61 protein-coding genes (2 of these 61 running past the window's edge) are annotated in these 54,737 nt (G+C 63.5%); 33 read left to right on the plus strand and 28 right to left on the minus strand.

Features of this window, described 5'->3' with window-relative positions:
- Positions 1-351 carry the 3' portion of a hypothetical protein gene (locus tag IEY38_RS11730; RefSeq protein ID WP_188977978.1) on the plus strand. It extends 153 nt beyond the left edge of the window, so 351 of the gene's 504 nt are visible here — the last part of the coding sequence; its start codon lies beyond the left edge, outside the window; the stop codon is at positions 349-351.
- A gap of 7 nt (positions 352-358) precedes the next feature.
- On the opposite strand, the gene IEY38_RS11735 is transcribed toward IEY38_RS11730, so the two are convergent.
- Positions 359-580 carry a hypothetical protein gene (locus IEY38_RS11735; protein WP_005535862.1) on the minus strand — a complete coding sequence of 74 codons (222 nt, stop codon included), beginning with the start codon at positions 578-580 and terminating at the stop codon, positions 359-361.
- An 86-nt stretch (positions 581-666) separates the two neighbouring features.
- Here IEY38_RS11735 and IEY38_RS11740 point away from each other — a divergent pair, with 86 nt between their 5' ends.
- Both IEY38_RS11740 and IEY38_RS11745 read left to right on the plus strand, forming a co-directional pair.
- Entirely contained in the window at positions 667-1,392 is a 726-nt protein-coding gene (locus IEY38_RS11740) for a nucleoside phosphorylase (protein WP_188977980.1), read from the plus strand.
- Positions 1,393-1,507: 115 nt separating this feature from the next.
- Positions 1,508-3,022 (plus strand): HPP family protein, encoded by a 1,515-nt coding sequence (locus IEY38_RS11745; protein WP_188977982.1) that lies wholly within the window; start codon positions 1,508-1,510, stop codon positions 3,020-3,022.
- Here the strand turns inward: IEY38_RS11745 and IEY38_RS11750 are convergent.
- A complete protein-coding gene (locus tag IEY38_RS11750) occupies positions 3,019-4,227 on the minus strand; it encodes an NAD-binding protein (protein WP_188977985.1) in 1,209 nt (402 codons plus the stop codon). The two genes, IEY38_RS11745 and IEY38_RS11750, sit on opposite strands and share 4 nt — an antisense overlap.
- A gap of 29 nt (positions 4,228-4,256) precedes the next feature.
- On the opposite strand from IEY38_RS11750, the gene IEY38_RS11755 reads away from it, so the two are divergent.
- The 3 genes from IEY38_RS11755 to IEY38_RS11765 all read left to right on the plus strand — a co-directional run bounded on the left by IEY38_RS11755 (position 4,257) and on the right by IEY38_RS11765 (position 7,718).
- Positions 4,257-5,537 carry a potassium channel family protein gene (locus IEY38_RS11755; protein ID WP_188977987.1) on the plus strand — a complete coding sequence of 427 codons (1,281 nt, stop codon included), beginning with the start codon at positions 4,257-4,259 and terminating at the stop codon, positions 5,535-5,537.
- A complete protein-coding gene (locus tag IEY38_RS11760; RefSeq protein WP_188977989.1) occupies positions 5,534-7,318 on the plus strand; it encodes a potassium transporter TrkA in 1,785 nt (594 codons plus the stop codon). The genes IEY38_RS11755 and IEY38_RS11760 overlap by 4 nt, the downstream gene beginning before the upstream one ends.
- Before the next feature lie 121 nt (positions 7,319-7,439).
- A complete protein-coding gene (locus IEY38_RS11765; protein WP_005535852.1) occupies positions 7,440-7,718 on the plus strand; it encodes a ubiquitin-like small modifier protein 1 in 279 nt (92 codons plus the stop codon).
- A gap of 18 nt (positions 7,719-7,736) precedes the next feature.
- On the opposite strand, the gene IEY38_RS11770 is transcribed toward IEY38_RS11765, so the two are convergent.
- The 3 genes from IEY38_RS11770 to gatD form a co-directional block, all read right to left on the minus strand.
- Positions 7,737-9,392, minus strand: a complete 1,656-nt coding sequence (locus tag IEY38_RS11770; protein WP_188977991.1) for a histidine kinase N-terminal 7TM domain-containing protein — start codon at positions 9,390-9,392, stop codon at positions 7,737-7,739.
- A gap of 51 nt (positions 9,393-9,443) precedes the next feature.
- Complete coding sequence (locus tag IEY38_RS11775; RefSeq protein WP_188977993.1) at positions 9,444-10,334, minus strand: GNAT family N-acetyltransferase; 891 nt, start codon at positions 10,332-10,334, stop codon at positions 9,444-9,446.
- 93 nt (positions 10,335-10,427) lie between these two features.
- Positions 10,428-11,675 (minus strand): Glu-tRNA(Gln) amidotransferase subunit GatD, encoded by a 1,248-nt coding sequence (gatD, locus tag IEY38_RS11780; protein ID WP_188977995.1) that lies wholly within the window; start codon positions 11,673-11,675, stop codon positions 10,428-10,430.
- A 219-nt stretch (positions 11,676-11,894) separates the two neighbouring features.
- Here gatD and IEY38_RS11785 point away from each other — a divergent pair, with 219 nt between their 5' ends.
- The 3 genes from IEY38_RS11785 (at position 11,895) to IEY38_RS11795 (ending at position 14,991) form a co-directional block, all read left to right on the plus strand.
- The gene (locus IEY38_RS11785; RefSeq protein ID WP_188977997.1) at positions 11,895-12,494 is read left to right on the plus strand and encodes a DUF5789 family protein; all 600 of its coding nucleotides are present in this window, start codon (positions 11,895-11,897) and stop codon (positions 12,492-12,494) included.
- A 73-nt stretch (positions 12,495-12,567) separates the two neighbouring features.
- Positions 12,568-13,077 (plus strand): hypothetical protein, encoded by a 510-nt coding sequence (locus tag IEY38_RS11790; RefSeq protein WP_188977999.1) that lies wholly within the window; start codon positions 12,568-12,570, stop codon positions 13,075-13,077.
- A gap of 348 nt (positions 13,078-13,425) precedes the next feature.
- The gene (locus tag IEY38_RS11795; RefSeq protein WP_170098364.1) at positions 13,426-14,991 is read left to right on the plus strand and encodes a Na+/H+ antiporter NhaC family protein; all 1,566 of its coding nucleotides are present in this window, start codon (positions 13,426-13,428) and stop codon (positions 14,989-14,991) included.
- 32 nt (positions 14,992-15,023) lie between these two features.
- Here the strand turns inward: IEY38_RS11795 and IEY38_RS11800 are convergent, their stop codons facing one another.
- From IEY38_RS11800 to IEY38_RS11810, 3 genes are all read right to left on the minus strand, one after another.
- A complete protein-coding gene (locus IEY38_RS11800) occupies positions 15,024-15,671 on the minus strand; it encodes an ArsR/SmtB family transcription factor (protein ID WP_188978001.1) in 648 nt (215 codons plus the stop codon).
- A 69-nt stretch (positions 15,672-15,740) separates the two neighbouring features.
- On the minus strand, positions 15,741-16,946 hold the full coding sequence (locus IEY38_RS11805) for a hypothetical protein (protein ID WP_188978003.1): 1,206 nt from the start codon (positions 16,944-16,946) through the stop codon (positions 15,741-15,743).
- A gap of 96 nt (positions 16,947-17,042) precedes the next feature.
- A complete protein-coding gene (locus IEY38_RS11810; RefSeq protein WP_188978005.1) occupies positions 17,043-17,687 on the minus strand; it encodes a DUF1405 domain-containing protein in 645 nt (214 codons plus the stop codon).
- Positions 17,688-17,836: 149 nt separating this feature from the next.
- Between IEY38_RS11810 and IEY38_RS11815 the strand changes: the two genes are divergently transcribed.
- The 4 genes from IEY38_RS11815 (at position 17,837) to IEY38_RS11830 (ending at position 21,264) form a co-directional block, all read left to right on the plus strand.
- Positions 17,837-18,202: a DUF5802 family protein gene (locus IEY38_RS11815; protein WP_170098360.1), complete on the plus strand. Its 366-nt coding sequence runs from the start codon at positions 17,837-17,839 to the stop codon at positions 18,200-18,202.
- A gap of 49 nt (positions 18,203-18,251) precedes the next feature.
- A complete protein-coding gene (locus IEY38_RS11820) occupies positions 18,252-19,145 on the plus strand; it encodes a Vms1/Ankzf1 family peptidyl-tRNA hydrolase (RefSeq protein WP_188978007.1) in 894 nt (297 codons plus the stop codon).
- Positions 19,146-19,219: 74 nt separating this feature from the next.
- A complete protein-coding gene (locus IEY38_RS11825; RefSeq protein ID WP_188978008.1) occupies positions 19,220-20,230 on the plus strand; it encodes a DUF1611 domain-containing protein in 1,011 nt (336 codons plus the stop codon).
- Positions 20,227-21,264 carry a dipeptide epimerase gene (locus IEY38_RS11830; protein WP_188978010.1) on the plus strand — a complete coding sequence of 346 codons (1,038 nt, stop codon included), beginning with the start codon at positions 20,227-20,229 and terminating at the stop codon, positions 21,262-21,264. Before IEY38_RS11825 ends, IEY38_RS11830 begins: the two co-directional genes overlap by 4 nt.
- Positions 21,265-21,308: 44 nt before the next feature.
- Here IEY38_RS11830 and IEY38_RS11835 read toward each other — a convergent pair whose 3' ends face one another.
- The 4 genes from IEY38_RS11835 to IEY38_RS11850 all read right to left on the minus strand — a co-directional run bounded on the left by IEY38_RS11835 (position 21,309) and on the right by IEY38_RS11850 (position 24,922).
- Entirely contained in the window at positions 21,309-21,782 is a 474-nt protein-coding gene (locus tag IEY38_RS11835) for a peroxiredoxin (protein ID WP_188978012.1), read from the minus strand.
- 81 nt (positions 21,783-21,863) lie between these two features.
- On the minus strand, positions 21,864-23,810 hold the full coding sequence (locus IEY38_RS11840) for an ICP22 family protein (protein ID WP_188978014.1): 1,947 nt from the start codon (positions 23,808-23,810) through the stop codon (positions 21,864-21,866).
- 57 nt (positions 23,811-23,867) lie between these two features.
- Entirely contained in the window at positions 23,868-24,380 is a 513-nt protein-coding gene (locus IEY38_RS11845; RefSeq protein WP_005535825.1) for a gamma carbonic anhydrase family protein, read from the minus strand.
- 110 nt (positions 24,381-24,490) lie between these two features.
- On the minus strand, positions 24,491-24,922 hold the full coding sequence (locus tag IEY38_RS11850; protein ID WP_188978016.1) for a universal stress protein: 432 nt from the start codon (positions 24,920-24,922) through the stop codon (positions 24,491-24,493).
- Positions 24,923-25,104: 182 nt separating this feature from the next.
- On the opposite strand from IEY38_RS11850, the gene IEY38_RS11855 reads away from it, so the two are divergent.
- The 4 genes from IEY38_RS11855 to IEY38_RS11870 all read left to right on the plus strand — a co-directional run bounded on the left by IEY38_RS11855 (position 25,105) and on the right by IEY38_RS11870 (position 29,744).
- Entirely contained in the window at positions 25,105-25,671 is a 567-nt protein-coding gene (locus IEY38_RS11855) for an HTH domain-containing protein (protein ID WP_188978018.1), read from the plus strand.
- Positions 25,672-25,729: 58 nt separating this feature from the next.
- Positions 25,730-27,658, plus strand: coding sequence for a threonine--tRNA ligase (gene thrS, locus IEY38_RS11860; RefSeq protein WP_188978020.1), 1,929 nt, complete (start codon positions 25,730-25,732; stop codon positions 27,656-27,658).
- A 94-nt stretch (positions 27,659-27,752) separates the two neighbouring features.
- Positions 27,753-28,793 (plus strand): hypothetical protein, encoded by a 1,041-nt coding sequence (locus IEY38_RS11865; RefSeq protein ID WP_188978022.1) that lies wholly within the window; start codon positions 27,753-27,755, stop codon positions 28,791-28,793.
- A gap of 48 nt (positions 28,794-28,841) precedes the next feature.
- Complete coding sequence (locus tag IEY38_RS11870; RefSeq protein WP_188978024.1) at positions 28,842-29,744, plus strand: diacylglycerol/lipid kinase family protein; 903 nt, start codon at positions 28,842-28,844, stop codon at positions 29,742-29,744.
- 51 nt (positions 29,745-29,795) lie between these two features.
- On the opposite strand, the gene IEY38_RS11875 is transcribed toward IEY38_RS11870, so the two are convergent.
- Positions 29,796-30,635: a PspA/IM30 family protein gene (locus IEY38_RS11875; protein WP_188978025.1), complete on the minus strand. Its 840-nt coding sequence runs from the start codon at positions 30,633-30,635 to the stop codon at positions 29,796-29,798.
- Positions 30,636-30,695: 60 nt separating this feature from the next.
- On the opposite strand from IEY38_RS11875, the gene IEY38_RS11880 reads away from it, so the two are divergent.
- From IEY38_RS11880 to IEY38_RS11905, 6 genes are all read left to right on the plus strand, one after another.
- On the plus strand, positions 30,696-31,289 hold the full coding sequence (locus tag IEY38_RS11880) for an alpha/beta hydrolase (RefSeq protein ID WP_188978026.1): 594 nt from the start codon (positions 30,696-30,698) through the stop codon (positions 31,287-31,289).
- 131 nt (positions 31,290-31,420) lie between these two features.
- Positions 31,421-31,594, plus strand: a complete 174-nt coding sequence (locus tag IEY38_RS11885; RefSeq protein ID WP_170098345.1) for a hypothetical protein — start codon at positions 31,421-31,423, stop codon at positions 31,592-31,594.
- 66 nt (positions 31,595-31,660) lie between these two features.
- The gene (locus IEY38_RS11890) at positions 31,661-31,852 is read left to right on the plus strand and encodes a hypothetical protein (RefSeq protein ID WP_188978027.1); all 192 of its coding nucleotides are present in this window, start codon (positions 31,661-31,663) and stop codon (positions 31,850-31,852) included.
- Between the two features lie 77 nt (positions 31,853-31,929).
- Complete coding sequence (locus IEY38_RS11895) at positions 31,930-33,591, plus strand: CTP synthase (RefSeq protein WP_188978028.1); 1,662 nt, start codon at positions 31,930-31,932, stop codon at positions 33,589-33,591.
- A complete protein-coding gene (guaA, locus tag IEY38_RS11900; protein ID WP_005535811.1) occupies positions 33,591-34,508 on the plus strand; it encodes a glutamine-hydrolyzing GMP synthase in 918 nt (305 codons plus the stop codon). Before IEY38_RS11895 ends, guaA begins: the two co-directional genes overlap by 1 nt.
- Complete coding sequence (locus IEY38_RS11905) at positions 34,505-34,816, plus strand: DUF7126 family protein (RefSeq protein WP_188978029.1); 312 nt, start codon at positions 34,505-34,507, stop codon at positions 34,814-34,816. Before guaA ends, IEY38_RS11905 begins: the two co-directional genes overlap by 4 nt.
- A 27-nt stretch (positions 34,817-34,843) precedes the next feature.
- Here IEY38_RS11905 and IEY38_RS11910 read toward each other — a convergent pair whose 3' ends face one another.
- Positions 34,844-35,518 (minus strand): MBL fold metallo-hydrolase, encoded by a 675-nt coding sequence (locus IEY38_RS11910; RefSeq protein ID WP_188978031.1) that lies wholly within the window; start codon positions 35,516-35,518, stop codon positions 34,844-34,846.
- A gap of 76 nt (positions 35,519-35,594) precedes the next feature.
- Positions 35,595-36,419 carry an aldo/keto reductase gene (locus tag IEY38_RS11915; protein WP_188978033.1) on the minus strand — a complete coding sequence of 275 codons (825 nt, stop codon included), beginning with the start codon at positions 36,417-36,419 and terminating at the stop codon, positions 35,595-35,597.
- A gap of 253 nt (positions 36,420-36,672) precedes the next feature.
- Here IEY38_RS11915 and IEY38_RS11920 point away from each other — a divergent pair, with 253 nt between their 5' ends.
- The gene (locus IEY38_RS11920; RefSeq protein ID WP_188978035.1) at positions 36,673-37,182 is read left to right on the plus strand and encodes a hypothetical protein; all 510 of its coding nucleotides are present in this window, start codon (positions 36,673-36,675) and stop codon (positions 37,180-37,182) included.
- A gap of 104 nt (positions 37,183-37,286) precedes the next feature.
- Here IEY38_RS11920 and IEY38_RS11925 read toward each other — a convergent pair whose 3' ends face one another.
- Together IEY38_RS11925 and IEY38_RS11930 are read right to left on the minus strand one after the other, a co-directional pair.
- Entirely contained in the window at positions 37,287-38,252 is a 966-nt protein-coding gene (locus IEY38_RS11925; protein ID WP_188978037.1) for a WD40/YVTN/BNR-like repeat-containing protein, read from the minus strand.
- A gap of 206 nt (positions 38,253-38,458) precedes the next feature.
- Positions 38,459-39,436, minus strand: coding sequence for a MogA/MoaB family molybdenum cofactor biosynthesis protein (locus tag IEY38_RS11930; protein ID WP_188978039.1), 978 nt, complete (start codon positions 39,434-39,436; stop codon positions 38,459-38,461).
- Between the two features lie 112 nt (positions 39,437-39,548).
- On the opposite strand from IEY38_RS11930, the gene IEY38_RS11935 reads away from it, so the two are divergent.
- From IEY38_RS11935 to IEY38_RS11945, 3 genes are all read left to right on the plus strand, one after another.
- Complete coding sequence (locus IEY38_RS11935; protein ID WP_188978041.1) at positions 39,549-39,713, plus strand: hypothetical protein; 165 nt, start codon at positions 39,549-39,551, stop codon at positions 39,711-39,713.
- 128 nt (positions 39,714-39,841) lie between these two features.
- Positions 39,842-40,162: a hypothetical protein gene (locus IEY38_RS11940; RefSeq protein ID WP_188978044.1), complete on the plus strand. Its 321-nt coding sequence runs from the start codon at positions 39,842-39,844 to the stop codon at positions 40,160-40,162.
- Between the two features lie 42 nt (positions 40,163-40,204).
- A complete protein-coding gene (locus tag IEY38_RS11945) occupies positions 40,205-41,944 on the plus strand; it encodes a histidine kinase N-terminal 7TM domain-containing protein (RefSeq protein ID WP_188978046.1) in 1,740 nt (579 codons plus the stop codon).
- A gap of 9 nt (positions 41,945-41,953) precedes the next feature.
- On the opposite strand, the gene IEY38_RS11950 is transcribed toward IEY38_RS11945, so the two are convergent.
- From IEY38_RS11950 to IEY38_RS11960, 3 genes are all read right to left on the minus strand, one after another.
- Positions 41,954-42,652, minus strand: coding sequence for an SDR family NAD(P)-dependent oxidoreductase (locus IEY38_RS11950; RefSeq protein ID WP_188978048.1), 699 nt, complete (start codon positions 42,650-42,652; stop codon positions 41,954-41,956).
- Positions 42,653-42,745: 93 nt separating this feature from the next.
- Positions 42,746-43,309, minus strand: a complete 564-nt coding sequence (locus IEY38_RS11955; RefSeq protein WP_188978050.1) for an NUDIX hydrolase — start codon at positions 43,307-43,309, stop codon at positions 42,746-42,748.
- A gap of 47 nt (positions 43,310-43,356) precedes the next feature.
- Entirely contained in the window at positions 43,357-43,992 is a 636-nt protein-coding gene (locus tag IEY38_RS11960) for a helix-turn-helix domain-containing protein (protein ID WP_188978052.1), read from the minus strand.
- Positions 43,993-44,185: 193 nt separating this feature from the next.
- On the opposite strand from IEY38_RS11960, the gene IEY38_RS11965 reads away from it, so the two are divergent.
- From IEY38_RS11965 to IEY38_RS11980, 4 genes are all read left to right on the plus strand, one after another.
- A complete protein-coding gene (locus tag IEY38_RS11965) occupies positions 44,186-44,599 on the plus strand; it encodes an SRPBCC family protein (RefSeq protein WP_229775282.1) in 414 nt (137 codons plus the stop codon).
- A gap of 112 nt (positions 44,600-44,711) precedes the next feature.
- Positions 44,712-45,017, plus strand: a complete 306-nt coding sequence (locus IEY38_RS11970) for a CGCGG family putative rSAM-modified RiPP protein (RefSeq protein ID WP_188978056.1) — start codon at positions 44,712-44,714, stop codon at positions 45,015-45,017.
- Positions 45,018-46,091, plus strand: a complete 1,074-nt coding sequence (locus IEY38_RS11975) for a radical SAM/SPASM domain-containing protein (protein WP_188978058.1) — start codon at positions 45,018-45,020, stop codon at positions 46,089-46,091.
- A 65-nt stretch (positions 46,092-46,156) separates the two neighbouring features.
- On the plus strand, positions 46,157-46,804 hold the full coding sequence (locus IEY38_RS11980) for a helix-turn-helix domain-containing protein (RefSeq protein WP_188978061.1): 648 nt from the start codon (positions 46,157-46,159) through the stop codon (positions 46,802-46,804).
- 15 nt (positions 46,805-46,819) lie between these two features.
- Here IEY38_RS11980 and IEY38_RS11985 read toward each other — a convergent pair whose 3' ends face one another.
- The 5 genes from IEY38_RS11985 to IEY38_RS12005 form a co-directional block, all read right to left on the minus strand.
- The gene (locus IEY38_RS11985; protein ID WP_188978063.1) at positions 46,820-47,980 is read right to left on the minus strand and encodes a hypothetical protein; all 1,161 of its coding nucleotides are present in this window, start codon (positions 47,978-47,980) and stop codon (positions 46,820-46,822) included.
- 1 nt (position 47,981) lies between these two features.
- Complete coding sequence (locus IEY38_RS11990) at positions 47,982-48,215, minus strand: DUF2249 domain-containing protein (protein ID WP_188978065.1); 234 nt, start codon at positions 48,213-48,215, stop codon at positions 47,982-47,984.
- 110 nt (positions 48,216-48,325) lie between these two features.
- Positions 48,326-48,622: a hypothetical protein gene (locus IEY38_RS11995; RefSeq protein ID WP_053967003.1), complete on the minus strand. Its 297-nt coding sequence runs from the start codon at positions 48,620-48,622 to the stop codon at positions 48,326-48,328.
- A gap of 64 nt (positions 48,623-48,686) precedes the next feature.
- Positions 48,687-48,965: an ArsR/SmtB family transcription factor gene (locus tag IEY38_RS12000; RefSeq protein ID WP_004593670.1), complete on the minus strand. Its 279-nt coding sequence runs from the start codon at positions 48,963-48,965 to the stop codon at positions 48,687-48,689.
- A gap of 202 nt (positions 48,966-49,167) precedes the next feature.
- Positions 49,168-50,289 carry a pyridoxal phosphate-dependent aminotransferase gene (locus tag IEY38_RS12005; RefSeq protein ID WP_188978067.1) on the minus strand — a complete coding sequence of 374 codons (1,122 nt, stop codon included), beginning with the start codon at positions 50,287-50,289 and terminating at the stop codon, positions 49,168-49,170.
- A gap of 467 nt (positions 50,290-50,756) precedes the next feature.
- Here IEY38_RS12005 and IEY38_RS12010 point away from each other — a divergent pair, with 467 nt between their 5' ends.
- Positions 50,757-52,373: a S8 family serine peptidase gene (locus tag IEY38_RS12010; RefSeq protein ID WP_326838513.1), complete on the plus strand. Its 1,617-nt coding sequence runs from the start codon at positions 50,757-50,759 to the stop codon at positions 52,371-52,373.
- 33 nt (positions 52,374-52,406) lie between these two features.
- A complete protein-coding gene (locus IEY38_RS12015) occupies positions 52,407-52,655 on the plus strand; it encodes a hypothetical protein (protein ID WP_188978071.1) in 249 nt (82 codons plus the stop codon).
- Here the strand turns inward: IEY38_RS12015 and IEY38_RS12020 are convergent.
- The 3 genes in view from IEY38_RS12020 to IEY38_RS12030 are tightly spaced (at most 55 nt apart) and all read right to left on the minus strand, a layout consistent with a single transcriptional unit that may run on beyond the window.
- Positions 52,589-53,752, minus strand: a complete 1,164-nt coding sequence (locus IEY38_RS12020; RefSeq protein WP_188978074.1) for a thiolase family protein — start codon at positions 53,750-53,752, stop codon at positions 52,589-52,591. The two genes, IEY38_RS12015 and IEY38_RS12020, sit on opposite strands and share 67 nt — an antisense overlap.
- A gap of 55 nt (positions 53,753-53,807) precedes the next feature.
- Positions 53,808-53,963 carry a hypothetical protein gene (locus IEY38_RS12025; RefSeq protein WP_170098323.1) on the minus strand — a complete coding sequence of 52 codons (156 nt, stop codon included), beginning with the start codon at positions 53,961-53,963 and terminating at the stop codon, positions 53,808-53,810.
- 46 nt (positions 53,964-54,009) lie between these two features.
- Positions 54,010-54,737 carry the 3' portion of a DUF7839 domain-containing protein gene (locus tag IEY38_RS12030; RefSeq protein WP_188978076.1) on the minus strand. 40 nt of this gene lie beyond the right edge of the window, so only the last 728 of its 768 coding nucleotides appear in the window; the start codon falls outside the window, past its right edge; its stop codon occupies positions 54,010-54,012.

Below are 54,737 nucleotides of genomic sequence, written 5' to 3' on the forward strand. Positions count from 1 at the left end.
GCCGCGGCCGGCCTCACTCGCGCCGACCCGGCCGCAGTGAGCCGCCCCCTCGCTGTCGCTGTCCATCACGGCACCGCCCTCGTCGCGGCGCTGCTGTACGGCGCGGTCGTCGCTGGCCTCTCGTTTGCGCTCCCGACGGCGGTCTCGCTCAACGGTGTCCCGCTGATACCCCATATCGTCGGTATTGCCGGCATCTCCGCGTTCATTTACTACTTCTTCGCTCGGATCGCCATGCCTCGCTTCGGCGGTAGCGTCCGGGCCGACGCTGACGAGATCATCCGACAGTGGGCACTCACGGCGTTCATCTTCGGGACGGCGCTCGCGCTGTTCGTCCCGGTGCTCGTCACCTGACTGTGAGCTACGTATCCTCGACCCGCTTCGAGAGGTTTCTGTAGGCCCCGAGATACAGGAAGACGCTGGCGAGCAGCGCGAACGGGACGACGAGGGTCCACGAGGGGCCGTCCGGCGTTCCCGCGCCGACGGTGTAGCCGGTCAGCAGTCCGAGGACGACTCCGGCGGCGAGAGCGATACCCGCCGGCCCTCGCATCCGCCTGTCGAACAGCGAGATATCGTCTGCCATACGTCCTCTCTTGCGGCCGTCCTACCTCACTGTTGTGACCGACGGGAATCCACTGACTACTAAATAGTTCCGTGCGACTGGCCTGTATGGCGAAACAACCGCATCTACTCGTCGAACCGGGTGACCTGACAGACATCGCGCTCGTGCCGGGCGACCCCGGCCGCGTCGACCGCATCGCCGGTCTCTGTGACGACCACGAGGTCGTCGCACAGAACCGCGAGTACAAACTCGTCAACGCGACCTACGACGGCCGCGAACTGACGATCTGTTCGACCGGTATCGGGTCGCCGTCGACGGCCATCGCCGTCGAGGAACTGGAGGCGGTCGGCGTCGAGACGCTCATCCGCGTCGGAACGACTGGCGCGCTTCAGGAAGGCATCGAAATCGGGGACATGGTCGTCGCCAACGGCGCTGCCAAGGACGAGGGAACGTCCCAGCGCTACGAATCCAAGTCCGTCCCGGCCGTCCCCGACTACGATGTGCTCTCGTCGCTGGTCGACGCCGCTGAGGCGAACGACGAAGACGTTCACGTCGGCCCCATCGCGACGGACGACGCCTTCTACGCCGAGACGGACGAGTACATCAACGACTGGGAGGCCGCCGGCCTGCTCGCCGTCGAGATGGAGGCCGCCGCGCTGTTTTCCCTGTGTCGCCGTAAGGGCCTGCGCTCGGGCGCTATCTGTACCGTCGACGGGAACCTCGTCGAGGGGACACAGAAGGGCGAAACCGAGGACGAGGAACTCCCAGAAAAAGCCAAAAACAACGTCGAGCGCGCCATCGAAATCAGTCTGACGGCGGCTGCGTCGCTGTAACTGTCGGAACTGCTGGATTCTGCGAATGCTGTCGGGGCTATCGGACCCGCATGAGCGGCCGACCGCGCCGCTTTCCGGCGGAGGGCTTAACAGACACTCTCCCGTGGGAAACTGTATGCTCGACCAGTTCCGGAAACGCCTCCGCGCGGCGGTCAGACGGCTCCGGCGGGTTGAGCGCCGTGAACTACAGGACTTCAGACGATGGGCCGAGGTGACCGAAAACCTCGTCCACCTCTCTATGCTGGTGTTCGTCCCGCTCGCCATCGTGCTGGTGACGACGCTCGCGAACGCCATCCCCCAACTGAGCTTCCTGCTGTTCCCGCCACTCGCGGCGGGGTCGTACACGCTGTTTGTCGACCCGACGAGCAAGTACTCCGACCCGAAGCGGTTCGTCGCGGGACTCACCATTGGCGCGGTCTGTGGGCTGGGCGCACTCGCCGTTTCGAACAGTTATCTCACAGCCGCGGGCGGACAGTTCGGCGTCAATGCGCTCGGTGCTGGCCTTGCCGTTTTCGCGACTGGTGTTGTCACCTGGCCGCTGGACATCGAGGAGCCGTCGTCGTACTCTACCGCCCTGCTGGCGCTGCTGGTCGAACCGAACCAGCGGACGACGTTCGTTGCCAGCATCTTCCTCGCCAGTACACTCGTGGCAGTCCTCTTTGTCATCTGGCGCGAGCAGTTCTACGAGCAGCGAGCGACGTACCTGTACGAGTCGATGTCCGGCGACGACCACGTTCTCGTCCCGATGCGCGGTGACTCAGCGGGCCAGACAGCGATGTTGGGCGCACGACTCGCGGCCGCCCACGAGGCCGGCAAAGTCGTCCTGCTGGACGTGGTTTCGGACAGCGATACCGACACGGCCCGGCAAGCCCTCACGCGGGACACAATACAAATGGACATCCGGTCGGAGAGCGGGTCGGACTCACCATCGGCCCGGACCCGCCTCGTCGGGGATGGCGGTGACCCGGCCACTGCGGGGATGTCGCCCGACAAGACCGACCTCGAAGCGGAAGTCGACTGGCTGGAGACCCACGCCGATCGGATCGAGACGCGAACGGGCGTCTCCTGTCAGGTCGTCGTCGCGAGCGACGACGGTTCGCCGGCGAAGACGACGCTCCAAACCGCGGACGAAACTAACTGCGATCTCATCGTCGCACCATACGAGAGCCAGCACGGGGCGCTGACGCCGTATCTACAGCGGCTGTTTCGCAGTAAGAGCGACATCGTCGTCCATCGGTCCCGGAGCGACCGGACCCGCTGGAAACAGGTAATCGTCCCAGTGCGGTCTGTCAGTGACGTGGCCCACAACATGGTCGACTTCGCCACGCGACTGGCCGGCCGGAGCGGGCGGGTCGCCGTCGCAACCTGTATCGGCTCTCGCGGGGACCGCCGCCGGGCTGAGGAGATGCTTGCGGATCTCATTGAACCGTACGAAGGCGCGTTCGAGACGAGGGTTCCACGGACAAGCATCCAGACGTTTCTGTCCGATACTGCATCGCAATACGACCTCGTCATGATCGGAGCAAGCCGTGACCGGAGCAAGGCGTCGCGGTTCATCTCCCCGCCGACGTTCGAACGGCTGGAGGACGTGGAGACGGACATCGCTATCGTCGACCGCGGCCGGCCCTAGATATCTGCGTCGTCCTCGTCGTTCACGTCGAGCAGGTGGTCGGCAATATTCTCCATCCCCTTCCGACCCAGTGCCGACTGAACGATGAGGTGGCCACCGAGCACTGCCGGGCTGATGACTGTGTCCGCGCCCGCTCGGCGGAGCTTCTCGATGTTCTCGCGGTCGGTTGCCCCGGCGACGATGTTCACCTCCGGATTAAGTGTCTGTGCCGTCAGTACCGCCAGCGCGTCCTGTGCGTCGTCGTTCGTCGCTGCGACGACCGCCGCGGCTTCCTCGATACCGGCCCGTTGCATCGGCTCTTCGTCGCTCGGGTCCGCGGTCAGAACGGCGATGTCCTGTTGTTGGAGCCGCGTGGCCGTCTCCGTGTCCGGTGTGATGACCACGAAATCGATTGCGCCGGTCAGTTCTTCGATAATCGGTTCCGTCAGGTCGCCGTGGCCGAGTACCAGTACGTGGTTCTCGAGCAAGTCCAGTTGTGCGTCAGTCATGTTTCCGAGTGCCTCCGAAAGCCGCTTCTCGATTGCCGGGCCCAGCAGCGACCCCAGCGCGATGGCGAAACTGGCTGTTCCGAGGACGACCACCGACATCCCGAACAGTTTCGCCTGCTGGCTCTGTGGGGTCACGTCGCCGTACCCGACGGTACTGGCCGTGACCAGCGTGTAGTAGAACGCATCGGTCGCCGTCGACAGATTGGTGAATTCATCGCGCAGGGCGTACGAACCCGCCGTTCCGTACATAAGCGAACCGAGGAGTGCCGCGCCAGCGGCCAGTTGCGCTGTCGAGAGGTCGACCGATCGGTCGAAGCGCCGCCGGTTCAGCAGCATCACCGGGAGCGAAAGCAGCGAGAACACGATGAGCGGAACCGAGACGGCTGAACTCGGCACGGTGCCAATGAACGGAAGCGCCACCTCCGAGTTCTGTACCAGCCCCTGAACCGCCGCCACGGGCAGCAAGACGACGGTCGCGTACCACGCGATTCGCAGGCGGCGTCGGAGTCCGATAGCGCTAACGAGTAGCGTAAACCCAGTGAGCGCACCGGTGAATCCGGCTGTCCGCTGTATGCTTCGCGGAATGAGGCCCCCGAGCGGCCCGCTGATCGACACGGCACTGATGTTGACCACACCAGTGACGAACGACAACACTGCCACCAGCACTGGCAGGATGATCGTCGCGCGTGCCCCCAACCAGTTCCGCGGCCTGTCCATACCCATCCAGATTACACCGGTCGGTGTAAATGTACTGTCCGCGGGCCGGAAGCGATTTACTACCGGCCATGCAGGATGTGGACATGGCTTCACTCCCGGTCGAGGTGTTGATGGGGATCTATCTGGGGCTGTTGGTGGGAGTGATACCGGCGCTCGTATCGTGGGCGCTGGGGTTTACTTTCAAGTACTTTACTGGTATTACCGTGCCAGGGTTCGGTGTTGTCGTGTTGGCAATCGCACTTGCCGGCGTCAGCGGCGGCCTCATGGCACTGGCGGACAAGTCGATTACGCAGGCACCAAACGCCGAACGAATAATTACTGCAATCATCCTCGTCGGGATGGTGTCGCTGTACGCCCACAGCAAGGGCGACCAACTCGGGGCAAACTTCCCGAAACGACTCTCCTTGCAGGGGTTGCGCGAGAAGAAACTCTCCGCCGACGTGGTCGAATTCGTCGGCGGCCGCGACGAGGTCCGTATTCGAATCGTCGGCGACGTGGCCGACATGGAGGGGTATCCGCCGCTTTCGGAGTCGCTCCGGGCCGAAATCCGCAACGAGGACTGGCGGTTCCCGGCCGACCTCCGTATCGGCGAACTCGAACGCCGGATGGAGGAGCGACTGAAATCGGCGTTCGATCTCGGCGATGCCGCCGTCTCGATAGACGAACAGGGGCGGGCGACGGTCGTCGCCGCGCCGCCGTTTTCGGGTCTGTCGAAGCGCGTGGGCGACAACCGCCACGCCGTTTCTGTCGAGGCGCTGTTGCCGACCGGACTGGCCCGCAACGACGAGGTGACAGTACTGACTGAGGACGCACAGGTTCGGGGGACTGTCGTCAGTGCCCGGTCGGACCCAGTGGCAGATGAGACGCCCGCCGAGACACCGACGGAACCGGAGATCGCCGACGCCGAGGCACCCCCGACGCCGGTCCAGGCACCGACGACCGACGGCGGTGAGGGCCGACTTACCGTCGCCGTGACTCGGACGGATGTCCAACCACTCTTGCGCTCAGCCCGGCCAAAGGTCGTGGTCGAACCCCGCGGGACACACCGGGAGTACGAACTGGTCTCCCTCCTCCGGCGGGCCGGGAGCCGGTTTCGCCGTCTCACGGTCCGGTCCGATGGCCCGCTCGACGGGACGACGCTCCGGGACGCTTCCGTTCGAGAGGTCTACGACGTTGCTATCGTCGCGATCAGGACGCCGGACGGCTGGCAGGTCGCGCCGCGTGGCGACGGGGCCGTCGAAGCCGGCGATGAACTGTACGCGATTGGCCGCCGCACCGACCTCGATGCCTTCGTGGAGGCGGTCGCATGACGCCGCTCGGCCCGACACTGCTTGCACAGATCGGCGCAAACCTGCAACTGGGGACGGTGTCACGGACGCTTGTCGAGGGCGCTGTCAGGCTCCTCGCTATTACGGTCCTCGCCGCGACGCCAGCGGGCGCAATCGCTGTCTTCTACCGCTGGTACGTCCGTGAACGCATTCAGACCGGGCTGGCACTCCTGTTTGGGCTGACTGCGGTCGTCCTCGTTATTGGCGCGACAACCGCGCTCAGTGAGGTCATCCTCGGCGACGACGACGTGCTGGCGGCCAGTGCGGTCCTGTTGAATCTCGCCGCGTTCCTCGCCGGCGGTGTCGGGGCCTACAGCGGAATGCGCATCGGGGACCGGCTGGGCGTTGACCTCTTTGCCGCAACCGGGGGCCGAAACATCGACGCCGACGTGAGCGAGATTGTCCAGACCGTCGGCCGCGTCACGTCCGTTCGCCTCCCGGAAGACATCGACGACATCATCGGCTACGATCCGATGCCCGAGGAGACGAAAGAAACGCTCGCTGACCGCCGTTTTCTCTTCCCTCGGCGGCTGACGAAAGACGAACTCCGCGACCGGCTAGTTGGCCGGCTCAAGACCGACTACGGCGTCGGCCACGTCGACGTCGAACTGGCCGACGACGGCACCGTCGAGTATCTCGCCATCGGCTCGCGGGCGGCCGGTATTGGCCCGACGCTGCCGCCCTCGACGAACGCCGTTGCCATCCAGGCCGACCCGGCCCATGCCGCGAGCGCTGGCGATCTGGTTCAGGTCTGGGACCAAGCGCCGTCGAAACGCGTGCTCACCGGCGAGCTCCGCGGCGCCGCCGACGACGTGGTGACGGTCGCTATCGACGCCTCCGACACGCCGAAACTCGATCCACAAACGCAGTACAAGCTCGTCACGCTCCCGGTACAGGACCGCTCCGACCGGGAATTCGCGTCGCTGCTCCGGGCGGCCGACGAGACGATGGGCACGGCCACCATCGAAGCAGGGAGCACGCTCGACGGCGCACCGGTCGGTAGTCTGGCGGTCTCGGTGGTCGCGATCACCCGCGACGACACAGCGCCGGAGACGATCCCGTCCCGCGAGCGCGTCCTCGCGGTCGGTGACACGATCTACGCAATCGCTACCCCGGACGCGTTGCGGCGGCTGGAGGAAGCCACGGAAGGGACAGGCGAACCGACTTCAACGGCGGCTGTGACGGACGAGCGGGGAGACGATACTGCTGACTCGGACGCTCAGCCAGGCGCGTCTGACGCTGCTGACCGGAGCGAACAGACTGACGGACCGGAACCGACAGCGTCCGATGCGACCGACGACGGTGCTACGAACGTCGGCGGAGCCGAGACTGCTGCCGATGAGACGACCGACGCCGACACGGACACAACCACGGCTGACACCGCCACTGCCGACGAGCCAGCAGACACCACTGTCGAGGATGAAGCGGCTGATACTGGCCTCGCCGACGTTGGCGCTGACGAGCGGACAACCGAGACCGGTGACGAATCTCCCGATGACGACCCGCTGGAGGCACTCCGGAACGCCGATGTAGAGGACGCAAGCGACGACCTGGCGGCTGATGAAGCGTTCGACGACCTCCCGTCGGACAACGGCGACGACACCGTCGAGGTGTGGGACCCGGAAGAGCGAATCAGTGAGACAGACGGTGAGCCTGCTGCCGACGACGCCGACGACAGCGACTCGACGGACTCTGAAGCGCCGACCGGAGACGGCGCAGACGACGGACCGGCCGCTGGTGACGATTCAGAGAAACCAAACTGAGAGGCAGGTCTCGTTACTGCCAGATGCACGCCGTCGCAGGCTGCCCTTCTCCCGTTCGTCTGAACGGACCGGTCACGCTATCGTCCGGAACCCTCTTTTGCCGGACGCCCGGAATACGGATATGGAGTGGAAACTGTTCGCACACCTCCGGGACGCGGCCGACGGCCAGTCGGTCAGCGTCGATATCGAGGAGGACGCCACGGTCGAGACGGCGCTCGATGCGCTGCTCGCCTCTCGACCGGCGCTCGCCGAGGAGGTGCTCGACGAGAACGAGGAGTTGGCCGACCACATCCGGGTGCTCGTCAACGGCGAGGACCCGTTCGCCGCCGCCGATGGGCTGGCGACAGCAGTCGACGAGGAGACGGAACTCGCGTTGTTCCCGCCGGTCAGCGGCGGGTAATACGGACTGGTGGCCGGATCAGTTCTCCAGCGGTCCCGCCACCGTCACGTTCGAGATGACGATACGAACGCCGTCCTGATACTCAGTATCGAGCGTCACGTCCCACCCGTGGGTCCGGGCGAGCATCCGCAGGTTCGGGAGCGTCATCCCGGCTTCGGCGTCCGGCATCGCGCCGCCGTACTCGAAAAAGGCCTCAGCCGCCGTCTCGCCCGCCGGGGTCCCGTCGTCAGTGATGACGATTTCGTCGGCCTCCCGGGACACCGTGATCGTCGACGCGTCGTTGTGTGCCGCGAACGTGAACCCGCTCTCGAAGAGGTCCCGCAAGCGTGTCGGGTCGGCGATGACCTGTCCCTCCACGTCGACCGCCATGGTGAGACCGTCAGTGTCGGCACGGTCCCAGGCTCCTTCGATGACGGGCTGGAGCTCGACAGGCATCGTTTCGTCGATTGTCTGCCCATGTCGAGCCAGCGTCGCGAGTCCGTCGACGATTTCGGACATGCGGTCGGCCGTCTCGGACGTCGACTGGAGGGATTCTTTCGCTAAGTCGACGTTCCCGCGGTCCAGCGCGTCACCGGCGGCGGAGACGCGGCCGGTGATTATCTGGAGCGTGTTCAGCAGTTCGTGTCTGATTGCAGTGGCGAACCCCTCTAACTGCTCGTTCTGTCGGTCGAGTTCGCGACGGCGCCGCTCGCTTTCGGTCACGTCAGTGAACACGAGTATCCGACCGATATCGACCTGTCCCAGCGAAAACGAGGTATCGCTGACGAGGTAGTACTCCGTCCCGTTGTCCCGGTTCCGTTCGAGAATCTGCTCGTCCGTTTGCAGGACCTCCGAAACGGCCGGCAACACCGTCTCAAGCTGTTGTCCGCGGCTCCCGGACAGGGTCGGAAAGAGCCGCTGTGCTTTACCGTTGGACTCCTTGATGTGGTGCCCGTCGTCGAGATATACAACAGCATCATCGACGCCGTCGGTCAACTGCACGGCGAGAAACGCCTCGTCGTACACGTAGAGGACGCCGAACGCGAACAGTGCGACGCCGAGCGGCTCGTGGTTGATGTCGAGCAGGATATCGCTGACGTACCCGACGATATCAAGCACCGCCGGGATCGCCGTGATCCCGACGAGAACGCCGAGCGGACGGGTGTCGTAGTCCGCTTCGAGGAACAACTCGAACAGCATGAAAAAGCCGACAGTGACGAGTGCGTAGGACAGTCCCGTCACAACCCAGTGAAACACGCCGTGTGTGATCGCCAGATGCGGGAACGGGTCGGCAATGAACTGCGTGGCGAAGTAGAGGCCGTGAAACGGGTTTGTCAGCTTTATCATGACGATACCGAGATACGTGCCCACAGCGACCGCACGGTACAGTCGGTTCCGGTGGAATGCCCGCCCGGTGTACGCCGAACAGAAGTACAGCCACGCGCCGACTGTCGCGAGACCGACGATGAGGCTGCCAAGGTAGAACGCGTATCCAAGCGTCCCAGGCGTGATCAGGAAGCCGAGTTCCAGCGCCGCCCAGCCGCCGCTACAGAGCAGGAGTCCGACCATCCCGCGGCGGGTATCGGGGTCTTCCATGCGAGTCGCTCTGTAGAGCCCGACACCGCACCCGACTGCCGCGAGGCCGTACGCCGCGACGTACGCGAGAAATGCCGGCTGGCTCCCGATCAGATTCATCTACCGACGGTATGGCGAGTATTTCAATGAGTGTTATGTCCTCGTTATCGGTTATGATAACCCTTCGAGACCGTCTATCTCGAACACGAAGTCCGGGCACTCATCGATGTTCCCGCTGGCGTACGCGGCCTGGGCGACGTGACGCGGTGTCTCGGGGATGAGGACCCGCGTCCCGTCAACGCCAAGGCTCGCTGCGTCGGCGGCTATCGCCGTGAACAAGGCCCGTGCAGCGTCGGTATCGCTCCACACCCCGACCGCGTACTCCGCGAGTTGCTCGCCGTCAGACTCTGCCGTCCGGACCCGACAGGCCATTCCTTGTGGCTTATCCCCGACGGTCAGGACCGCTTGGTCAGTCGCCAGCTGGTCGAGCGTTTCCCGCGTCAGCGTCGAGAGCGCCCAGCTCTCCCCGCTGTCGAGCGCGAGCCCTGACAGGATATCGCGGCCGTCGCTCTCCTGCCAGTAGCGCCACGCTGCCGCGGGGTCGTTTCCGACAGCCATGTCGGGCGTCTCGTCGGCCGGGTCGGGGTGTGCCCAGCGGAACGACGTGACCGCTTCGAAGCCAGCAGCCAGTGACTGCCCGAGTCCGGCCTCGTTCCAAGAAAACACCATGCTTCGACCGACTGACACACCAGCATCGGCCGCCCATTCAATGAGGTGGTCGGTCAGCAGCGACCCGATCCCCTTCCCCCGGTGGTCCGAGTCGACACGCATCCCCTGAAACCATGCCTCGGTTTCGGTGAGTATGACGGCCTGCGCGATGCCGACGGCGTGGCCGTCGACGTCTGCGACGAGGGTTTTCCGGTCCGCGCCATCGTCGTTGACCCAGTCGCGGAACACGTCGGGAATGTAATCGGCCATCGCACGGTCGGCCCAGACATCGCTGGTCAGGTCGACAATATCGTCGTAGTCGTCGTGACGAGCCGTCCGAACAGTCGGCGACATACCGGGAGACTCGCCCGCGACAACAAAAAAGAGACGCTCCGGTGCCAGGGCCGCTGTTCGCACCACGACCGCGTCACAGCGCCGGTTCCAGTCCTACAGCCAGGGTGTCGAGCGCTGCTGAATCTCGCCGGCAAGGGGCTCCTGCATCGTATCGGCAACGTCGTCGCTGTTTGCCAGCGCCCACATGAGTTTGACCTTCGCTGTGCCGGGGAGCATGTCCTCGCCCTCGATGACGCCGGCGTCGAGCAGGTCCCGGCCGGTGTCGTAGACGCGGTCACAGACACGCCCTTCGAGGCACTGGCTGGTCATAATCAGCGGGATGTCCAGTTCCTCGATGGTCCCGATCCAGTCGGTGTTGACGTGGCCTAGTCCTGTCCCCTCGATGACGATGCCCTCGCTGCCCTCGGCGGCAGCTTCGAGCAGCGACGGGTCCATTCCCGGCGAGAACTTCAGGAGTTCCACGTCGGTCTCGATATCGTCGTGTAGCGTCAGGTCGACGGCATCCCGTTCGGCGTATTCGCGGTGGAACGTGACCGTGCTCTCGCCGTCGATGTCGTAGTCGACCTCGCCAAGCGGCTTCGCACCGACCGTCTCGAAGGCGTCCCGGCGCGAGGTGTGGTTCTTCCGAACGCGAGTTCCGCGGTGGAGCGCACAGCGGTCGTCGGACTCGTCGGCGTGCATACAGACCAAGACCTCCGCGCAGTCGCTCGTCGCAGCCTCGACGGCGGAGACGGCGTTCATCACGTTATCGGAGGACGGGCGGTCAGCCGACCGCTGGCTGCCGGTGAAGACGATTGGGACCGGCGTGTCGAGCATGAACGACAGCGCCGACGCGGAGTACTGCATCGTGTCGGTGCCGTGCATGACGACGATGCCGTCCGCTCCGTTCTCGATTTCCTCGTGGACCGCCTGCGCGAGGTCCTGCCAGACGGCCGGGGTCATGTTCTCTGAGAGGATGTTGGCGACGACGCGGCCGCGGTAGTTCGCCATCCCGGCCAGATCCGGGACCGCTCGTAGTACGTCCTCGGCGTCGAACTGGGCCGTCACCGCGCCGGTGCGGTAGTCGACCGTCGAGGCGATGGTTCCGCCAGTGGAGATCAGCGACACCGTCGGGAGGTCGTCGTCGAACTCTATCGCTGACTGGCTCTGTTCGTCCTGTGCGCTCTCGACGTCGTAGACATCCGACTCCAGCACGTCGACGGATGCGTCCTCGCGGTCGATGCCGACGTTGTACCCGCCGTCGAGCTTGACGACGAGATGCTCTGGGGTGCTGGAGGGGAGCAACACGCCCTCGTAGGTCTGGGCCGCGCGCTCGACGCGGACCCGGTCGCCTGCGTTCATGCGCGGCACTTTCCGCCGGTGGGACTTGAACCCACTCGTTTCGGTGTGCACCGCGATGAGTCTCGGCCCGTACTGTCGCCGTGTATCACCGCAACCGCCGCTACCCTCCCTGTGACACTCGCCTCCTGTCTGGCAACCCTGAGAGAACAGCGTTGCAACTGCAAACCACGGATGGTGTTGTCCCACAGCGTTATCCCACTAGACAGCTATCTAACAAGTATGGCAGACAACAAGAACGGCCGCGAAGCCCAGGCCCAAAACGAGGAGCGCCGCCAGCGGAAGCGCGCTATCGCCGAGGAGCTTGAGCGCGCGGACGAACCCGAGCCGCCGGTCGATCCGGCGGAACTCGCGTACTTCGAGACAGAACTCGAATCGCTCGAATTCCCGGCAACAGCGGCTGACGTGGTCGCTGCGGTCGGCGATCGGGAAATCGAGTCGGCCGATGGGACGTACACTGTCGCGGACCTCCTGCCCGATGCGGAGGTCGAGTCCTTCGAATCGCCAGCCGAGGTCCGGACGCGAGTCCAGCGGCCAACGGTAGCGGGGGCGATGAAACGCGTCGTGGAGGCCGCCGACGAGCACCAGAGCGCGTCCTTTGGGGCCTCACAGCACGACGGCTACGAGCGGACGTTCCGGGAACTGCGGGCTATCGACGCGGATGACGACGACGAGGGCATCCGGGTCGTCGCCGACTGGATTATCGAGCGCATCCACGAGAAGGAGACGCTTCCTGGGTCCCGCGACGTCCGCCGACAGGCGGCGAAGTTCTGCCGGTCGAACGGCTACTCGGTTCGCAACGACGAGTGGCTCGGTATCTGAGCGACACACCACTGTTCCCCTGACTGCCGGCAGACCCCACAAGGACCATACTACTCGCGGTCCCACACTCTGTATGGCCGAACGAACCGAGGAACGGACCCGCGACGCGAACGCGAACTCGGGCAGTGACCTCGGCGTCGATGTTGGCACAACCGAGTCGGTCGAGACGGATGTTGCTGTCGGGGAATCGGGCGGAGCGGAGCCGTCTGTCACCGAAACGTCTACGAAAGACAGCGGGAGCTACTTCTCATTGCGGGCGCTGCTGTTCGCTTTCGGAGCGGTCGGCGGCGGAATGGTGCTCGGCGGGCTGATACCGCTCGTGCCGTTCACCGAACTGGTCGGTATCCTGCTTGGCGGCTTCGTTTACGGACTGCTCGCCAGCGAGCGCCGATACGTCGAACTGGGGCTGGCGGGCGGTGTCAGCGGCGGTGCGACGGCCGTTCTGTCTCTCCTCCCACAGCTCGCCGCGGGGCTGAACGGCACTAGGCTGTTTGCCATCGCCGGCGGCGTCGGCCTCGTACTTGCGCTTGTCGGGCACTACTTCGGGCGTGACCTCCGCAGCGGACTGATGAAAGACCTGTAGTTCTCCCGACGGTACATTCTGGTCAGTGGCGCGACCGCCCCTTCTGGGCTTACTGTACTTGATGATCCTGTCGTCTGATATGCCGCACATCAGTCGGCCAAACGATTTCGAAGTGTCCTGCCGATAGCCTGCCTGCCAAAAAGTCCCCGATAGCAGTGTCGACGTGAACGGACTTCATGTTGCGTAATATCGATTGTCTCGGTCTTGTCATATAGTAGTAAAATAAATCCATGTATCCAGAATATTGGCCTGTATCTGACCATCTGCTACACTTTCATGTCTTTAGGTCACAGTATCTTGAGTTGATAACGCTTATAACTCTCGTATGTAAATCGCGGAACAGAACGCATGGCACCAGAAACGTACGGGCTTATCAGCCTGTTTCCGGCGATGCTCGCCATTGTACTGACGTTGTTCACTCGCCAAGTACTGCTCTCGCTGTTTGCAGGTATCTGGATCGGCGCGACAGTGCTCGTCGGTTGGAACCCGGCCGCCGGCGCTGCTCGAAGCCTCCAGTTTGTCGTGGATAACGTGACAGAGTCGTTCAATGTCAAACTCCTCTTGTTCACGTTCCTCATCGGGGCAATGCTGGGGATGATCTTCCTTTCCGGCGGGATGAATGCGCTGGCATCACAGATGGTCAAGCGTATTCGGACTCGTCGCCAGGCGGCGCTTGGCACGTCGCTACTGGGGATGACGATCTTCGTCGACTCGTACGCCTCGACGATGATTACCGGGTCGGTCATGCGGCCGATCACCGATAAGTTCGACATCAGTCGCGAGAAGCTGGCGTACATTCTCGATTCCACCACTGCACCAACCGCGTCGATATCGGTCGTCTCGACGTGGCTCGGATTCGAGGTCGGACTCATCGCCGAGCAACTGAGTACAATTGGGGTTGATCGTAGCGCGTTTCTGCTGTTCCTCGAATCGATTCCCTATCGGTTCTACAGCTTGCTCGCACTTGCAATGGTTTTCATTGTTGTCATCGCGGATCTTGACTTCGGCCCGATGGCGAAAGCCGAACGCAGAGCCAGAGAAGAGGGCAAAGTCCTCGGTGACAACGCTGATCCCCTCATGGAAACGCAGGAGGATGATATCGTGACGCCGGACCATGTCGAGCCGCGGTGGTGGTACTTCGCCGCGCCAATCGCCACACTCGTCGGGGTGACCGGGTTTTCACTGTATTACTCCGGCGGTGGGTTCGCCGGACGGAGCCTCACCGAGGCGCTGTCGAACGCGGCCACTGCGGATGCCATCGTCTGGGCCTCGTTCTCGGCCTGTCTGGTCATCCTGACGATTCTGGTCGGCCACGCACGGATCGCGGTCGACGAAGTGAGCGACGCTATCTTCGAGGGGTTCAAAATGGTGATGTTCCCCGTTGCGGTGCTCTCGCTCGCGTGGTCCATCGGTGCTGTGAGCCAGGCACTCGGCGTCGGTCCCTACGTCGTCGCTATCAGTGAGGGTATTATTACGGCTGGGATGCTGCCTGCCATCATTTTCCTCAGTGCCGTTATAATCAGCTTCAGCATCGGCACGTCTTGGGGGACGATGGGTATCCTGTTCCCGGTCGCGATCCCGCTTGGACACGCGCTCGGCGCGCCGCTGGCACCGGCTATCGCAGCGATTCTGACCGGTGCGCTGTTCGGTGACCACTGTTCCCCCATCTCGGACACCACGGTGATGTCGAGCATGTTCGCCGCCAGCGACCACGTCGACCACGTGAACACCCAGATTCCCTACGCAGTGCTGGCCGGCATCGTCGCAACCGGACTGTTCCTGATGGCCGGCTACGGCGTTCCGGCGTACATTGCGCTTCCGATCGGACTGGCTGCTGTCGGGTCAGTGACGTACCTGCTCTCGGAACAGCTCTCGGTCGAGGTCCCGAGTTCGTACGGATCGAAGGCGGACTGAGACTGCCCCGTTCCGAAGCGCTGTTGCACCGTTTAAACGATTTCCCAGCCGTCGTCGGTTCGTTCGACCACCTCGTCGTCTTCGAGCCGATGAAGCGCTTCCTCGACGATCTCTGGCGGGGCCTCTATTTCCCGGGCCAGCGCCGGGACGGTATCGATACCGTTTGCGAGTCCGCTGACCAGTTCTGCGTACAGCCGGCCGTCGCCGTTCTCGAAGCCGGAGTCGATGCGGTCCCGCACGTCGGTCAGACGGGCCTGTACCCACCGCTGGGCCAGCGACAGTTCGTTCTCTAGCTGCTGGAGATGCTCTAGTTCGCGTGCCAGGTCGTGAAAGTTCTCAGCACCCTCCTCCCCCACGTCTATCGAGAGGTGGCGGCAGGAGGGCATCTCGAACTCGGGGTTCGCCGGATAGGCGCTCTTGGTACCGAACTCGTAGGGAGAGACACGGACCTCCAGACGGAGGTTCCGGGCGATAGAAAAGTACTTTCGGCGTTGGTCGTCCGTCCGAGAGTCGATGAGCCCGGCGTCTTCGAGCTTCTGAAGGTGGTCGATGACGGCTTTCGGGCTGACGCCGATGTATTCGCTGATTTCGGTGACGTAGCAGGGCTTGTGTGCGAGTAGTTTGAGAATCCGCCGGCGGTTGGCGTTTCCAAGGAGATTGAGTAACTCGGCGGAGTCCATCGATACGTAGGTAGCGGGTCACGGTTCAAAAGTATGACTCTCGTCAGGCGGTTTGCTGGTGTCACCCGCCTACGATAGCCGGTCTATCCACGACTCGCTCTGTGAGCCGCTGTTCCCGCTCCCCTGACCGCTTCCGCCATCACCTCTCTGTCCGCCACTGTTCCCTTGCCCGCCACCATCTCCTCCGTTATTCGCATTGTCGTTGCCACCGTCAGCATCGTCATTGCCTCCGCTAGAACTGTCGTCGGAGCCGTCGGCACCGTCACCATCGGAACTGTCGCCGGAGTCGCTGGTATCGTCACCATCGGAACTATCGCTGGAGTCGCCGGTATTCTCACTGCCAGAACTGTTGTCCGAATTCGACGAATCGGCTGAATTGTCTGTTCCGTCGCCGTCAGAACTCTCCCCCGAGTCATTGCTGCCTTCCGCGGTATCGTCGCCGTTGTCGCGTTCATCCCCGGCCCCGCCGCTGTTACCCCTGTCGTCTCCCTCTTCAGCCCCGTTTCCCTGCGTTGTTCCGTCGGACTCGTCGGTTTCGTTTTCGCCGTCGTCAGGTCCATCGTCCGGTGGCCCTTGATCACTCTCGTTACGCTGCTGTCCCGGGGCATCAGAGGGCGGTCCCCGCTCGCTTTCGTTGGCACGCTCCTCGGACGCGTTGGCTGGTGGACCCTGCTCACTCCGGTTGACGCCAGCGTTGTCCGATGGTCCCTGCTCATCCGGGCCAGCAGTCTCTGGCGGTCCGGCGATGCCGCGAGCGACCGCTGCGACCTGCTGACCGGAAAGCTTGCTTGCGTTCTGTTTCAGTCGTTCCAGTGCAGTGTCGTCCACGCCGGTCTGTTCGGCGGCCGTGTCGGTGTCGTTGATCGCGGTCTGTAGGCCTGCGATCTCCGCAGTGAGCCGGCTCTGTTGAGCTACGTAAGCCTGCTCACTGATGGTGCCGTTCTCGTATCGCTGTTCGAGTGTGGCGTTGCGCTCCTGTAGGCGTTCGAGTCGGCGTTCGAGCGAGCCGGCTCTGTCTGTAACCAGTTCGGCTCGTTCGGTTCCGTTCGATTGGTTGTATGCCGACTGCCACATCCCGTTCTCGACCGTATCGTTCGCGGCAGCGGAGTTCGACTGCAAGAACGCAGTGAGTTGCGTTCCCATCCCGTTGGCAGAGTCGTTCTGCGTGGCCACTGTCTCCGTCGCGGTCTCCTGTGCTGTCACAGCCGGGAGGCCGACAGCCACAGTCCCGACGATGACCAGCACTGTGAGGAGCGTGGCCTGGCGTGGGCTCATTCCTATCCCTACTTCTGCCCTCCCACATCAAAAAGAAACGCCTTCGTTCGTGTCGTTTACAGACGATTGAAACTGCCTCAGATAGTCCAAGAGTGTTTAAGATGTCTTTTGTGCCGTCTTCTCCATCGGCAGCAGTCGCCAGGCGATTCCAACCGACAGCACCGAGAGTGCGACAGTGGCGAGCGGTAACACGAGGCCGGGGTCGTACCGCAACGGCGGATGATATCCGAAGCCGTAATCGAGCACGTCGTTACCGAGTGCCAGCACCAGCGCGGTCACGAGCGCACCCTTCGTTGTTCGAGCGTAGTGCGGGACTAACAGCCCCTCGGCGACGAAGCCGAGGTGGGTGATGATGATGCCGAAATACGCCCACGGGGCGGGGAAGTAGGCGTCGAAGCCGATGTTTAACGCCACGACGGTCCACAGCCCCATCTTGACAAGCCAGACCAGCGCAATCGTGTGGAGGTACGCCAGTGGCACCGTCAGCGGGACCTCGTCAAGTGACTCGCCGAGGAACGGCAGGAGGGTCGCTACCGACAGCGTCATCAGGAATAGCGCGGCCGGCGAATCGGCGTACAGCGGCCAGAGAAACGTCGACACCTCGGGCATCGTCTTGACGTAAAACCGGACACCGACGAGCATCGCGACGGCGTTGACGACCAGTAGCCACACGAGACTCGGCGTCTGTTCCAGGTAATACCGCGCGTACCGACGTGGCAACGGTCCCCGCTGCTCGCTCATAGGTCGATTCGGGGCCGGCCGTGGCAAAGCCCTGTCGGACGGGAGTCGGCATCGGCTCACCGGCCCTCCGAATCCGCGCTGTTTGCACGACGGCAAAAGGTTGCCGGCGAACACTTATCTATGTCAATAACACACATTCAGTTGCACCGATGTTCGAACAGTTTTCGCGCGGATACTACCTCGGCCGCCTCTACGTCGAACCGAGAGACGACGCGGCGGCCGCGATGTGTCGCGAGCAGCACGAGCGAGTGAACGAACAGTTGTACGCCTCCAGCGAGGGAGTCGAACGCACAGACTATCCGCTGGTAATGAAACTCGGCTCCCAGCACTTTGCCGTCCATGGGGACGAACAGGTCCCGGCGGACACACTCGTCGTTCCCGAAGCGATGCTCGAAGATGCCAACGTCCGGAACCCGCCCAGCCTCGAAGAGGTATTCCTGGCGAAGGCGGACCACGCCGCACAATTGCTCTCTATTTCAGAGGGGACGCCGACACTGCCCGACACCGCCGTCTGAGGGTCGTCGGAAGTCACTTTTAAGCCCGTCCCCGTCTGCCATCCAGTCGATGCTTGACCGGTTGCTGGGACGAGCGTCGCTGAAAGAGCGGGTGGCCGAACTCGAAGAGGAGAACCACCACCTCGAACGACAGCTCGACGCCGAGAAGGAGCGCCGCGCCGACGCAGCGACCGAACGCCAGCGGGCCGAGACCGAGGTCAATCGGTTGGAGGACCGCGTCGCTGAACTTCAGGACCGAGTCGAACGCCTGCAAGACGAGGAGGGTGAATCGACGTTTCGGGCCGAGGAGACGCTCAGTCGGGCGCGCCTGAGTGAGGTCCTCGACCGGCTGGAATCCGTCGAGACGGAACCGGAAGGCGTCTTTACCGCCTACGTCGACGCGGAGCGCTCCCTGCCCGGACCGGTCCGGGACGCCTTCGGCGACCGCGCATCGCTGGTCGCCAGCGCCGCGCCGTGTCTCGCAGTCACCGACGACGCCGGCCTCCTGTCGGCGTGTCTGTCCGTCCCTGCGCCGCCGTCGCCGTTCACCGGGTGGGCCGACACTGTCCAGCTGGAGCGGTCGTGGTTCGAACCGACCGGCGAACACGTCGTCGCGCTGGTTCGCTCGGACCTGTTCGCCATGAGCGAGTACGACGGCCGCGAGCGGACCGCCTTCCACGGGTTCGACTCGGAGCTGAAAAGCCAGCACTCGAAGGGCGGCTTCTCGCAGAGCCGGTTTGAGCGGCTCCGGGACCAGCAGATCGACTCCCACCTCGACCGCTGTCGGGCCGCTATCGAGGAGGTGTCGCCCGACCGACTGTATGTCGTCGGCGAGGGGTCGGTCATCCACGAGTTCGAGGATCTCGCGACGGCGATGAAGCCGGTCGACGCGACCGGGGAGCCGGACGCGGCGCTCGACGACGCCGTCCGGTCGCTGTGGACCGTTCGGCTTCGGGTGCCGTAGCTCAGCCCCGCTCGCCGCAGTTCCGTCGGTGCCGGTTCCGTAGCTTTTTCGCGGGGCGGCGATTCTGTCCGGCTATGGCCGTAGCCATTTTGACACACGACGCCTTCCCCGACCGAGCCAAGACGGCGGTCGGGTTGTTGCGGTACGGTGACCGAACGGTGGAAGCACTTGTCGACCGCGAGCGGGCCGGCCAGCGCGTCCACGATTCGCTGCCGGACGTGCAGGACGCCCCGATTGTCGCGTCGATGGCCGATGCACCCGATGTCGACGCGCTCGTCATCGGCATCTCGCCCATCGGCGGCGAGTTCGACGAGTCCTGGCGAGAGGATGTCCGCACGGCGCTCGAACGCGGCTGTGACGTGTACTCGGGACTGCACGACTTTCTGGCTGACGACGAGGAGTTCGCCCGCCTCGCCGAGGAACACGACGCCGAACTGCACGACCTCCGCAAACCGCCGGAGGATCTGACCGTGGCAGCGGGGACCGCCGGCGATGTCGACGCGACGGTTGTCACGACCGTTGGGACCGACTGCTCGACGGGGAAAATGACTGCCTCGTTCGAGATCCGTGACGCGGCGCGGGAGCGCGGCCTCGACGCCGCGGTCGTCCCGACCGGCCAGACCGGCATCGCCATCTCCGACCGGGGTATCGTCATCGACCGCGTCATCGCCGACTACGCCGCCGGCGCGGTCGAACGGCTAGTCGAAGAAGCGCAGGCGGCGGACCTCCTCGTCGTCGAAGGGCAGGGCGCGCTGGCCCATCCGGCCTATTCGGGTGTGACGACGAGCATCCTCCACGGGTCGGTCCCGGATGCGCTCGTCATGTGTCACGAAGCCGGCCGGGAAGTCATCCACGGCTACGAGTCGTTCGATATTCCGCCGCTTCCCGAGTACGTCGACATCTACGAGCGTCTGGCCGCGCCCATCTCGGACGCGTCCGTCGTCGCGGGCATGTTGAATACGCGCCACCTCGACGACGGTGCGGCCGCGGATGCCGTCGCAGGATACAGCGACGCTCTGGACGCACCGGCGACTGACCCGGTCCGCCACGGCGTCTCCGACGAGGTACTGGACGCCATCCTATGAACTGGCGCGTCGATTGCCACGACCTGCCGCTGTCGACCCCGTTCGGCATCTCGCGGGAGACCAGCGAGACCAGCGAGACCGTCGCGGTCGAACTCACCCACGAGGGAACCACCGGTATTGGGGCCGTTACGCCGTCCGCGTACTACAACGAGAGCGCTCGGTCGGTGGCTGAAACGCTGCCCTCGCTCTGTGAGACCGTCGACCGCATCGGCGACCCACACGCCCAGCAACGTATCGAACGGGAACTCGCCGAGCGAGCGCCGGACCAGCCCGCCGCTCGGATGGCACTCTCTATCGCCGTCCACGACCTCGCCGCTCGGCAACTGGCCCTGCCGCTGTACCGCCAGTGGGGGCTCGACCCCGACGCGGTTCCGCCGACCACCTACACGGTCGGCATCGACTCGCCCGAGCGGATGGCCGAGAAAGCAAGGGAGGCGGCCAACAGCGGCTTCGGCCACCTGAAAGTCAAACTCGGGACCGACGACGACCGGGCGCGACTGGACGCGGTCCGGGACGCTGTTTCCGACGCCGAGATACGCGTCGACGCCAACGCCGCCTGGACCGCACAGGAAGCTATCGACAATGCGGACTGGCTTGCCGACGCTGGCGTCACGATGCTTGAACAGCCCGTTGGGGCCGACGACATCGACGGCCTCCGCCGCGTGACCGACGCGACCGGGATTCCCGTCGCTGCCGACGAGTCCTGCGTGACTGCGTCGGACGTGCCGCGGGTCGCTGACGCCTGTGATATCGTCAACGCCAAACTCGTCAAATGCGGCGGCCTCCGGCCCGCAACCCGACTGCTCAACGCCGCCGACGCCCACGGCCTTGGGTTGATGCTCGGATGTATGGTCGAATCAAACGCCAGCATCGCCGCGGCGGTCCACCTCGCGCCGTTAGTCGACTACGTCGACCTCGACGGGGCGCTCTTGCTTGAATCAGACCCCTACGCCGGCGTGCCGCTCGACGGCGATGTGTTCGACCTCACTGCAGTGTCGGCCGGCACCGGGGTTCGACGGATGCGAGACGCGTAGCTGCGTAGTCGCACAATAAAAAATCAGGTTCGCCCGGTGACTGCTTACGCCGACTTGACGGCGTCCAGCAGCTCTTCGTAGTCCGGCTCGTTGGTCGGGTCGTCGGCGACCCAGCTGTAGGCGACCTCGCCGTCGTCGTCGACGACGAACACGGCGCGGTTCGAGACGCCGAGCAGCCCGAGGTCTTCGATGTCGATTTCGAGGCCGTAGTCCTGAATCGCCGACCGGCCCATGTCACTGAGCAGGTCGAACTCCAGCCCGTGCTCGTCGCGGAAGGAGTTCAGCGAGAACGCCGAGTCGGCGCTGAGGCCGAGGACCGTCGCGCCGGCGTCGTGGAAGTCCCCGAGGTGCTCCTGCAGGGCCACCATCTCGTTGGAGCACGGCGGTGTGAACGCGCCCGGGAAGAAGGCAAGCACGACCGGTCCGTCGCCCAGGTGGTCGCTCAGTTCGAAGTCCTCTACCTCACCGTTCGCGATTGTCGCCGAGATGTCCGGCGCTGTGTCGCCTGTGGATACCATCACCCGAATATAACGGCGTCAGCCGAATAAATACCCGCCATCCGGCAGGGGATTCCCGGCGCGCTAGCAGGAGCAGGCTGCTTACAGCCACTCCTCGAAGGAATGGTGTTCGCGGCTCGCCGCAATGTAGTCCCGTTGCATCGACTCGATGGCTGTCGAGAGGTCATCGCCGTCGTCGATGTACTCGCGGACACGGGCGATTTTCCAGTCGCTCGGGGTCATACCGGCTTCGTAGCGGGCTTCAATCGGGTCGAGATACTCGTCGATGCGAGCCTCGGGCACGCCCTGCTCGGCCAGCCCCAGACGGGCGTACTGGAAAACCTCGTCGTAGATGTCGTCGTGATCGACCGTCCGCTCGCCCTCGGCCGTCACCCACGAGAGGTCTGCGTCGGAGCCGTCCTGTGCGGCGCTGTAGAAACTCCGCTTGGCCTCCTGCCACGGTAGTTCCGCGGCGGGGTGGTCGGCGACGACTAGCCCGCGGATGAGGCCGACCGTCAGCGCCTGCAGCCCGATCATGTCCTTGGCGTGAGGCTGGGTCGGGAGCGGGCGGTACTCGATGCGGAGCGACTTTTCAGTGCTGGCTCCCTCGACCGGGGTTCCGCCGGCGACACAGCGGAGCCAGCGCCAGTAGGTCCCGCGCTTGTGGTCGAACTCCCAGAACTCGTCTTCGAACCCGGTCCGGTCGTCGTCATGCAGGAACTCCCGCAGGAACGGCGCGAACAGGTCGTCGTCGACGACACGGCCGACAACGTCCGTCGTGTCGTCGAGGTCCCGCGGGACCCGGACTTTCGGATTCTCGCTGGTGTTGACCGACTGCTCAAAGGCCGCGATGCGGAGTTCGTGGTGGGTGTTCGCACAGAGCCACTCGCCGTCGGTATCACCATACATGTCCGCGGGGAGGAACGGCGAGTTCACCGACAGCGCAAGCAGCGGCCCGAGCGTCCGGATCGCGGCGTTGTAGTACTCGGAGAATGCCTCGGCGTCCGGGATCTGGAGGTGGGGCTGGATCGAGGTGGCCAGCGACTCGAACAGAATCGTCGGGAACGACCCGCTGTACCCCGGCACGTCGAAGTCGATGCTGCCGCCGGCGTGGTCGAGCGCCTCGTTGTCCAGCGCCACGTATCTGGGGGCCTGCCGCATGTTGTCCGCGAGGACGACGCCGTCGTTCGTCTCGTGCGCCGAGAGGTACTGCTCGCTACCTTCCTCGGGTGGGATGGTCCACATCGCGTCGAGGACGAGTTCGCAGTTGTGCTTGCTCGCTTGCTGGCGGGCCTGCTTCGTCTGCATCTCCACCGCCGTCGTCTGGACTTCCATTCCCGTCTCGTCGAAACTGTTCGGCTCGGTGTTGACCTCGGCGTTGTGCAGGCCCAGTTCCTTGTTGGCCTCCCCCTCGAACACCACGTCGGGTAAGGGGGTCAGCCGTCCATTCCAGTCCTCGGGGTCCATGTACGGTTCGTCACTTTCTTCCTCGACTGACGACTCGACGGCCGGTTCGGCCTCTTCCTCCTCTGGCGTCTCCGGTTCGTCCTCGGCCAGCGGACTGTCCGGGTCGATGTCGAGCGACGGTCCCTCTCCGGGACCGAAAGAATCCTCGGGCTCGTCGGCGGTTTCGCCAGCATTCTGGTCCGGAGACGCATCGCCGCCGGGTTCCAGTGGATTGCTATCGTCTGGCTCCAGTGACGCCCCGTCGCCGTTTGGTTCCAGTGATGCGCCACCACCGCCTTCTGGTTCCGCTGGCGCGTCGAGTGACCCGCTCCAGGCCGCGCTGCCCGATCCGCTCAGGTCGTCGTTCAGATCCTCTTCGGTGGCTTCCTCGCTGCCTTCCCCATCGTCCGGTTCGGGCGGGTCCGGCTCCGCATTAATCGCGTACAGTTCGATCTCCAGGCCGACGGAGAACGCCTCGTTGTCGAACTCCCCGGCCTCGATGGCCTTCCGGAGCCGCATCGCCTGTTCGTCGACCCGCTCAGTGAACGCCGCGGCAGTCTCGTCAGCGAGCGACCGGGTCACCAGGTCGACGATATCGTCCATGCTCGGTACTGTGTGGGTTCTTCCACTATAAGTGACCCGTCGTTGTCCGACGGGACGTTACTCGAAGAGGTCTTCGTGGCGGGCCGCGAGGTTCGCGTAATCGCCGGAGCTGAACGCCTCGAACACTTCGTTGGGATCGATAGTGGTCTCGGACAACGGTGTCACTGTGGCCGGACTTCCGCGGACAAAGGACTCCGCGGGGACCTCGTAGCCCGGTGGGACGACCGTTCCCATCGCGACGATAGAGCCCTCGCCGATGGTGGCGTCGCTGACCGTCGAATTGAACCCGACGAGCGCCCCGTCCTTGACCGCTGCATCGTTGAGGACGGCCCCGTGGCCGACCATCACCTTCTCGCCGACGGTCGAGGCGTGGACGATGGCCCCGTCACCGATCGCCGATTCGCGGCCTACCTCGACAGGGGCTACGTCGCCACGCAACACGACACCGGGCCAGACGTTCGCGTTCGGGCCGACGGTGACATCACCCACCAGTGTCGCCTCGCGGCTGACGTGGGCGTATCCGTGGATGTCAGGTGTGGCTCCTTCGAACTCGTACTCTCGGCTGTCCATACTGCCACCATCGTATCGGCCGCTCGAAAAGATACCGGTCAGAACGGGGTGGTACCGGTCGTATAGCCGCTGTCGCGTCCGTCCTCACTGCACCTGCCAGCGATACAGCACTATTCGATGTGGACGACGAGAACGGGGACGGGTGCGCTCTGCACGACGCGCTCGGTGACGCTCCCGAGATTAGCGACCCGGTCCCGTCCGGTTCGGCCGTGGGTGCCCATCACAATGAGGTCGATGTCCTCCTCCTCGGCGTAGTCGGTGATCGTCTTGTGGGGAATCCCCTCCGCCATGGTCGTGATGACCTCGACGCCGGCCTCCTCGCCGCCGACCACGATGTCGTCGAGCGCGACTTCGCCCTCTTCCTCCAGCGACTGCCGAACCTCGTCCTGATTGGCCTTGTCGGCCGCGACGTACAGCCGTCTGTCCACGACGTACAGCCCGTGGAGGGTCGCGTCGTTGTCGCGCGCGATCGAGGTGGCGTGTGCGAGCGTCTCCGTCGTTCCCGAACTGCCGTCTGTGGCTACGAGCACCGAATCGTACATATCCGGCTTCTCATGCGAACTGTGCCCACATAGTACTCCCTATCACACTGACACGGTCCGTGACTGTCCAACCGACGGTGTAATCGTTTGATTCAGTTTCCGTCGTTCAGTGTATAACTGTTCTAACCATTATTTGTCAACAGGAATACTTTTGCCAGTAGCTACCTATTAATTTCTATACGATGCAGGGGAGCACGCAGCCAGACGGGACACGGGCAGAACTGTACGTTCGTTCACTACTGCCCGACGGGCACACGCAGCAACAGGCTGCGGTCATCGATCGACTTCAGGGGCTGTCGGACACTGATGCTCTGTCAGATGTCTCTGTTCAGGTTATTGGTCGGCAGATACCGTCCACACCAGCGGAGGCACGGACCGAACTCGGGCTATTCGCACTCAACCGAGTTAGCGTCTTTCAGGAGTGGGCAAAACGCAACGGATGTTCACTCGAACCTGCATTTCAGGTCCGGTCGGTTGACTCCGAAATATCGGGAGAGCAGTACCGGGCACTTGTGTTTCCGGTCCAACTATTAGCCGAGTACAGCGGGTCGGAACTCAGGTGCGTGACGCCGCACACGACCGATGGAGAGACCGTCACTGTCATGGACCGGCTTACCATGATCGAAGGCGAGGAAGAATCGACGTTCGCATCGCTGGAACGGGCAAGCGCGGCACGGCCGCCGGCCCAGTCCGAGCTGTCGGCGGCCGACACCGCCGACGAGGATTCGGACCCACCGTTACCAGAGTAACGCCAGCGTCGCCCGCGTCTCAATACACTTATCCCCGGCCGCCGTCGTATCCTCGGGTATGAGTACGGTCACGGTCACGCTGCCCGACGGGACCCCACTAGAGGTCGAACGCGGCAGCACGGTCGAGGATGTCGCCTACGAAATCGGGCCAGGGCTAGGTGACGACACGGTCGCCGGCGTCGTCAACGGCGACCTTGTCGACAAACACGCGCCGTTGACAGAAGACGTCAAGCTCGAAATCGTCACCGAGAGCAGTGACGAGTATCTCGACGTGCTTCGTCACTCGGCCGCCCACGTCTTCGCGCAGGCCCTACAGCGTCTCTATCCCGATGCCAAGCTCACAATCGGGCCGTGGACCGACAACGGGTTTTACTACGACATCACCGGCGTCGACATCGATGAGGACGACCTCGAAGCCATCGAGGCCGAAGCCGAGGAGATCATTGAGGAGGACCTCGACATCGAACGCGAACTCGTCGACCGCGACGACGCCTTCGAACGCTACGAGGACAATCAGTTCAAACAGGACATCCTCGAAACCGAGGCCGCGGACGACGAGGAAGTCTCTTTCTACACGCAGGGCGAGTTCGAGGACCTCTGTCAGGGGCCGCACGTCGAATCGACCGGCGAAATCGGCGGCTTTGCACTGCTCGAAATCTCCGCGGCCTTCTGGCGCGGCGAGGAGGACAACGAGACGCTGACCCGCGTGTACGGGACCGCTTTCCCGACGGAGGACGCGCTCGACGAGTTCCTCGAACAGCGCCGCAAGGCCGAGGAGCGCGACCACCGCAAGATCGGCCAGGGGATGGACCTGTTCTCCATCGACGAGACGACCGGGCCGGGCCTGCCGCTCTACGAGCCCAACGGCAAGAAGATCCTCAACGAACTGTCGGACTACGTCGCCGGCCTCAACCGCGACGCCGGCTACGACGAGGTCGAGACGCCCCACGTCTTCCGGACTGAACTGTGGAAGAAGTCGGGCCACTACGAGAACTACGTCGACGACATGTTCCTGCTCGACGTCAACGGCGAGGAATACGGCCTGAAGCCGATGAACTGCCCGGGCCACGCCACTATCTTCGAGCAAAACTCCTGGAGCTACCGGGACCTGCCGGTACGGTACTTCGAAGACGGGAAGGTCTACCGCAAAGAGCAGCGCGGCGAACTGTCTGGCCTCTCCCGGACGTGGGCGTTCACTATCGACGACGGCCACCTGTTCGTCCGCCCGGACCAGATCGAGGAGGAAGTGCTGGCGACGGTCGACATCATCCTCGACACGCTCGACACGTTCAACCTCGACTACACCGTCCAGTTCGCCACCCGGCCCGAGAAGTCCGTCGGCGGCGACGAGATCTGGGAGAAAGCCGAGTCGCAGCTCGAAGCCGTCCTCGACGAGCAGGACATCGACTACGTCGTTGAGGAGGGCGACGGCGCCTTCTACGGCCCGAAGATCGACTTCGCCTTCGAGGACGCGCTCGGCCGCCACTGGGACGGCCCGACCGTCCAACTGGACTTCAACATGCCCGAGCGGTTCGACCTCTCCTACACCGGCGAGGACAACGAGGAACACCGCCCGGTGATGATCCACCGCGCGCTGTATGGCTCCTACGAGCGGTTCTTCATGGTGCTGACCGAGCACTACAACGGGAAGTTCCCGCCGTGGCTCGCCCCCGAGCAGATCCGCTTGCTGCCGGTCAGCGACGACAACATCGCCTACTGTGAGGAGATTCAGGACGAACTCAACGACTTCCGGGTCACCATCGAGGACCGTTCTTGGACTGTCGGCAAAAAGATCCAGCAGGCCCACGACGACCGCGTCCCCTACATGTGTGTCATCGGTGACAACGAGGAGGAAGCCGGGACTATCTCGGTCAGGGACCGAAAAGAACGCGAAGAGAAAGACATCGACATCGCCGAGTTCCGCGACCACCTCGAAACTGAGGTCGAACAGCAGCGGACCGCTGTGACGTTCCTTGCCGGCCGATAGCTGCTGTTCGCTCGGCCGACCCTTGCTGCCGATGTGCTGACTCCCGGGATGTGTCGGGCACGTCCTTTTAACCCCGGCGGGCGAGCCGACCTGTATGACCACTGACAGCGGTGAGTCGCGCGACACCATGCGGGGGCGCGCTGCGGGGGACACGCGACTCCTCTGGTTCCTCCTCGATGCGGACCGCTGGATCGTTACCGCCCTCCTCTCCGGTGTCCTATTTTTTGGGGTTCTCGCAGCCGGACACTTGCACCCCACACCGGCTATGACGCTGCTGACCCGTGGCGACCCGGTCGAAACGCTGTTCCAGGCACTGATTACGGGGACCATAACCGCCGTTACCCTGGTCCTGACACTGAATCAGCTCGTCCTGTCACAGGAACTCGGCGCGGTGGGCGATCAGCGCGAGCGGATGGACGGATCGATGCAGTTCCGCGCCGACGTGGCCGACGCCATCGACACGCCAGTCAGTCCGGCAGAGCCCTCAGCGTTCCTCCGGTCGCTGGTCCGCGGGACCGCCGAACGGGCCGAGAATGCCCAGAACGCCGCCGAGGAGGCGGCCCTCGATGACGACCTGTCGGCGTTACTGTCGAACTATCTGGCGGACGTGACGAGCAACGCCGACAGGGTCACCGACCAGCTCGACGGCGGGACCTTCGGCGAGTTCGATGTCGTCAAAGCCGCACTGAACTACAACTACTCCTGGAAGCTGTACGCCGGTCGCCGCATCCGGGAAGCCTACGCCGACGAACTCACTGACGAGGTTGACGACTCGCTTGCAGAACTCGTCGAGACGCTCGAACTGTTCGGCCCGGCCCGGGAACACTTCAAGACGCTGTATTTCCAGTGGGAACTGTCCGACCTCTCCCGGACGCTGCTGTACGTCGCCATCCCGGCGCTTACCGTCGCAATCACCTCGCTGTTGTTCCTCGACGTGCAGGATTTCGTCGGCGTCACAGCCGGCGTTTCCGACGCATTGTGGCTCCTCGCGGTGACGGCGACAGGGTCCTTGCTCCCGTTCACGGTCCTGATATCGTACGTCCTCCGTATCGTCACCATAACTAAGCGAACGCTCGCAATCGGCCCGTTCATCCTCCGCGAGACGAACCGGAGTGTCGACGTCGACTGGGAGTGACGCCGTCACATCACACCGTATAAGTGCCGGTCCGGACTCGCTAACACTATGCAAATTGGCTCGCGTCGGTGTATCCTCAACCCCGTCAGCGGCGACGGCGAACACGCAGACTACGTGCCGCGGCTGATGGAAGCACGTGGGTTCGAGGTTTACCAAACCGAGGCGGCCGGCGACGCTGTCGAACTCGCCCGCGAAGCCGGCAGGGCCAAGGCATCTGAGGTTGCCGTCTGTGGCGGCGACGGGACGGTGAACGAGGTCGTTCGCGGGCTCGACGACGCTGACCACCTCGACTCGGTGACGCTGAGTGTTATTCCGGCTGGAACGGCGAACCTGCTGGCCGGGAACATCGGTGTCACGGACATCGAACACGGCGTCGAAATCGCTGATGTCGGAGAGGCGCGGCCGGTCGACGTGGGTGTCGCCGGCGACGAACCGTTTCTGGTCTCCTGTATCGCTGGCCTCCCCGCAGACGCCAGCGTTTCGACTCCGGGCGACCTCAAGGAGCGGTTCGGTACGCTGGCGTTTCTGCTCACCGGCGCACAGGAGGCGCTTCGCTTCGACGGGCTCGACATCACTATCGCGGCTGTTGGCGAAGACGGGCCGTTCACCTGGTCCGGCGAGGCCACCTGCCTGCTGGTGGGCAACGCCCGCAAGTTTGTCGCCGAGGGTGGGCAGGCAAACATGGAAGACGGGCTGCTCGACGTGGCCATCGTCGAACAGATGCCCACGGGAAATCTCGTCGCGGAGGCTATCGGCCAGCGGCTGCTGGCGCTGGATACCGACGGGGTGACTCACGTTCGGGCGGACGAGATTACCGTCGACGGTCACGACGAGGCAATCACATTCAGCCGGGACGGCGAACTCAGTACGCACGAGATGCTGTCGCTGTCGGTGCGTGAGACCACACTGACGCTGCGAGTCGGGCCGGGCTACGAGCCGAATCCTGAGTAGTGAGTTCTGGTGTACCGCTTCAAGAAAACCTGCGAGCGATCTTCTGCCCTACTACTCGTCCTCTTTCAGTTCGTCCAGTTCCGACTCGACTTCGCTCTCGTCGACATCGACCTGCGTGCTTTCGTCGGCAAGTTCCTGTTCCAGTTCGGTTTCGGAGACGTCCGCGTCGCTCGATCCGCTGTCGCCGTCCTCGGCTTTCCCCATCTCGGCTTTCAGCGTGTCGAGTTCGGCATCGACAGACCCTTTCTGTCGGACTTCCTCAAGCTCCCGCTCCAGTGAACTCTCGTCCGATACCTGACTCTCGAGGACGCCGTCCTCGCGAAGTTCATCCATCGCCTGCGAGCGGGCTTCCATGTCCTCGGTACGTTCCTCCGCGCGCTCGATGGCCTGGTTGATGTCCTGCATCTCGTCGCCCGCGCCGGTCATCGCCTCGTTGACGCGCGCCGACGCCTTGGCGGCCTCGTGGCGAGCCTTCATCGTTTCCTTCTTCGTCCGGAACTGCTCGATCTGTTTCTGGAGTTCATCTTTCTGCTCGACCAGCTGATCTTGCTGGTTCTGTAAGTCCTGTATCTGGCCTTCTAGATCCTCGATCTGGCTCATCTTCTGCTTTTTCTTCTCCAGCGCCTGCCGAGCGAGGTCCTCGCGGTCCTGCTCGACGGCTTGGCGCGCCTGTTCGTTGTGCTTCTCGACGTTCTCTTCGAGGCGGCGTTTCTGAATTTCCAGTCGCTTCTTCTGGGTCGTCAGGTCCGCGATGCCCTGCTTGACGTCTTGCAGTTCGTCACGCAACTGCTCGTAGCTGTAGTCGAGGGTCTCTGTCGGGTCCTCCGCTCGGTTCAGGACGGCGTTGAGCTTCGAGCGGATGACGTACGACGCGCGCGAGAGGATTCCCATGTATGCGCATTGGTCTCTCCAACCTTAAATTTCTTACAGAGGGCTGGTGAGTGAACACGTATGACTACCATCGGGATACCGGGCGGGCGAGATGTCACCGCTTCGCTCGACCGGCCGGCATCGGATACCGTCGTTGTCGCGTGCCCGCCACATCCACAGTACGGTGGCTCTCGGTCTGATAGTCGCCTGAAAGCGGTCAGTGACGCGCTGGACCCCGAGATCGGCTGTCTCCGTTTCGACTACGGCCCATGGGACGAGGGCCGTGGCGAGCAGGCCGACGCCGAGAACGCGCTGGCGTGGGCCGACGAGCGGTACGACGCAGTCGGCCTGTTTGGCTACAGTTTTGGTGCGGCTGTGGCGCTCTGTGCAGCCGCTGAACACGACACTGCGGCCGACCCCGCGGCCCTGTCAGTGCTTGCCCCACCGGCCGGAGTAACGGACCATCTCGATGCGACCGCTGCGCTTGACGCCATCGACTGCCCGGTACAGGTCGTAGTCGGGAAACGTGATGAGACAGTTGACTGGGAACCGGTCCTCGACCGGGCCACCGAGCTGGGACAGACGGTTGAACGCCTGCCAGCTGACCACCATTTCGTCGGCCAAAGCGGTCGTATCGGCGAGACGGTTGGGCCGTTCCTCCGCGACCACCTGTAGCTACTGCGACCACTGTTCAGGGTCCGCAGTCGATTGCTGCCGCTAGTTCAGCACCAAGTGAAAGCATAGCTCAGGCCACATATGCTGGACAATGTCGAAAGACAGAGGCGCTGTCGACCCGACCTCAAAGTATGGATCGCCCGCTCGCGTTCGCTGCCGTCTCGTTTGTCGCCACGCTGGTGACGCTGTTAGTACTGATGCAGACGGCACTCGTCGCGGGCGGGCTGCTCCGGGCACTCGTGCTCGCCTTGGCTGGTGCCATCGGGACGTACTTCGCCATCCGGTCCGGCGTGCTCAAGTCCTGACCGTCGCCGAACCCGCCCAGGGATACCGAAGGTACATTTATACTATATACCAATAAATAATGATATATGTCAACGCGAACCAGAACGGCGGTGTCTCACTCGACACGGCACGGCGTCGTCTCGCTTCTGTGTGGGTTCGTCGCCGGCTACCTGCTGTTCATCGTAATCGGCTCCAGTCCCGGTGACGCGCTGTTCTCGGCGCTGTCGCTGGCTGTTCTCGTGGCTGCGTGGCGCGTCCTCACGCAGCCGTCACTATAGTCGCGTTGACACTGCGACGGGGTGGCGAACAGTGCGCGCTCCGAAACCGTTTAGACTACGCGGGGTTCACCGTCGGTATGCCGACCGAACCCGAAACGGACTACGACCCGGAACTGGGTCGGAAGTTCATCTTCGTCACCGGTGGCGTGATGTCTGGCCTGGGGAAAGGCATCACCGCCGCCAGCACAGGTAGATTACTCAAAAACGCCGGGTTCGACGTTACAGCGGTCAAGATTGACCCGTATCTGAACGTCGACGCCGGTACCATGAATCCCTTCCAGCACGGCGAGGTGTACGTGCTCAAAGACGGCGGGGAGGTCGACCTCGACCTGGGGAACTACGAGCGGTTCCTCGACATCGACATGACCTTCGACCACAACGTCACCACGGGGAAGACCTACCAGCACGTCATCGAGAAGGAGCGATCCGGCGACTACCTCGGTCGCACGGTCCAGATCATCCCGCACATCACCGATGACATCAAGCGCCGCATCCGCGAGGCCGCCGAGGGCAACGACGTCTGTATCATCGAAGTCGGTGGCACAGTCGGGGACATCGAGGGGATGCCATATCTCGAAGCGCTCCGGCAGTTCGCCCACGAGGAGGACGAGGATGATATTCTCTTTACCCACGTCACGCTCGTCCCCTACTCGAAAAACGGCGAGCAGAAGACCAAGCCGACCCAACATTCCGTGAAGGAACTGCGCTCTATCGGTCTCCAGCCAGACATTCTCGTCGGCCGTTGTTCGGACAAACTCGACATCGACACGAAAGAGAAAATCGCGCTGTTCTGTGACGTGCCGACGGAAGCAGTCTTCTCGAACCCGGATGTCGACGACATCTATCACGTCCCGCTGATGGTCGAGGAGGAAGGCCTTGATCAGTACGTGATGGAGGAACTCGACATCGCCTCGGAAGCGCTGCCGGAAGACGAACGGGAGAACCGTTGGCGCGACCTCGTCACCCAGAACACCGAAGGCGAGGTCGAGGTCGCACTCGTCGGTAAGTACGACCTCGAAGACGCCTATATGTCCGTCCACGAGGCGCTGAAACACGCCGGCCTTGAGAAAAACGTCGACGTGAACGTCCGATGGGTCAACTCGGAGAAGATGAGCGACCACCACGCCGACCGGATGCGCGAGGCCGATGCCATCGTCGTGCCAGGTGGCTTCGGCGCACGGGGCACGGAGGGTAAAATCGAGGCGATTCGGTACGCCCGCGAGAACGACGTTCCGTTCCTCGGCCTGTGTCTCGGCTTCCAGATGGCTGTCGTCGAGTATGCCCGCAACGTACTGGATCTGGACGACGCCCACTCGGCGGAACTGGACGAAGACACGCCACACCCCGTCATCGACATCCTCCCCGAGCAGTACGAAATCGAGGACATGGGCGGGACGATGCGGCTGGGTGCCCACGAGACCGAAATCGACGCGAACACGCTCGCCGCAACGCTGTACGGCGGCGAGTCCTGCACGGAACGGCACCGCCACCGGTACGAGGTCAACCCCGAGTACATCGACGACCTCGAAGCCGCCGGGCTGAAGTTCTCCGGCCGCGCCGGGAACCGTATGGAGATACTCGAACTCGGACCCGAGGACCACCCCTACTTCATCGGGACGCAGTTCCACCCTGAGTTCCGTTCCCGACCGACCCGCGCTAGCCCGCCCTTCGTTGGACTGCTCGAAGCGGTCCTCGGCGACGATCCCCACACTGTGACGACTGAGGAGGTGAGCCACTGATGGTGAACGTCGACGAGTTCATCGAGGAGGCGAAAGCCGAGATTGCGGAGGAAATTGGAGACAAGCACGCCGTTATTGGACTTTCCGGCGGTGTCGACTCTTCGACGGCCGCCGCGCTGGCCTACGAGGCTATCGGCGACCAGCTCACCGCCGTCTACGTCGACACCGGGCTGATGCGGAAAGGCGAGACCGACGAGATCCGTGAGACGTTCGATTACATGGACTCGCTGCGTATCGTCGAAGCACAGGACCGCTTCCTCGACGAACTCGAAGGCGAGACCGACCCCGAGGAGAAGCGCCACATCATCGGCGAGCAGTTCATCCGGGAGTTCGAGACAGTCGCCCGCGAGGTCGACGCCGACTACCTCGTGCAGGGGACTATCTACCCGGACCGCATCGAGAGCGAGGGGACGATCAAGTCTCACCACAACGTCGGCGGCCTCCCCGAGCGGATCGACTTCGACGGGATCGTCGAGCCGATGCGGGACCTCTACAAGGACGAGGTCCGCGAGGTCGCCCGCGCGCTCGACCTCGAAGAGATCATCTCCGAGCGGATGCCGTTCCCCGGTCCGGGACTCGCCGTCCGTATCATCGGCGAGGTCACCGAGGAGAAACTGGAGGTGGCCCGCGAGGCCAACCACGTCGTCGAGGAGGAACTGGAGGAGTACGAGCCGTGGCAGGCGCTGGCCGCCGTCATCGGCAAGGCCACAGGCGTCAAAGGCGATAACCGCGTCCACGGCTGGGTCGTCGCCGTTCGCTCCGTCGAGAGCCGGGACGGCATGACCGCCCGTGCACAAGAACTCGACTGGGACACGCTCCAGCGCATGCAGTCGCGCATCACCGGGGCGCACGAGAACGTCGCCCGCGTCGTCTACGACGTGACCCACAAACCGCCGGCGACCATCGAGTACGAATGAACGTCGTTCTCGTCGGCTCGGACCCCAACGGACTCACGGACGCGCTCGAAGCCGAAGAACACACTGTAACGGTCGCTGACGTGGGCAACCGCCCCGGGCTGGAGGAGGCCGGCATCCACGAAGCGGACGTGTACCTGCTGACCGAGATGTCACAGGCCACCTCGATCGCTGTCGCCAAGGACCTCAACCCCGACCTCCGGGTCGTCGTCTACGCAGAGGGCTCCCTGCCCGACTTCGCCAGCCGACAGACGGACCTCGTCGTCGACCCGGGCCTACTCGGTTCCGACGCGGTCGCCGAGGAACTGTAGCGCAGTCCCGCGTCTTCCGGCGCTTGTTCACACCGTCGCCGCGAGGCGGTCCAGACGCTCCGAGCCGTTTTTTTCGAAGGGAACGCCGTGGCCCGGGACCGCGACCTCGAAGTCGGGCGCACGCTCGACGAACTCACTGATACTCCGGGTGACGGCGTCAGTGTCGTAACTCATAAGCCATGGCGAGGGCTCGAAGCGGCCGCCGTCCTCACGGACGATATCGCCCAGCAGTCCCAGCGACAGTTCCTCGCTGACGTAGCAGACGTGGCCCGGCGTGTGGCCGGGGGTGTGATAGGCCGTGAAACTGCCGACGGTATCGCCGTCGGCCAGGGGGACAACGTCGTTGTCCGGTGTGTCGACGAACGGTGAGACAAGTCGCTGGAACGCACCCTTGTGATTGCCCAGCGGCGGCGCTTGCTCACCGGTGACCAGCGGTGCGTCCCGCTCCCCGACATAGACGGTCACGTCGATACCGTCGAAGGCCGTCAGTCCGCCGACGTGGTCGAGATCGAAGTGCGTAAGGAGGATTCGGTCAAGATCCCGGAGTTCGTAGCCGGCATCGCTCAGGCCGGCGATGAGTCCGTTGCCGTGCCAGGGTAGCCCTGTGTCCACGAGCGTGAGCGCGCCGTCGTCGTCGACGAGCGTCGCGTTGACGCCCGTGAGATCGTACCACCAGATATCATCGGAGAGCGCCGCGACCATACCCGGGATTGGAACGGCGATTCCTAAACCCTTGGTCACGACGTTGTGTGGCCACAGCTCCGGTCGGCCGTGACACTCAGAACGGTAACTGCGACCGGACGAACTGCACGCCGGTTTTGACCTTCGACGGATCTCGAATCCGTTCCATCTCAGCGTCCGTTAGCTCGAAATCGAAGACGGCCATGTTCGCTTCCAGATGCTCGCGGCTGGACGCCTTCGGAATCGCGGCCACGCCGTCCTGCTGGAGGACCCACCGGAGCGCGACCTGCGCCGAGGACTTCCCGTACTTGTTTCCGATCTGGACGAGCGCGGGGTCGTCGAGGACGCCGCCGCGGGCCAGCGGGCTGTAGGCGGTCAGGAGCACGTCGTGAATGCGACAGTAGTCCAGTAGTTTCCGCTGGTCCCAGTAGGGGTGGTACTGCACTTGGTCAGTGAAGATCGGAGCTGACGAGATGTCCCGTGCCTCGTCCAGCAGCGCCGGTGAGAAGTTGCTGACGCCGATGTGGCGGACCAGCCCCTCTTCGACGAGGTCGTTCATCGCCCCGAGCGTCTCCGACAGCGACGCCATCCACGGGGTGTTGGGCCAGTGGATGAGTAGGAGGTTCAGATAGTCCGTTCCCAGTTTGTTCAGGCTCTCCCGCGTCGACCGCCGGACACTACGCTCGTCGCGGTTGGACCCGTCGAGTTTCGTCGTCAGGAACACATCCTCGCGGTCGACCGCGGCGGCGTCCATCCCCAGCCCGACCTGCCGCTCGTTGCCGTAGGCCTGTGCGGTGTCGATGTGCCGATAGCCCATCTCCAGAGCCGTCTCGACAGTCTCACGGCAGGTTTGGCCAGTGAGCTGCCACGTTCCCAGGCCGAGTGCGGGGACCGACGTTCCCTGGATCTGAATCTCGTCCATATTCTCCGTTTGCGTCACACCGGTAAAACGTCGGTGTCACTCTGACGACTCGGCGTGGGTGAGAGTTCAGGGGTATGTCGCGGCTACTGGCGGGAGCCGTCGATGTATGTCATGAACAATTTCTAGGTATTAAGCGCACTTCCGATCTAGCTGCAATGTCTCGCTGGAGACAGGAGAGAGGCAATGAACCAACAGTATCCACGACGGCGGTCCGTATCGGCGGACGAACAGCCCGGGAGGGGAGGCGTCACAGATGAGTGAACTGGCCGGTGTCTTCGTCTCGTTGACGACCGGGTCCGGCAGACACGAGGGAACCGACGATCACGTGTACCTCGGCGTCTGTGGCACGGTCGGCGGCCGCGAGTTCGCCCTCAATGTGGAAAACTTCGACGACTGGGAGGAAGGGAGCGTCGTGACCTACTCCTTCGGACAGTACGCGAACTTCTACGGCGGGAAGGACCCGCGAACCGCGGCTGACCAGCTCGACCGGATGACGATTTGCCTGCCGAACATAACGCACGTCTATCTCCGCAAACAGGGAGACCGGACGACATCGGGGGACGATTACTGGGAGCTAGAGGAGTGCCACGTCAACCTCCATTCACAGTCCTCGACCCGGCAGTTCGTCTCGACCGGGACGGCGCGGCTCGGAAACGAATACGGACACAAAATCTGGCTGGCCGAGACGTTTCATCAGGGAACGTATCGGGACGCGCGGCTCCCCGCGGATGGGGCTGCGGAGTGCGAACGTCAGCGGGAGTGAATCGCCTCAAATAAACGGATAGCAATCAGGCCCGCCATACTGTCAAAACGCCAACAGGGCGTTTTTCGACGCAGGCACGAGCAGCCAGGGACCTGTGGCGGTGCCTACTTCTCTAGGATCGTTCCGCCCGAACCGACCGCGATGTCGGTGCCGCCGCGGACGACGGCCTTCAGGTTCTCGCCGGCAGGCGTCTCCTCCTGAGTCCAGTCGCCACCGCCGAGGGCGTACACCTTGCCGCCACCACCGACCGTGTAGCCGGTGCTGTCGTCGTCGGTGACCTCGATGTCGCGCAGGCCAGCGTCGCCAGTGTCGGTCGGTGTCCACTCGGAGCCGTTCCAGTGGAATATCATGCCGCCACCGCCGGAGACCCACACGTCGTCCGGGCCGTCGGAGTCGACGCCGTAGAAGTTGACGTTGGCGTCGGCGAGGCCGATCTTGTTCCACGTCGCGCCGTCATCAGTGACGAAGACGCTCTTGTTCCCGTCGACGATGTGGCCCGAGCGGACGCCGTGGAAGTCGACGGCGTTGATGGCTGACCCGGACCCGGGCGTGGTGTAGTCCCACGTCTCGCTCGCGCCGTTCTCGAAGCTGTAGTACATCTTCCCGGAGTCGCCGGCGACGTAGACGTTTGCTTCGCCGGCGGTGCCGGTCACGGACACGTCGTTGAAGTTGTTGGTGACGTCCATCGGGGCGCTGTGGTCGGTGAGCACGCCCGACTCAACGTCGTACTCGCCGATAGCGCCAGACGCGCCGACGAACCAGAGGGCCTTGCCGTCGTCGGTCACGTCGGCCCCGTAGAGGCTGTTTCCGTTGCCGGTCGGACCGCCGCCGATGACCTTCTGCCAGCCCGTGCTGGTTCGTTCGAGGACGATACCGCCACCCGCCACCGCGTACGCACCGGCGGCCGTGTATTCGACGTCGTGGAGGGTGTTCCCGGTCGGAGACTCGACGGACTCCCAGGGATCGGCCGCCGCAACTGTCCCGGAGAGGGCCGTTCCACCCAGTGCGGCTGCAGCTGTCGCGCCGATACCCTTGAGTACGCCGCGTCGTGTCGCGTTGCGATCGGACATGACACCCGAGCCTGTGGACTGCCTCCACTTCAATGGGGGACGCAGTTAACGACCTTTTACGGCGATTTAACCGTTTAAACGACCGATATTCGGGAGAATAGCCCGCTGGCTGTAGAAAAATTGGCGGCCCGGAACGAACCGGCAAAATATCACGTTAATCGGGTAAACGGACACAAGACTGATAACACGAATCCGCCGGCTGTGGGTCAGGACAGTTCAGCGACGAGGGACGGGGCTTCCGCCGTAATGATCTCGTCGATAGCGACACGGGCCGCCGCCGGGTCCGCGGGCAGGCAGAACACCGGCGTCCCGTCGGCGATACCAGCCGTTGCGCGGACGGTGATAACACCGGCCCCCTGTTGTTCGAAAAGGAGGCCCCGGTACACCTCCTCGAATCCCGGCAGGGCTTTCTCGAACAGCGGGTGGACCGCTTCGAGAGTCTGCTCCGTCGGAGCAACACCGAGACCGCCCGCGGTGACGACGACCTCCACGTCGTCACGCCCGACCAGTCTGTCGACGGCCTCCTGAATGCCGTCGTAGTCCCCTCGAAGCCGTTCGCGAGCCGTGACCGTCTGGCCGGTCGCTTCGAGTGCTGTCTCCACCGCCTCGCCCGTCGGGTCTCCTTCCTCCGTCGCCGTCCCGACCGTGACGACGGCGGCGGCAACCGACTGTTCTTGCGACATGTCGTCCTGCGCGACTGTCTCTGCTGTCGTTTCATCCGTTGTCTGAACCGCTGCTTCCTGCGGTGTATCCGCCGGTTCGGTCGGTGCCTGTGGCTCAGAGAGAGGGTCCTGATGTGGGGCCTCATCAGACTCCTGTGTCGCCTTATCAACTCCCCCAGTGTTCTGTGTTTCATCCGCTGGCTGGCTGTCTGTACTTTGGTTCGTCGCCTCGTCGATTCTTTGTGCGACGGAGTCGTCGGTTTCGGACTCTGATGTGTGTCCCTCACTGCCCTCCGCAGTATCATCCGCCGCAGAAGTCTCCGTTCTGTCACCCTCACTTGCTGCTCTATCGTCGTTTTCCGGTGCTGTGTCCGCTGCTTCGGTTGGCTCTGAAGTGGTGGCCTCGGAGTCGGTATCGACTGCCGCGGATTCCTCGTCGTCCCCCGTCTCGCCTTCGTCTGTCTCGTCGTCTTCCCCGTCAGTCGGACCTCGGCGTGTGTCACGGGACTGGAAATCCACCATACTATCCCATCGGTTGCGGTGGATAAATACCCTGATGACCGTTTGCGTAACCGCAACCTGTATAATATCTGAAACCGACAGTATTAAAATATGGCAAGAAGAACAAAAATGTATGAATGGGAGATACCACGTCGTCTGCCACGAGTGTGCGTTTGAGGGACTGTACGAAGACTCGTCAGTCGCAGAGGGACAGCGGGACGCACACGCTTCCAACAGCGGCCATCGGATGAGCCTGCGTGACATCTCACGCCAGAAAGCCCCCGGTCTATCGCAGTAGCGGGACCGTTAGCGTTTTGCGCTCGCTTGCCTGACTCCGAGATATGCAGCCACGTTGTTCCGTCGGTATTACTGAAGGTCGTCCCATCGTGACGCACCATCCGAGCGGGCGCGACGGGGGGCGTGTCGATGGCTGATGACGAGTCCGGCTACGTCCACCGTCCTGACACGGAGCCACAGTCCGCAGACACCCCTCGTACGGACAGCGAGACAGGCACGGAAGCTGCCGACGGTCCCGAGTTCGGAACGAGCGGCTGGATTCTGGTTGGAATGATCGGCGTGGCGTTCCTCTTCGTTCCTGGCGCGATTTTGCTCTTGCCGTCCGCCCAGAGCGTTATCAGTAGCTTCGGTCTCACGCTCCGGGACGCCTATCTCACGCTCCCGCTCGTTCCGGCGTTCGTACTTGGTGCCCTCGCCGTGTGGTCTGCGGTTCGTTCGCAGTCGAAGTGACCGAGAATAGTTATATCAGGGACGCCATTACTACGCTACTGAATGGTCCTGTCGCCACTTACTGTCGTTTTATTGTCGGGTGTCGTCGGTATGGGCGTCGCTTTTCTGGTGTGGCTCCACCGGGACCGGCCGGGCGCGGGACCGCTGGCAGTGTTTGTTGTCGCGGCGAGCCTCTGGGCCGTGGCGTACGGTATCGAACTCGCTGTACCGGGCCTCTCCACCATGGAGCGACTCGTCCAAGTGCAGTTGACGCTCTCGGTGATCATCCCTGTCGCGTGGCTCGTGACGGTTATCGAGTACACGGGACACCCACACTGGCTCACGCAACGCCGAACAGCCCTGTTACTATTCGAACCGGCGGTGTTTGTCACGCTCGTGTGGTCGAATCACGCCCACGAACTCATCTGGTCCGGCCACGGGACACAATCCGTCTCTGCATCGTCGGTAGCCCTCGCTCCCGCGTACGAAGTCATGTACTGGGGGCACGTGTCCTACATACTGCTGTTGATTCTCGCCGGCGGTGTCCTCCTGTTGCGGATGCTGTTCCGGTCGAACCAGGTGTTTCAGGGCCAGGGGGTCGCATTGTTGCTCGCCATCGCCGTCCCGACGGTCGTCCAGACGCTGTTCGTGCTCGGTGCGGTACCGACTCCGTTCAACCCGACGAGTCTCGGGTACGTCGCGTCGGGGGCCGTCCTCTCAGTCGCCATCCTCCGCGGGCAGCTGCTCGACGTGGCACCGGTGACCCGGGAACTGGGCCGGGAAGCGATCTTCACCGAAATGGATGATATGGTCATCATCGTCGACGACGAGCGCCGCATCGTCGATATCAACGCGACCGCAACGGCGCTGTTTGACGGTGACCAGAACGCGGTTCTGGGCCGCTCGCTCCCGCAGACATCTCCGACACTCGCGGAGACGGTCCCCGGCCCCGGTGAACGAACGCAGACTGAGATGGCCCTCGAACGTGACGGCGGCGTCCGGTACTACGACGTGCGCGTGATACCGCTGTACCGTGCGTACGGCGTTGTCTCGGGCCACCTCATCAGCCTCCGGGATATCACGGACCGTCGACAGCGCGAACAGCGACTGGACGTGCTCAACCGCTTGCTCCGTCACGATATCCGGAACGAGATGAACGTCGTCAAAGGGAACGCGGACCTGCTCCGGGACACGGCCGACGCCGACGAACGCGAGCGACTCGACCGCATTATGAGTACAGTCGACGAAATCGTCGACCGCAGTAACAAGATCGGCCGAGTCACCGAGGCCCTGGAGACCGAGCAGCACAGCCCGACAGCGCTTCAGCAGCTGCTAGAATCGGTCGTGAGCGATGCTCGGGATCGCCGCCCTGACGTGGCGATCACGCTCACCTGTGAGGACGATATCTGGATCCGGGGTGGTCCGTCGGTCCTCATCGCGCTGGAGGAACTGGTCGAGAACGCTGTCGAACATCAAGCGACCGACGAGAGCCCAGTTGTGGTCGAGATTACGGCGACACGAGCCGACGGAACGCCCGGCGTCCGTGTGGCCGTTCACGACAACGGTCCCGGTATCACCGACCACGAGCGCGAGGTCATCCGCTCGGGGACTGAAACGCCGCTCAAACACGGTTCCGGCGTCGGACTCTGGCTCGTCAACTGGATCGTCCGAAACCTCGGCGGCCGAATGTCGTTCCCCAATACGGACGAGCCGGGAACGACTGTTGAGTTGCAACTGCCGGCGGCTGAGCCAGCCCACGCGACGGACGAGCCAGCATTGGCCCACAGCGAGAACGCTGATTGATCCCGGTAGCTACCACTCGATTTCAGATCTGTCGCGCCAGAACCGCCCGCTCGGCGCGTCGGGTCGGAAGCGAGCGAGCCACACCGGCGTCTCGGCCCCCTCCTCGGGCGTCCGGGGGGCGCTCCCCTCCGTCATGTCTGTCTGGACGTAGCCCGGACACACCGAGTTGGCGACGAGGCCGTCGGCCCCGTACTCGCCGTCGAGGTACTTCGTCAGCCCGTTGACGCCGGTCTTCGAGATGCGGTAGGCCGGCGTGCCGCCTGACTGGCTCTCGGTGATAGCGCCCAGCCCGGAGGACATGGTGACGACGCGGCCGCCCTCCTCAGCCAGCAACAACGGGAGGGCGTACTTCGTCATGAGGACCGCTCCCCGGAGGTTCGTGTCGAGGGTGTGGTCGATGACGTCGGTCGGCATCTCGTCGAGCGGCTCTCGGGAGTCCATCACGCCGGCGTTGTTGACCAGCACGTCGAGCCGGCCCTGCTCGCGCTCGATGCGGTCGACCGCGGCGACCATCCCGTCGTCGTCGGTCACGTCGAGTTCGATAGCGTGGCGGTCCGTCCCCTCGATGTCGGCAGTATCACGAGCGCCGGCGTACACCGTCGCGTCGAGGTCGACCAGCCCGTCGGCGATTGCCTTCCCGATGCCCCGCGTGGCTCCGGTGACGAGCACGACCTGGCCGTCGAGGGAGTCGTACAGCGGAACGTCCATACCCGGGGTTAGGCGGCGGGGCCGAAAAGGAAACGGGTCGGAGGCGGTGTCACTGCGACGCCTGCCGCCCGAGTGGGATAGTGACCGTCGGCGTTACCGTTCTTCGTCCCGGCGCATCGCGATCTCGAACCAGGGACAGAGGCGGAGCTGGCGGTAGTACTCGGGATTTTCCCGGAGTCGCTCGTAGGGGACCCACATGAGGCCGTCGACCTCCTCGGGGTTCGGTTCCAGCGAGGTGTCGTGGAGCGTGGCTTGGAGGACCGCACAGACTTCCCATTCGAGGCCGGCGTTCTCGTAGTAGCGCTTGTACTCGAACCGGTCGGTCACGCGGAGGTTCTGGTACTGCGAGGGATCGATGCCCAGTTCCTCTTCGAGCCGTTCCTCGGTGGCCTCGACCTGTGTCTGGCCTTCGACGGGGTGGGAGGCGACGGTCCCGTCCCAGTGGGTATCCCAGAGGCGTTTGTTCGCTGCGCGCTGGGCGAGCAGGATCCGGCCGTCCTCGTCAAACAGCAGGGCAGTGAACGCGCGGTGGCGAACCCCATCGCCAGTGTGGGCATCGAGCCGATTGACCAGCCCCTCCTCGTTGTCGTCGGCGTCCACCGCGATGACCTCCTGTCGGGCGTTTTCGTGCGTCTCGTCGACCGCGTCGGAACTCATATGTCGTACCTCTCACAGAGGCGCGTATTACGCGCTTCGACTTCCCGTCACCGCGCCTGGTGGTCCGAGACGAACTGTTTCAGGATCTGCTCCTCCGCGCGGTGGAGGGTTTCACTGCAGGTCGACTTCGCGATACCGACGCGGTCCGCCAGTTCCGTCAGCGAGCATTCCCGCGGTGTGTCGTAGTAACCCGCGTCGATGGCCTCCTGTACCAGTTCCAGTTGGCTCTCGGTGAGTACCTGCTCGGTTTCGAGGTGTTGCTGGATGCGATCGACGCTAAAGGCGATACCGAACTCCTCCAGTTGCTCGCCGAGTTCGGAGAGCCGCTCCTGTGGTGCCGATATCTCCCAGACGGCCTCGCCGTTGGACAGCGTAAACGGCATTTCAAGCGGGACGCCAGAGCCCTGAACCGGGAAGAGCAGGAGCGGCATCGAGGTCTCGAACTGCACCAGCGCGCTGTCGTCCCGGTGAGAGAGTATCTCAATAGTCGTGACCGACTCGCGATTTTCGATATCACGGAGAACCGCTGGGAGGTCGTCCGATGTGATCTCCGCTAACCCGACACCGGAGTCCTCGCCTGGGAGCGCAGACAGGATGCGAAACGTCGCGTCGTCGTACGCCCGCGAGATGTCGCCGATCCAGATTTCATCCGGAATCGTGAGCGTGAGTTCAGCGTGTGGCATTGGTGTATCCGAATATATTCGTCCGACCTCCGCGACCGTGGTCCCGAACATGTTCGTACAGTTGCGATGGGAATAAGAAACTTGGGGGGTAGTGCCCCGCGCTGTCAACACGAAATCAGGCCGGACAAAACCAGAAAGCCGAACATCTCCGGGTATGGCGAACGCTTATTCCGCCGGCCGCTGGCCGTCCGGTATGGAACGCGTCTCGCTGACTCGGATGGTCCCGGCTGACCCGGAGACGGTCACCGCCCTGATAACGGACGTGGCACCGTTCATGCGCGCGGCAGGGTTCGACGAGGTGACGCTCAACGGGGACGACCTCGGTATCACGAACCGCGTCGGACTGTTCGAGATCGAACTGGACCTCGAAATCGTCGAGACCGACGCCGTGTTGCGGTACGAGCAGCGCCAGGGCATCTTCGAGTCGATGATGACCGAGTACACGGTCGAAGCCGTCGACGGCGGGACCGAAGTCACGGCGACGACGGAATACAGCGCACTCGATCTCCCGGTGCTCGGCGAGATGATCGATTCGACCGTGATCTCGCGACAGCGTAAGAAGGAACTGAACAAGCAGTTCGACTGGCTCGTCGAACAGGTGTCGTAGCGGGACGTGTGATAGCGGTTGTTCGGAGATCGACTCTCTGCTATCCGGTGTGTATAGTAACCCGAACATCTTCGGGAGAGGACCGAGGGACGCCCGCCGATAACGAGTACATATGAGCCACTCCCACGAGGACGTGTCGCCGGTCACGACTGAGGTTCACGACAACTCCTGGTCGGCGAACCTGGAAACGCCCGCACACGCCGATGATCTCGACATGGTCGTCGAACAGGCCATCGACGCCGTCGAGAAGACGACGGTGGGGAACCACGTCAATCTGGTCAGCCACGCTGACCACGGCCACCCGGACACCTACCTGTTCGACGCGCTGGCGGACGTCTTCGGCGAGACGATTTCGACGGAGTATGTTCAGCAGTGTGGTTGTGGTGGGCACGTCACTCGCGTCCACCGGGAGGCATAGATGCGCGGGAAACTTGACCTCGACGAGCAGCCGCTGGTGCTGATCTGGGAGGTGACACAGGCCTGTGAACTGGCGTGCAAACACTGCCGGGCCGACGCCCAGCCCCGCCGCCACCCAGACGAGCTATCGACGGCGGAAGGGAAGGCGCTGCTGGACCAGGCCCGTGAGTTCGGCGACGGGCAATTGGTCGTCCTCTCAGGCGGGGACCCGCTCGCCCGCGAGGACCTCCCGGAACTCGTCGAGTACGGTACCGAGCAGGGCCTCCGGATGACGCTGACGCCCAGCGGGACGAACTCGATCACGCAGGACCGACTGGCCGAACTTGACGACGCCGGACTCCGGCGGCTGGCGCTGTCCATCGATGGCGGCGATAGCGAATCTCACGATACCTTCCGGGGCGAATCCGGGAGCTTTGAGGCGACGATGGAGGCCGCCGAGGCTGCCCGAGACCTCGACATCCCGCTGCAGATCAACACCACCGTCTGTGCTGAGACGGTTGAGCAACTGCCGGCCATCCGGGACATCGTCGCGGACCTCGATGCGGTACTGTGGTCGGTGTTCTTCCTCGTTCCGGTCGGTCGCGGGCGGGTCCTGACGCCGATTGCCCCCGAGCGGGCGGAGCGCGTGCTGTCGTGGCTCCACGAGGTCAGCGACGAGGCTCCGTTCGGCCTCAAGACGACCGAAGCGCCCCACTACCGCCGCGTCGCGATACAGAACCAGAACGAAGGGGCTAGCGGGCTCAAGCGACGGATGGGCATCCGCGCTGGCAAGGGGTTCGCCTTCGTGAGCCACACCGGCGAGGTGTTCCCCTCCGGTTTCTTGCCGAAATCGGCGGGCAATGTCCGCGAGGAAAGCGTCGTGGACATCTATCGGGAGTCGTCGCTGTTCCAGCAACTCAGGGACGACGACGCGCTGACGGGCAAATGCGGGGCCTGTCGATACCGAACGGTCTGTGGCGGCAGTCGGTCGCGGGCGTATGCGACGACGGGAGACCCGCTGGCTGCGGACCCGCTGTGTGACTACCAGCCGGATGGGTTCGAGGGGTCGGTTCCCGACCAGCACCCAGCAGATTGAGGGGGTTTTTCACTCCGTGGGAACGCGCCTCGCCCGTTTTGTAATGTGGTGTCACAGTATCTCATATGAGCGACTCCGGCATCAGAGTGGAGCTGTCGGTCGACACCCCCGGAGCCTGTCCAGTGGCGAGTGTCTCGGACGAGGCAGGCGCGGCTGTGACCGATGTCGCCCGAAGCAGCCCGGACGAAGACGGGCAGGTCATCGAAGAGTTCACCGCGACGGGCACTGACGAGGGGGCAATCGAGGCCCGGGAGGACATGGACAAGGTGTTCGCGACGGGCAACGGGGCCCGCTACCAGTTCTCTCGGTCACGAACTGAGTGCGTCTGCGAGGCGGTCGAAACATATGACTGTCCGGTCGCGGACATCCGCGCCGAGGGCGGACAGCTCCACCTGACCTTCCACGCTCCCGATGTCGACCGGGTGCGCGCTATCGTGACACGGCTGAAGGAACTGTACGACGGCGTCTCGCTCCGGTCGATGCGGCGGAACGGCGACGTTGACCCGGTGGACTCGATTCTCGTCGACCGAAGTAAACTCACCGACAGACAGCAGGAAGTGCTCGAAACCGCCGTCGAGATGGGGTACTTCGAGTATCCAAAAGGGGCCAATGCTGGCGACGTGGCGGCGGAACTGGACATCTCTGTCTCGACGTTCGCTGAACACCTCGCCGCCGCCCAGACGAAACTGCTCGACAGCATCGTCGCGGAGTAGGCCACGCCGTCGCTACTACTGCCATCGACGAGCGAACGCCGCCAACAGGAGATACGTATAGAGGAGTGCGCCGAGAGCGCCAGCCGCTGTGCCGACCGATATTATCCAGCCGAACCGACTGATAAGACCGAGTAGCTGAATGCCGATCCCACCACCGAGCAGTCCAATTGTTACCAGCGCCGTCCGGTTGTTTGCGTAGGGCCAGACACCGACCGCCGGTGGGTAGAACTGGAACGCCGCCCCGACCACAGTGAGTCCGAGAAAGCCCGCCAGCATCGCCCGATAGTGTGCGCTGACCAGCGCCGGACTCCGGCCGGTTACGGCGAGAGTCAGCCCGAGTCCGATACCGACGACTCCGGCAACGACCGCCACCAGCACCGCATAGAATCCGACGCGGTGGCGCTCCGACCGCCGGAACAGGACCACATATGACAGCGCGAATCCGACGACTGCGATAGCTTCGACGATGCCACCGGCGAGGAGGAGTCTCCGGTCGAACAGCCCGAATCCCAGCAGCGCAGGACCGACAGCGCCGGCGGCGACAACGACCGCGACGACCGGTCGCGGTACTTCAGCGACCAAGAACCGGGGAAACAGCCGGAAGCCGACGCCGAAGACGAACAGCGCGGCCGTCCCTGCGGCGAGCAAGTGCGACAGTTGCTGTGGGAGTACTGGCCCGAAGCCAGCGGCGATAGCGAGCGCGCCACCGGCCGCAAGTGCGAGGTAACCGAGCGCTACCGGGACTGCGACGTTGGCAGTTCGGTCGACCGGCTCCCGATGGGTGTTCGCACCGCCGGTCCCCGTCGCAGCGCCGGTGACGTTGTCACGAATGGTCCATCCCAGCGTCCCGAGAAAGACCGCAACGCCGCCGGCCCAGAGCGTGGTCCCGACTGGTCGGAGCCACGGTGGCCCAAGCGGTGCGAGCGCCAGCCCAGTTGTACCGAGGGCGGACAGTGGGAACTGGACGGCAGGCCCTCGCTCCCACGCGAGGTCACGGTCGAAGTACGACGGCACGAGCGCGTAAGCCTTCCCGAACAGGACGTGCAGGACGAACCCGTACAGACCGAGTGTGACGACGATGCGTCGGGGCGCAGCGGCCGCCATTGCGGCGTGGAAGCCGACGAAAAACAGCGCGCTGACGGTGACGAACCACCGCGAGACGCGCTCGGGACGCATCTCACTCCGGCCGGATCGTGACGTGCCACTCCTTGTCGGCGACCTGTTCCGTGTCGTACTGGTACCCCTTCTTCGAGAGGACGTCGTACAGCGGCACCGGTTCGAAGCTGTTCACCAGCCGGAGCGCCTCGCTTTCGCTGACAGAGTCGAGGGCGTTCATGATCTGTTCGAACGGTTCCCCGTCGACATCCCGAACGTCGAGTTCCTGTACCGACTCCTGGTGATCTGTGCTCATACGTTCGATGACGGTCCCCGCCAGTCAGGCGCTTGTCCCGAACGTGTTCGGACGACAACACGGTTTCAATATGGAGTCTCCGAAAACGAACCGTCGCCGCCACCCGAGGGTTACCGGAGCGTGGTGTAGCTCAGGCCGGCGATGGCAATAAACTGCAGCGAGCGCAGGACCAGCACGGCCTGCTGGACGTGTGGGTCGCCGGCGTAGAAGCTCTGCATCGAGAAGAAGAAGTAGACGGCGATGGCGTTCTCGGCGAGCATCGCGACGGCGAAGGCGATGAGGCCGGCGACGAGTCCCGTCCGGAATGTCGCGTAGTTGCGGACCCAGACGCCAAGCAGCGGGAGCAATAGCAGGACGTTGAGCCCCGCGAGCGCCGCTGCGGCGGTGATGAGCGGTCCCATCGCCATCAGCGATACCCCTCCAGCTGGCCAGTCGTGTCCAGTCCGGCGACAGTCTCACCCTGTGTCATCGTCATTCGTCCATCTTCTCCACGATCTCCTCGAAGGTGTCGCGGTAGTTGTCGAACCGATCGGTCAGGAAGTAGAGTTTGGCGTACTCCTCGTCGCCGGATTCGACCACGTCGTGGTCCTCTAGCTGTTCCATGTGATGCCTGATCGTCTTGTAGCCCACGTCGAGTTCGTCGGCGAGTTCGTTGGCGTTCATCGGTCGGTCCGAAAGAGCGTCGATGATACGCGCCCGGTTGGCGCCGCCGCGCGTCGCCGTCAGCAGATACCAGAGCGCTTTCTCCATCCCACTGTCCTCCCGGGAACTGTGTCTGCCCGTCGTATAGTCCTGTCTCTCCCCGTCGAACAGCGCGCTGGACTCGGATGCATGTGCCACGATGGGATACGAGAGTCAAGACGGGCGGCAAATAAAGCGTTTCTTCGCACTCTCTTCCGAGACTGTTCCAATTTCGGGACGACTGTCCGCGGTCCCACTCGCCTGCGAGCGCTCAGCGGACCGCCGTCGTCGCGTCGGCCATGATGTCGATTGCCTCTTTCAGCGTCTCCATGTCCGTCGCGTAGGAGATGCGGGCGTAGCCCGCGCCGTGTTCGCCGAAGGCGTCGCCGGGAACGACGACGACACCGCGGTCGATGACTTCGTCCACCCAGCCGTCGGGGACCTTCGGCATCGCGTAGAACGCGCCCTTGGGTGTCGGACAGTCTAGCCCCATCTCGTCGAGGCCGTCCAGCAGTACGTCGCGGCGCTCCTGGAACGCCTCGCGCATCTCCGACACCTGGTCCTGCGGGCCGGTCAGGGCCGCCTCGGCGGCGTACTGGGCCGGTGCGGACGCACAGGCTTGGGCGTACTGGTGGACCCGTAGCATCCGCTCAATGCGGTCTGTCGCGCCGGTAACCCATCCGAGCCGCCAGCCTGTCATCGAATACGCCTTCGAGCAGGCGTTGACGACGACGACGTTGCCCGTGTCGCTGAACTCCGCCGGCGAGCGGTGCTCACCCTCGAAGACCTGATGTTCGTACACTTCGTCGGAGATACACAGCACGTCGTGCTCGTCGGCGATACGGGCGAACTCCCGCATATCTTCCGGGGACTGGACCGCTCCGGTCGGGTTTGCGGGCGAGTTCACGACAAACGCCGCCGTGTCGTCGGTGATGGCCTCCTCGACTGTCTCGGGTGCCATCGTGAGGTCCTCGCGCAGCGGGACCGGCCGCGGCGTCCCGCCTGCGAGGTGTGTCAGCGCGTCATAGGAGACGAACCCCGGGTCTGGGAAGATGACTTCCTGCCCTGCATCGACGTGGGCTTCCAGCGCGATGTGCAGTGCTTCACTCCCACCCGAGGTGGCGATTATGTCCCCGGGGTCGACATCAAGGTCGTTGTCTCGTTCGTGCTTGGCAGCGATGGCTTCCCGGAGTGCCTCGGTCCCCTTGTTCGACGTGTAGGCGTCGACGTCCCCCGCCTGAATTGCCTCGACTGCCGCTTGGCGGGCGTGCTTCGGCGTCGGGAAGTCCGGCTGGCCGAGTCCGAGGTTGATCGCGTCCTCGCCCGCCGCCTCGAACACTTCGCGGATGCCTGAGATCGATACCTGTTCTACCCGTCGGGAAAATCCAGTCATATTCTGTCTGGGGGCGGCCGGCCCGATAATTCTTCCTTGTGCTTCGGTAGCATTAGCGGCGTCCGCCTGTTCTGTCGCTATTGCCAGCCGCTATAAACTTTTATACCGTTCATAACTGATACTTTATATATCAGAAAACAAAATAAACACGTATTTATAAAGTGGCATATATACTCTTGTTTATTAGACACTGGGCTGCATGAGGAATTATATATTAATTTTATAACCCACCCATATTTATTGAGAGTCGGATGTCCCGATATACCCTGCCAAAACCGTCCAGAAGATCAGTTATCAAGGCACTCGGCTCCGCTGTAACCGTCGCAGCTTTTGGTGGAGAGGTCAGTGCATCACAGGAATCTGATACAAAAGAATATCTGATCGGTATATCTAATGATAAAAACGCCTCTGATATTCATGACAAAATAAAAGAGCGATCTGACCTCGAACAGCTCGATATCCTCGACGTGAACGAGTCACTTTCGTATCTTCGCTCAGCAGTCCCGCAGGAATTCAAGAGCGAAATCCTTCTGACAGTCGAAACGATTGACGGCGTCAAATATACGGAATTCAACCACATTCGCGAGCCGATCGCCACGGTTCCGAACGATCCGAAGTTCGACAGCCAGTACGCGCCACAACTGGTCAATGCCCCGAAAGCATGGGACATTACGTTCGGAAGCGAAGACGTCACTATCGCTGTCATAGACACCGGTGCAGATTACACCCATCCCGACCTTGACGGGCAGTTCGGGAGTCAGAAAGGACGTGACTTCGTCGACAACGACAGCGACCCCGCACCACAATCTGCACAGCACGGAACACACGTCTCCGGCATTGCTGCCGGCGAAACGAACGACGAAACCGGAATTGCAGGTGTCAGTAACTCCCGGCTCCTGAGTTGCCGTGCACTCGGCCCGAACGGGGGCCGAACCGCCGATATCGCTAACGCTGTCGAGTGGGCGACTGACCAGGGGGCGGACATTATCAATATGTCTCTCGGTGGCGGCGGCTTCAACCAGACAATGAAAAACGCCGTCTCGTACGCGTGGAATCAGGGTGTCCTCCTCATCTGTGCAGCCGGTAACCATCAGGACGGTGACCCCCCAAGCCAGCAGGACGTGTCGTACCCAGCAGCCTACGAAGAGTGCGTCGCTGTTGGTGCCGTCGATCGGAACAAGAGTCCGACCGAGTTCTCGAACTACGGCGGGAAGGTCGACATTGCGGCACCGGGTAATGACGTACTCTCATCTGTTCCGGGGGGAGACTACGCGCAGTTCCCCGGAACGTCAATGGCGAGTCCTGCTGTCGCTGGCGTTGCTGCGCTTGGACTGGACAGACACGATTGGCCCGCCAGCCAGACCCGACAGAACCTTCTCGACACCGCCCAGCCACTGGACGCAGACGGCCAGTTCGTCGGTTTCGGCCTCGCGGATGCATACAACTTCGTAACCGTCGGTGGTGGAACCGAAAACGAACCGCCGATCGTGACGCTCAACGACGACTCACGAACTGTCACTGTCAATAAGGAGGTCATCTTCGATGCCAGCGGCTCCCGTGACCCCGATGGTTCGATAACGAACTACCGCTGGGAGTTCGGCGACGGCTCTGACCCCATCGAGGGTACGGACGCGACGGAGGTCAGCCACACGTACACCGACACTGGCGACTACACCGTCACCGTCACTGCGACTGACAACGACGGTGCTGAGACAACCACGTCAGTCAGCGTCTCCGTCACTGATGAATCGAAAGACCGTCTCACCGAAGAGTTGTCCGGGTCACTCGATGGGATGCTCGATTATGACAAGCAGACGTACTCCCTCAAGACGGAGTCGCCTATGCAGCTAATCCTCAGTCTCGATGGCCCATCTGACGCCGATTTCGACCTGTATGTCTCCTTCGACGGCCGCACACCCACTCCGAACGACTACGATCGCGCGTCCTATACGCAGGACAGTAACGAACAGATAATCATCGACGATTTCTCACAGATCAGCGAGATCGGCATACTCGTGTATGTCTACAGCGGACGCGGAGACTACACACTTACCCTGGAAGAAATCGGAAAAACAAGCTCGTAATCTGCTTGCTATTCTCTCGTTTCGACTGATCCCGTGCGTAGCGTCCCTCTCGCTTTCCACTTTCAGCTCAGCTGGATTTCACGCTGTCTGGACATCACAATCGCGCCGCCACCGCCGATGCTCACTCGCCTCGCCGCTGGCGGGGCCTATCGAACGACACTCATCGCAATCGCGCCGCCACCGCCGACGCTCACTCGCCTCGCCGCTGGCGGGGCCTACCGGACCACGGACATCGCAATCGCGCCGCCACCGCCGACGCTCATCCCCACGATGCCACGGTGATGATCCGCTCGCTCCATCGCGTACAGCATCGTGGTCGTGAGGATACCGCCGCTGGCTCCGATAGGATGCCCGAGCGCCACCGCGCCGCCGAGCGGGTTGTGTTTCTCGGCGGGGATGTCGAGTTCGTCGGCGACGTACACCATCTGTGCGGCGAACGCTTCGTTGAGTTCGAAGTGGTCCACGTCGGCGACGGCGAGGTCGTTGCGCTCCAGCAGCTTTGCGACGACGTCCCGAACCGCGATGGAGAACTCCGATGGGTCGCGGTAGGCAACCGCGTAGTCCTCGACGTGGGCCATCGGTCCCAGTCCATCGCGTTCGACCGTCTCGGCGTCGGCCAGCACCACCGCTCCCGCGCCATCGGAGAGCTTCGAGGCGTTGCCGGCGGTGATCGTGCCCCCGTGCAAAAATGCCGGCGGGAGCGCCGCCAGCTGGTCTACTGTCGTATTCGGCCGCGGTCCCTCGTCCTCGGTCACAAGGCCGTCAGCCGTTTCCACTGGGACGAGTTCCTCGGTGAACTTCCCGGACTGGATGGCCTCGCCGGCCCGATGGTTGCTCCGCCGAGCGTACTCGTCTTGGGCCTCGCGGCTGATGTCGTGTTCGGCGGCAATTTCCTCCGTCAGCGTGCCCATGTGTGCGTCGTAGTGTTTGTCCCACAGTGAGTCCCAGATCATCGCGTCGACGAGTTCGCTGTTCCCGTGCCGGCGGCCACCGCGCATGTCGGGAACGAGATACGGCGCGTTCGACATCGACTCCATGCCGCCGGCGAGACACACCGACGCCTGCCCGGCCTCGATGCGGTCGGCGGCGGTCGTAATCGCCCGCAATCCTGACCCAGAGGCCTCGTTGAGTGTCGTGGCGGCGACATCGTCAGCGAGCGGCGATTCGACGACGACCTGTCTGGCCGGGACCTGGCCGACGCCCGCCTGTACCGCGTTTCCGAGGCCGACCCAGTCGACACTGTCTTCGTCGACGGCGGTTCGATCAAGCAGTCCCTCCACGGCTGCACTACCCAACTCGACAGCGGTCCGCTCCGAGAGCCCGCCCAGCAGTTCACCGTGTGCGGTGCGTGCACCGTCGACCAGAACCACATCCGTCATACGAGCTACATGAACCCAATCCTACAATACTGTTCGCCCGACGATAGACGGCGTCCTACTCCTCGGCCGCTTCCCGTAGTTCCTCGATAGCCGTTTCCAGTCGCCGGAGCGTCGCATCAGCGTCGGTGTAGCCCTGCTCGTACTCGCCGTAGGCGTCGTCGGCTTCGTTCAGGAACGCCTCGACAGCGTCGTGCATCTCGTGATCGCTCATGACTGTATCGACGGCAGCCGACCGGAAAAGTCCCGCTACTCGCGGGTCACTGCGTCACGTCGTAGTCGACGCTCGCGTCGCGAAGCGCGTCGGTCACACGCCCGACAGTGTCCTGTGTTGCGACGACGACGGCATCGAGTCCCCGCGATGCGGCGGCGGCGGCCACCTCGCCCGCCGCGAAATGTGTCGTCGGTTCGATGCCGGCATCGCGGAGTGCAACGACGGACTCAACGCCCGCTGCGGTGACGATGGGGACATCCGCACAGGCCGCGGCGATATCGTCGATGTTCTCGACCGGCCCTGATCGGACTGGCGGGACCTGTATCACGCTGACGTGGCCGGGGTTGAGGTCGATGACTCCCTCGAAGCCGGTGACACCGACGACCTCACCCTCCGCGGCGCTGGTCGTCGTCACCCCCGTCGCGTCGCCGCCGCCGGGGTCAGCGTGCAGCAGGCCGTCCGACAGCGAGAGTGTCACCGTCTCTCCTTCTTCCAGATCCGCCGTGGCGATGGCGGCGTCCTCCTGCACGCTGCCGAGCACGTCGTCAGTGACATGATCGGCGAACCGGCGGACGTCGGTCGCGGACTGGAACACCCAGTCGACGCCCTCCTTGGTGACGCGGTAGCGCGACCGCCCCTCTTTTTCGACGAGGCCGTCGTCGACGAGTTCGCGGATGTACTCACTGACGGCCTGGCTCGTCACGCCGACGGCGTCGGCGATTTCGCCCTGACTCACTGCGGGCTGGCGCTCGGCAATCTCCACGAGGACCCGAA

This window comes from Haloarcula sebkhae (assembly GCF_014647415.1).
In the GTDB taxonomy this organism is placed as follows: Archaea; Halobacteriota; Halobacteria; order Halobacteriales; family Haloarculaceae; genus Haloarcula; species Haloarcula sebkhae.

Coding starts and splice junctions, on each gene's coding strand:
- IEY38_RS11735 (WP_005535862.1), bottom strand. CDS start 580: ATGGCAGACGATATCTCGCTGTTCGACAGGCGGATGCGAGGGCCGGCG.
- IEY38_RS11740 (WP_188977980.1), top strand. CDS start 667: ATGGCGAAACAACCGCATCTACTCGTCGAACCGGGTGACCTGACAGAC.
- IEY38_RS11745 (WP_188977982.1), top strand. CDS start 1,508: ATGCTCGACCAGTTCCGGAAACGCCTCCGCGCGGCGGTCAGACGGCTC.
- IEY38_RS11750 (WP_188977985.1), bottom strand. CDS start 4,227: ATGGACAGGCCGCGGAACTGGTTGGGGGCACGCGCGACGATCATCCTG.
- IEY38_RS11755 (WP_188977987.1), top strand. CDS start 4,257: ATGTACTGTCCGCGGGCCGGAAGCGATTTACTACCGGCCATGCAGGAT.
- IEY38_RS11760 (WP_188977989.1), top strand. CDS start 5,534: ATGACGCCGCTCGGCCCGACACTGCTTGCACAGATCGGCGCAAACCTG.
- IEY38_RS11765 (WP_005535852.1), top strand. CDS start 7,440: ATGGAGTGGAAACTGTTCGCACACCTCCGGGACGCGGCCGACGGCCAG.
- IEY38_RS11770 (WP_188977991.1), bottom strand. CDS start 9,392: ATGAATCTGATCGGGAGCCAGCCGGCATTTCTCGCGTACGTCGCGGCG.
- IEY38_RS11775 (WP_188977993.1), bottom strand. CDS start 10,334: ATGTCGCCGACTGTTCGGACGGCTCGTCACGACGACTACGACGATATT.
- gatD (WP_188977995.1), bottom strand. CDS start 11,675: ATGAACGCAGGCGACCGGGTCCGCGTCGAGCGCGCGGCCCAGACCTAC.
- IEY38_RS11785 (WP_188977997.1), top strand. CDS start 11,895: ATGGCAGACAACAAGAACGGCCGCGAAGCCCAGGCCCAAAACGAGGAG.
- IEY38_RS11790 (WP_188977999.1), top strand. CDS start 12,568: ATGGCCGAACGAACCGAGGAACGGACCCGCGACGCGAACGCGAACTCG.
- IEY38_RS11795 (WP_170098364.1), top strand. CDS start 13,426: ATGGCACCAGAAACGTACGGGCTTATCAGCCTGTTTCCGGCGATGCTC.
- IEY38_RS11800 (WP_188978001.1), bottom strand. CDS start 15,671: ATGGACTCCGCCGAGTTACTCAATCTCCTTGGAAACGCCAACCGCCGG.
- IEY38_RS11805 (WP_188978003.1), bottom strand. CDS start 16,946: ATGAGCCCACGCCAGGCCACGCTCCTCACAGTGCTGGTCATCGTCGGG.
- IEY38_RS11810 (WP_188978005.1), bottom strand. CDS start 17,687: ATGAGCGAGCAGCGGGGACCGTTGCCACGTCGGTACGCGCGGTATTAC.
- IEY38_RS11815 (WP_170098360.1), top strand. CDS start 17,837: ATGTTCGAACAGTTTTCGCGCGGATACTACCTCGGCCGCCTCTACGTC.
- IEY38_RS11820 (WP_188978007.1), top strand. CDS start 18,252: ATGCTTGACCGGTTGCTGGGACGAGCGTCGCTGAAAGAGCGGGTGGCC.
- IEY38_RS11825 (WP_188978008.1), top strand. CDS start 19,220: ATGGCCGTAGCCATTTTGACACACGACGCCTTCCCCGACCGAGCCAAG.
- IEY38_RS11830 (WP_188978010.1), top strand. CDS start 20,227: ATGAACTGGCGCGTCGATTGCCACGACCTGCCGCTGTCGACCCCGTTC.
- IEY38_RS11835 (WP_188978012.1), bottom strand. CDS start 21,782: ATGGTATCCACAGGCGACACAGCGCCGGACATCTCGGCGACAATCGCG.
- IEY38_RS11840 (WP_188978014.1), bottom strand. CDS start 23,810: ATGGACGATATCGTCGACCTGGTGACCCGGTCGCTCGCTGACGAGACT.
- IEY38_RS11845 (WP_005535825.1), bottom strand. CDS start 24,380: ATGGACAGCCGAGAGTACGAGTTCGAAGGAGCCACACCTGACATCCAC.
- IEY38_RS11850 (WP_188978016.1), bottom strand. CDS start 24,922: ATGTACGATTCGGTGCTCGTAGCCACAGACGGCAGTTCGGGAACGACG.
- IEY38_RS11855 (WP_188978018.1), top strand. CDS start 25,105: ATGCAGGGGAGCACGCAGCCAGACGGGACACGGGCAGAACTGTACGTT.
- thrS (WP_188978020.1), top strand. CDS start 25,730: ATGAGTACGGTCACGGTCACGCTGCCCGACGGGACCCCACTAGAGGTC.
- IEY38_RS11865 (WP_188978022.1), top strand. CDS start 27,753: ATGACCACTGACAGCGGTGAGTCGCGCGACACCATGCGGGGGCGCGCT.
- IEY38_RS11870 (WP_188978024.1), top strand. CDS start 28,842: ATGCAAATTGGCTCGCGTCGGTGTATCCTCAACCCCGTCAGCGGCGAC.
- IEY38_RS11875 (WP_188978025.1), bottom strand. CDS start 30,635: ATGGGAATCCTCTCGCGCGCGTCGTACGTCATCCGCTCGAAGCTCAAC.
- IEY38_RS11880 (WP_188978026.1), top strand. CDS start 30,696: ATGACTACCATCGGGATACCGGGCGGGCGAGATGTCACCGCTTCGCTC.
- IEY38_RS11885 (WP_170098345.1), top strand. CDS start 31,421: ATGGATCGCCCGCTCGCGTTCGCTGCCGTCTCGTTTGTCGCCACGCTG.
- IEY38_RS11890 (WP_188978027.1), top strand. CDS start 31,661: ATGTCAACGCGAACCAGAACGGCGGTGTCTCACTCGACACGGCACGGC.
- IEY38_RS11895 (WP_188978028.1), top strand. CDS start 31,930: ATGCCGACCGAACCCGAAACGGACTACGACCCGGAACTGGGTCGGAAG.
- guaA (WP_005535811.1), top strand. CDS start 33,591: ATGGTGAACGTCGACGAGTTCATCGAGGAGGCGAAAGCCGAGATTGCG.
- IEY38_RS11905 (WP_188978029.1), top strand. CDS start 34,505: ATGAACGTCGTTCTCGTCGGCTCGGACCCCAACGGACTCACGGACGCG.
- IEY38_RS11910 (WP_188978031.1), bottom strand. CDS start 35,518: ATGGTCGCGGCGCTCTCCGATGATATCTGGTGGTACGATCTCACGGGC.
- IEY38_RS11915 (WP_188978033.1), bottom strand. CDS start 36,419: ATGGACGAGATTCAGATCCAGGGAACGTCGGTCCCCGCACTCGGCCTG.
- IEY38_RS11920 (WP_188978035.1), top strand. CDS start 36,673: ATGAGTGAACTGGCCGGTGTCTTCGTCTCGTTGACGACCGGGTCCGGC.
- IEY38_RS11925 (WP_188978037.1), bottom strand. CDS start 38,252: ATGTCCGATCGCAACGCGACACGACGCGGCGTACTCAAGGGTATCGGC.
- IEY38_RS11930 (WP_188978039.1), bottom strand. CDS start 39,436: ATGGTGGATTTCCAGTCCCGTGACACACGCCGAGGTCCGACTGACGGG.
- IEY38_RS11935 (WP_188978041.1), top strand. CDS start 39,549: ATGAATGGGAGATACCACGTCGTCTGCCACGAGTGTGCGTTTGAGGGA.
- IEY38_RS11940 (WP_188978044.1), top strand. CDS start 39,842: ATGGCTGATGACGAGTCCGGCTACGTCCACCGTCCTGACACGGAGCCA.
- IEY38_RS11945 (WP_188978046.1), top strand. CDS start 40,205: ATGGTCCTGTCGCCACTTACTGTCGTTTTATTGTCGGGTGTCGTCGGT.
- IEY38_RS11950 (WP_188978048.1), bottom strand. CDS start 42,652: ATGGACGTTCCGCTGTACGACTCCCTCGACGGCCAGGTCGTGCTCGTC.
- IEY38_RS11955 (WP_188978050.1), bottom strand. CDS start 43,309: ATGAGTTCCGACGCGGTCGACGAGACGCACGAAAACGCCCGACAGGAG.
- IEY38_RS11960 (WP_188978052.1), bottom strand. CDS start 43,992: ATGCCACACGCTGAACTCACGCTCACGATTCCGGATGAAATCTGGATC.
- IEY38_RS11965 (WP_229775282.1), top strand. CDS start 44,186: ATGGAACGCGTCTCGCTGACTCGGATGGTCCCGGCTGACCCGGAGACG.
- IEY38_RS11970 (WP_188978056.1), top strand. CDS start 44,712: ATGAGCCACTCCCACGAGGACGTGTCGCCGGTCACGACTGAGGTTCAC.
- IEY38_RS11975 (WP_188978058.1), top strand. CDS start 45,018: ATGCGCGGGAAACTTGACCTCGACGAGCAGCCGCTGGTGCTGATCTGG.
- IEY38_RS11980 (WP_188978061.1), top strand. CDS start 46,157: ATGAGCGACTCCGGCATCAGAGTGGAGCTGTCGGTCGACACCCCCGGA.
- IEY38_RS11985 (WP_188978063.1), bottom strand. CDS start 47,980: ATGCGTCCCGAGCGCGTCTCGCGGTGGTTCGTCACCGTCAGCGCGCTG.
- IEY38_RS11990 (WP_188978065.1), bottom strand. CDS start 48,215: ATGAGCACAGATCACCAGGAGTCGGTACAGGAACTCGACGTTCGGGAT.
- IEY38_RS11995 (WP_053967003.1), bottom strand. CDS start 48,622: ATGGCGATGGGACCGCTCATCACCGCCGCAGCGGCGCTCGCGGGGCTC.
- IEY38_RS12000 (WP_004593670.1), bottom strand. CDS start 48,965: ATGGAGAAAGCGCTCTGGTATCTGCTGACGGCGACGCGCGGCGGCGCC.
- IEY38_RS12005 (WP_188978067.1), bottom strand. CDS start 50,289: ATGACTGGATTTTCCCGACGGGTAGAACAGGTATCGATCTCAGGCATC.
- IEY38_RS12020 (WP_188978074.1), bottom strand. CDS start 53,752: ATGACGGATGTGGTTCTGGTCGACGGTGCACGCACCGCACACGGTGAA.
- IEY38_RS12025 (WP_170098323.1), bottom strand. CDS start 53,963: ATGAGCGATCACGAGATGCACGACGCTGTCGAGGCGTTCCTGAACGAA.